43 protein-coding genes and 1 pseudogene (1 of these 44 cut by a window edge) are annotated in these 57671 nt (G+C 68.3%); 20 read left to right on the forward strand and 24 right to left on the reverse strand.

Annotated elements, in window-relative coordinates; all coding sequences use genetic code 11:
* A protein-coding gene (locus HWX14_RS05305; protein ID WP_175881833.1) for a DMT family transporter crosses the window boundary here: on the forward strand, positions 1-132 show its final stretch. Its footprint begins 795 nt before the window's first position; only the last 132 of its 927 coding nucleotides appear in the window; the start codon falls outside the window, past its left edge; its stop codon occupies positions 130-132.
* 506 nt (positions 133-638) lie between these two features.
* A complete protein-coding gene (locus tag HWX14_RS05310) occupies positions 639-1916 on the forward strand; it encodes an EAL domain-containing protein (RefSeq protein ID WP_175881834.1) in 1278 nt (425 codons plus the stop codon).
* Positions 1917-1973: 57 nt separating this feature from the next.
* On the opposite strand, the gene arfB is transcribed toward HWX14_RS05310, so the two are convergent.
* From arfB to recC, 4 genes are read right to left on the reverse strand one after another with little or no spacing between them, the layout of a single operon-like run.
* A complete protein-coding gene (gene arfB / locus HWX14_RS05315; protein ID WP_175881835.1) occupies positions 1974-2378 on the reverse strand; it encodes an alternative ribosome rescue aminoacyl-tRNA hydrolase ArfB in 405 nt (134 codons plus the stop codon).
* Positions 2375-4699 (reverse strand): AAA family ATPase, encoded by a 2325-nt coding sequence (locus tag HWX14_RS05320; RefSeq protein ID WP_175881836.1) that lies wholly within the window; start codon positions 4697-4699, stop codon positions 2375-2377. The genes arfB and HWX14_RS05320 overlap by 4 nt, the downstream gene beginning before the upstream one ends.
* Positions 4696-8403, reverse strand: coding sequence for an exodeoxyribonuclease V subunit beta (gene recB, locus HWX14_RS05325; RefSeq protein WP_175881837.1), 3708 nt, complete (start codon positions 8401-8403; stop codon positions 4696-4698). The genes HWX14_RS05320 and recB overlap by 4 nt, the downstream gene beginning before the upstream one ends.
* On the reverse strand, positions 8400-11738 hold the full coding sequence (recC, locus tag HWX14_RS05330; protein ID WP_175881838.1) for an exodeoxyribonuclease V subunit gamma: 3339 nt from the start codon (positions 11736-11738) through the stop codon (positions 8400-8402). The genes recB and recC overlap by 4 nt, the downstream gene beginning before the upstream one ends.
* A gap of 180 nt (positions 11739-11918) precedes the next feature.
* On the opposite strand from recC, the gene HWX14_RS05335 reads away from it, so the two are divergent.
* The gene (locus tag HWX14_RS05335) at positions 11919-14213 is read left to right on the forward strand and encodes an FUSC family membrane protein (RefSeq protein WP_175881839.1); all 2295 of its coding nucleotides are present in this window, start codon (positions 11919-11921) and stop codon (positions 14211-14213) included.
* A 294-nt stretch (positions 14214-14507) separates the two neighbouring features.
* Positions 14508-15875: an amino acid permease gene (locus HWX14_RS05340; protein WP_175881840.1), complete on the forward strand. Its 1368-nt coding sequence runs from the start codon at positions 14508-14510 to the stop codon at positions 15873-15875.
* Positions 15876-16021: 146 nt separating this feature from the next.
* On the opposite strand, the gene HWX14_RS05345 is transcribed toward HWX14_RS05340, so the two are convergent.
* Positions 16022-16183, reverse strand: a complete 162-nt coding sequence (locus tag HWX14_RS05345) for a hypothetical protein (RefSeq protein WP_006476417.1) — start codon at positions 16181-16183, stop codon at positions 16022-16024.
* A gap of 244 nt (positions 16184-16427) precedes the next feature.
* Here HWX14_RS05345 and HWX14_RS05350 point away from each other — a divergent pair, with 244 nt between their 5' ends.
* The 3 genes from HWX14_RS05350 (at position 16428) to HWX14_RS05360 (ending at position 19936) form a co-directional block, all read left to right on the forward strand.
* Positions 16428-17471 carry a Fe(3+) ABC transporter substrate-binding protein gene (locus tag HWX14_RS05350; protein WP_175881841.1) on the forward strand — a complete coding sequence of 348 codons (1044 nt, stop codon included), beginning with the start codon at positions 16428-16430 and terminating at the stop codon, positions 17469-17471.
* A gap of 73 nt (positions 17472-17544) precedes the next feature.
* Positions 17545-19158, forward strand: a complete 1614-nt coding sequence (locus HWX14_RS05355; protein WP_244130179.1) for an iron ABC transporter permease — start codon at positions 17545-17547, stop codon at positions 19156-19158.
* A gap of 4 nt (positions 19159-19162) precedes the next feature.
* A complete protein-coding gene (locus tag HWX14_RS05360) occupies positions 19163-19936 on the forward strand; it encodes an ABC transporter ATP-binding protein (RefSeq protein WP_175881843.1) in 774 nt (257 codons plus the stop codon).
* A 36-nt stretch (positions 19937-19972) separates the two neighbouring features.
* Here HWX14_RS05360 and HWX14_RS05365 read toward each other — a convergent pair whose 3' ends face one another.
* From HWX14_RS05365 to HWX14_RS05380, 4 genes are all read right to left on the reverse strand, one after another.
* Positions 19973-20443, reverse strand: coding sequence for an Lrp/AsnC family transcriptional regulator (locus HWX14_RS05365; RefSeq protein WP_006484401.1), 471 nt, complete (start codon positions 20441-20443; stop codon positions 19973-19975).
* 255 nt (positions 20444-20698) lie between these two features.
* Positions 20699-21340, reverse strand: a complete 642-nt coding sequence (locus tag HWX14_RS05370) for an NAD(P)H-binding protein (protein ID WP_175881844.1) — start codon at positions 21338-21340, stop codon at positions 20699-20701.
* Between the two features lie 152 nt (positions 21341-21492).
* A complete protein-coding gene (locus tag HWX14_RS05375; RefSeq protein ID WP_175881845.1) occupies positions 21493-21948 on the reverse strand; it encodes an Rrf2 family transcriptional regulator in 456 nt (151 codons plus the stop codon).
* 90 nt (positions 21949-22038) lie between these two features.
* Positions 22039-22467 (reverse strand): hypothetical protein, encoded by a 429-nt coding sequence (locus tag HWX14_RS05380; protein WP_175881846.1) that lies wholly within the window; start codon positions 22465-22467, stop codon positions 22039-22041.
* Between the two features lie 196 nt (positions 22468-22663).
* On the opposite strand from HWX14_RS05380, the gene HWX14_RS05385 reads away from it, so the two are divergent.
* From HWX14_RS05385 to HWX14_RS05420, 8 genes are all read left to right on the forward strand, one after another.
* Positions 22664-22999 carry a hypothetical protein gene (locus tag HWX14_RS05385; RefSeq protein WP_175881847.1) on the forward strand — a complete coding sequence of 112 codons (336 nt, stop codon included), beginning with the start codon at positions 22664-22666 and terminating at the stop codon, positions 22997-22999.
* Between the two features lie 255 nt (positions 23000-23254).
* Complete coding sequence (locus HWX14_RS05390; RefSeq protein WP_175881848.1) at positions 23255-24448, forward strand: ammonium transporter; 1194 nt, start codon at positions 23255-23257, stop codon at positions 24446-24448.
* A 190-nt stretch (positions 24449-24638) separates the two neighbouring features.
* Entirely contained in the window at positions 24639-26603 is a 1965-nt protein-coding gene (locus HWX14_RS05395) for an alkaline phosphatase PhoX (RefSeq protein ID WP_175881849.1), read from the forward strand.
* Positions 26604-27227: 624 nt separating this feature from the next.
* On the forward strand, positions 27228-28052 hold the full coding sequence (locus HWX14_RS05400) for an IclR family transcriptional regulator (protein WP_175881850.1): 825 nt from the start codon (positions 27228-27230) through the stop codon (positions 28050-28052).
* A 250-nt stretch (positions 28053-28302) separates the two neighbouring features.
* Positions 28303-29667, forward strand: a complete 1365-nt coding sequence (locus tag HWX14_RS05405; protein WP_175881851.1) for an MdtA/MuxA family multidrug efflux RND transporter periplasmic adaptor subunit — start codon at positions 28303-28305, stop codon at positions 29665-29667.
* A 15-nt stretch (positions 29668-29682) separates the two neighbouring features.
* Positions 29683-32796, forward strand: coding sequence for an MdtB/MuxB family multidrug efflux RND transporter permease subunit (locus tag HWX14_RS05410; RefSeq protein WP_175881852.1), 3114 nt, complete (start codon positions 29683-29685; stop codon positions 32794-32796).
* A gap of 104 nt (positions 32797-32900) precedes the next feature.
* Positions 32901-36209: an efflux RND transporter permease subunit gene (locus tag HWX14_RS05415; protein ID WP_175881853.1), complete on the forward strand. Its 3309-nt coding sequence runs from the start codon at positions 32901-32903 to the stop codon at positions 36207-36209.
* Positions 36210-36341: 132 nt separating this feature from the next.
* Positions 36342-36725 carry a VOC family protein gene (locus tag HWX14_RS05420; RefSeq protein ID WP_175881854.1) on the forward strand — a complete coding sequence of 128 codons (384 nt, stop codon included), beginning with the start codon at positions 36342-36344 and terminating at the stop codon, positions 36723-36725.
* Between the two features lie 99 nt (positions 36726-36824).
* Here the strand turns inward: HWX14_RS05420 and HWX14_RS05425 are convergent, their stop codons facing one another.
* Positions 36825-38276 carry an NYN domain-containing protein gene (locus tag HWX14_RS05425; protein ID WP_175881855.1) on the reverse strand — a complete coding sequence of 484 codons (1452 nt, stop codon included), beginning with the start codon at positions 38274-38276 and terminating at the stop codon, positions 36825-36827.
* 254 nt (positions 38277-38530) lie between these two features.
* Between HWX14_RS05425 and HWX14_RS05430 the strand changes: the two genes are divergently transcribed.
* Positions 38531-39160 (forward strand): SDR family oxidoreductase, encoded by a 630-nt coding sequence (locus tag HWX14_RS05430; RefSeq protein WP_175881856.1) that lies wholly within the window; start codon positions 38531-38533, stop codon positions 39158-39160.
* 85 nt (positions 39161-39245) lie between these two features.
* On the opposite strand, the gene HWX14_RS05435 is transcribed toward HWX14_RS05430, so the two are convergent.
* A complete protein-coding gene (locus tag HWX14_RS05435) occupies positions 39246-39794 on the reverse strand; it encodes a peroxiredoxin (RefSeq protein ID WP_175881857.1) in 549 nt (182 codons plus the stop codon).
* Between the two features lie 280 nt (positions 39795-40074).
* Here HWX14_RS05435 and cdpA point away from each other — a divergent pair, with 280 nt between their 5' ends.
* Together cdpA and HWX14_RS05445 are read left to right on the forward strand one after the other, a co-directional pair.
* Positions 40075-41817, forward strand: a complete 1743-nt coding sequence (gene cdpA / locus HWX14_RS05440; RefSeq protein WP_208456176.1) for a cyclic di-GMP phosphodiesterase CdpA — start codon at positions 40075-40077, stop codon at positions 41815-41817.
* Positions 41818-41844: 27 nt separating this feature from the next.
* Positions 41845-43356: an HDOD domain-containing protein gene (locus HWX14_RS05445; protein WP_175881859.1), complete on the forward strand. Its 1512-nt coding sequence runs from the start codon at positions 41845-41847 to the stop codon at positions 43354-43356.
* Positions 43357-43503: 147 nt separating this feature from the next.
* On the opposite strand, the gene HWX14_RS05450 is transcribed toward HWX14_RS05445, so the two are convergent.
* From HWX14_RS05450 to hisQ, 12 genes and pseudogenes are all read right to left on the reverse strand, one after another.
* Positions 43504-44298 (reverse strand): ABC transporter substrate-binding protein, encoded by a 795-nt coding sequence (locus HWX14_RS05450; protein WP_175881860.1) that lies wholly within the window; start codon positions 44296-44298, stop codon positions 43504-43506.
* 354 nt (positions 44299-44652) lie between these two features.
* Positions 44653-45681: a succinylglutamate desuccinylase gene (gene astE, locus HWX14_RS05455; RefSeq protein ID WP_175882351.1), complete on the reverse strand. Its 1029-nt coding sequence runs from the start codon at positions 45679-45681 to the stop codon at positions 44653-44655.
* Between the two features lie 7 nt (positions 45682-45688).
* Positions 45689-47029 (reverse strand): N-succinylarginine dihydrolase, encoded by a 1341-nt coding sequence (astB, locus tag HWX14_RS05460; RefSeq protein ID WP_175881861.1) that lies wholly within the window; start codon positions 47027-47029, stop codon positions 45689-45691.
* A 14-nt stretch (positions 47030-47043) separates the two neighbouring features.
* A complete protein-coding gene (astD, locus tag HWX14_RS05465) occupies positions 47044-48507 on the reverse strand; it encodes a succinylglutamate-semialdehyde dehydrogenase (protein WP_175881862.1) in 1464 nt (487 codons plus the stop codon).
* A 7-nt stretch (positions 48508-48514) separates the two neighbouring features.
* Complete coding sequence (gene astA / locus HWX14_RS05470) at positions 48515-49546, reverse strand: arginine N-succinyltransferase (protein WP_175881863.1); 1032 nt, start codon at positions 49544-49546, stop codon at positions 48515-48517.
* Positions 49543-50610 (reverse strand): arginine/ornithine succinyltransferase subunit alpha, encoded by a 1068-nt coding sequence (aruF, locus tag HWX14_RS05475; protein WP_175881864.1) that lies wholly within the window; start codon positions 50608-50610, stop codon positions 49543-49545. The genes astA and aruF overlap by 4 nt, the downstream gene beginning before the upstream one ends.
* A 30-nt stretch (positions 50611-50640) precedes the next feature.
* Positions 50641-51873 (reverse strand): aspartate aminotransferase family protein, encoded by a 1233-nt coding sequence (locus tag HWX14_RS05480; RefSeq protein ID WP_175881865.1) that lies wholly within the window; start codon positions 51871-51873, stop codon positions 50641-50643.
* Positions 51874-52694: 821 nt separating this feature from the next.
* Positions 52695-52766, reverse strand: a pseudogene (locus HWX14_RS36865) (ion transporter); the annotation flags it as partial.
* 78 nt (positions 52767-52844) lie between these two features.
* A complete protein-coding gene (locus HWX14_RS05485; protein ID WP_175881866.1) occupies positions 52845-53885 on the reverse strand; it encodes a GlxA family transcriptional regulator in 1041 nt (346 codons plus the stop codon).
* 21 nt (positions 53886-53906) lie between these two features.
* Positions 53907-54707, reverse strand: a complete 801-nt coding sequence (locus tag HWX14_RS05490; protein ID WP_006476442.1) for an ATP-binding cassette domain-containing protein — start codon at positions 54705-54707, stop codon at positions 53907-53909.
* A gap of 20 nt (positions 54708-54727) precedes the next feature.
* On the reverse strand, positions 54728-55441 hold the full coding sequence (locus HWX14_RS05495; RefSeq protein WP_006476443.1) for an ABC transporter permease: 714 nt from the start codon (positions 55439-55441) through the stop codon (positions 54728-54730).
* Complete coding sequence (hisQ, locus tag HWX14_RS05500) at positions 55438-56127, reverse strand: histidine ABC transporter permease HisQ (protein ID WP_012328180.1); 690 nt, start codon at positions 56125-56127, stop codon at positions 55438-55440. Before hisQ ends, HWX14_RS05495 begins: the two co-directional genes overlap by 4 nt.
* 398 nt (positions 56128-56525) lie before the next feature.
* Between hisQ and HWX14_RS05505 the strand changes: the two genes are divergently transcribed.
* Together HWX14_RS05505 and HWX14_RS05510 are read left to right on the forward strand one after the other, a co-directional pair.
* The gene (locus HWX14_RS05505) at positions 56526-56822 is read left to right on the forward strand and encodes a BrnT family toxin (RefSeq protein ID WP_175881867.1); all 297 of its coding nucleotides are present in this window, start codon (positions 56526-56528) and stop codon (positions 56820-56822) included.
* Complete coding sequence (locus HWX14_RS05510; RefSeq protein ID WP_175881868.1) at positions 56806-57102, forward strand: BrnA antitoxin family protein; 297 nt, start codon at positions 56806-56808, stop codon at positions 57100-57102. Before HWX14_RS05505 ends, HWX14_RS05510 begins: the two co-directional genes overlap by 17 nt.
* A 3-nt stretch (positions 57103-57105) precedes the next feature.
* Here the strand turns inward: HWX14_RS05510 and HWX14_RS05515 are convergent, their stop codons facing one another.
* Positions 57106-57660 carry a hypothetical protein gene (locus HWX14_RS05515; protein WP_175881869.1) on the reverse strand — a complete coding sequence of 185 codons (555 nt, stop codon included), beginning with the start codon at positions 57658-57660 and terminating at the stop codon, positions 57106-57108.
* Positions 57661-57671: the final 11 nt, after the last annotated feature.

Raw genomic sequence — 57671 nt, forward strand, 5'->3', positions numbered from 1 at the left:
CTGTTCCTCGGCGAACACGTGTCGGCCGTGATGATCGAAGGCTGCGCGATCGTGCTCGTCGGCACCGCGCTCGCCACCGGCGTGATCAAGCGGATTCCCGGCGTCCGGCCGCGCGGCGGCGAGGCGACCTGACGATCGGGGCGCCCGACGCGCACGAACCGCGCCGGTTGCCCTTCGCTCGCACTGCCGATGGCGACGCGACGCGGGTTTGCCGACGCGCCGCCGATCGCACCGCGGCGCGCGCGCATTCGTTTCATTCGTCTGACGGCGGCACCCGGCCGCCGGGATTTTCCCGCATCAGCCTCCGCATCGGGCGGCAGCGACGCACGGTCATGCCGCCGCCGTGTCGCGGAATTGTCATCTGCCGCTGTCACGCGCTTCGTTTCGCGACGGTGTGCACCGTACGCATGCACGCGGCGCCCGTCACCGCGCCGCTGCGCACGGGCCGGAATCGCGGTGTACCGTTTGCGTCTGGAGTTACCCTGATACGCGCGCCGCGGCAATCCCGTTACACTCGGAACACTTATCCGCAGAAGGCGTTTCGATGCCCCACGTTCTTTCGCGTCCGCCTGCGCATGCGGCTGCATCGGCGTGGCGGTGCGCCGCCGCCCCGCCGCCCGCGCCCGGGCACCGCTGACATGAAGCCCCGCGACCTGTCGCTCGACGCCCTGCTCGAACGCCTCACGCCGACACCCCAAGGCTGGCTCGCCACCTATCGCACCACGACATTGCGCAGCGTGTTCCAGCCCGTGCTGTCGATCACGCACAAGCGCGTCGTCGGCTACGAGGCGCTGCTGCGCGTCGTCGACGGCAACGGCACGCTGGCGTCGCCCACCGCCCTGTTCGACAAGACGCGCGGCGATGCCGACGCGCTGCTGCTCGACCGGCTCGCGCGCTGCCTGCACACGGCCAACTTCGTCACGCAAGGCATCGGCGACGGATGGCTGTTCCTGAACGTGACGCCGCGCGTGCTCGACACGGGCCTCGTGCAACGCGAGTTCGTCGAGGCGCTGTGCCGGCATTTCGCCCTGCCGCCGAATCGCATCGTGCTGGAAGTGATCGAACAGCCGGCGCGCGACGAAGCCGCGCTGGCGCGCACGATCGACATGATCCAGCATCGCGATTTCCTGATCGCGATCGACGATTTCGGCACCGGCTTCTCGAACTTCGACCGCGTGTGGCGGGCGCGGCCCGACATCGTGAAGCTCGACCGCTCGCTCGTCGAGCGCTCGACCGGCTCGGCCGACGATCGCCGCATCATGCATCACCTCGTGTCGATGCTGCACCAGGCCGGCGCGATGGTGCTGGCCGAAGGCGTCGAAAGCGACGACGCGCTGCAGGCGCTGATGGAAGCCGACATCGATTTCGTGCAGGGCTTCCAGTTCGGCCAGCCCGATGCCTCGATCGCGCACGCGAGCGCGGCCGCGCCCGCGATGCTCGACGCCGCGTGGCGGCGCTTCATCGCTCGCCGGCACACGCCGGTGGCCCCCGAGCAGCCGGGCTTCGACGCGATCGAACGGCTCGTGCTCGGCGGCGCGGCCGCGTTTTCGGCGAGCGGCAACCTGCAGGACGCCGCGCAACGCGTGTTCACGGTGCCGGCCGCGCGTCGCGTGTTCGTCACGGACGAGACCGGCGAACAGTTCCTGCCGTCGATCGGCGCGCCGCTCGACGACAACCAGGCGAGCGTCACCCGTCTCGCACCGCTGTTCCCGGAAACCCACAGCAACTGGTCGCGGCGCCCGTATTTCCAGCGCGCGATCGCCGCCCCCGGGCGCGTCGCGCTGATGGGCCCGCACTTCTCGCTGACGGAAGGCCGCGACTGCTATACGGCCGCCGTCGCGATCCGCGCGCAGAGCCGGCTCGTCGTGTTCTGCGTCGACTTCGTGCTCGACAGCGCCGGAACCGTGATGCGGTAGCCGGCGCGCATGGCGGACGTTCGTTCGCCTGCGACGGGCGCCGCCCGCCTTCGTTCGTCAGTCGATCACCTTCCCGCGCCCCGACTTCACCACGCTGCGGCGCGACTTGTGCTCGAGCCGCCGCTCCTTCGACGCGCGCGTCGGCCGCGTCGCGACCCGGGCACGCGGCGTGTATGCGACGCTGCCGATCAGCGTATCGAGCCGTGCAAGCGCGGCCTCGCGGTTCTTCTCCTGCGTCCGATATTCCTGCGACTTGATCACGACGATGCCGTCGCGCGTGATGCGCTGGTCGGACAGCGCGAGCAGCCGCTCCTTGAGGACCGGCGGCAGCGACGACGCGCGAATGTCGAAGCGCAGATGAATCGCGCTCGACACCTTGTTCACGTTCTGCCCGCCCGCGCCCTGCGCGCGCACGGCCGTCCATTCGACGTCGGCCGGATCGAGCGTATAGCGGATCATCATCGCGAAGCCTCCGTGCGGCGCCGCGCGAGCGCCTCGTCGACGCGGGCCGCGAGCCCCGAATCGCGCTGCGTGCGCGTCGCGACCGCCTGCGCCAGCACGCGCCGCGGCCCGATCACCTGCACGCGCATGCGGGCACGCGTGACGGCCGTGTAGACGAGCTCGCGCGTGAGCACCCGGCCGAACGACGCGGGCAGCACGAGTGCCGCTTCGTCGAATTCCGAGCCCTGTGATTTGTGCACCGTCAGCGCGAACGCCGTTTCGTGCGGCGGCAGCGCAGCCGGCGACACGGCGCGCGCGGTGCCGTCCGCGCGCCGGAACCACACGCGCAGCACGCCGTGCGCGTCGGGCAGCGCAATGCCGATGTCGCCGTTGAACAGGCCCAGCGCATAGTCGTTGCGCGTGACCATGATCGGCCGCCCGGTGAACCAGTGCGCGCCGACCGCGAGCGGTACGCGCGCCGCCTGCCGCACATGCGCGGCCACCAGCGCATTGACGTGTTCGGCGCCGCGCGAGCCGCTGCGGGTCGCGCACAGGATCCGGAACCGGTTGAGCGCGTCGAACAGCGGCAGCGGATCGGGCACCGGCGCGGCCAGCGCGTCGCGCAACGCGTCGAGATAGGCGCCGAAGCGCCGTGCGAGCCGCTCGACCGTCGACGACGCCAGCATGTCGCCCGCATCGTCGTGAAACGACGCGGCGGCCGAATCGTCGGCGGGTAGCGCATCCAGCGCGGCCTGTACGTCGCCGCGGCGGATCGCCAGCGACAGCCGCCCGATCGGCGAATCGAGACCGAAGCGGTAATTGCGTTCGAGCCACACGACGCAGTCGGCGAGCGGCGCCGGAGCGGGCGTGCCGGCGGACGCGGCAACGGCTTCGCCGGTCAATGGCGACGCGGCCGTCGTCGCCGTCGCCGTCGCCGGTGCAAGCGCCGCGTCGTCTGCGTCGAACGGCGGCAGCTCGACGGCGTCGAGCCATGCGAGGTCGTCGGGTTCGATCCAGGCGGGCGCATTGCCGTCTGGCGCGCCGGCATCGATCGGTGCGGACGCGGTGGACGGTGGCGGCACGATGTCGATGTCGGCCGGCGACACTTCGTTATCCTGTGGTTCGTCGTCGAAGAGCGACGCCTGCCGCGCATCGACTTTTGGCCGAGGTGCCGATTTGCGCGAAACGGGAGCAGACGCCGATGGCGACGCCGGAGCACGTGCGGAAGCGGAAACCGGCTGCGCGGCCGGAACCGCTGCCGGCGCGGCTTCGTCCGGCACCGGCAACGCCGCGACGAACGTCGCCTCGTCGATGCCCAGCGCTTGCGCGATGCGCATGCGCGCCGCGACGGTGAACGCCGGTCGCGCGCTCAGCTCCGCGAACACGGCGCCGGCCTCGACCGCGGCCAGTTGGTCCTTGTCACCCAGCAACACGAGCCGCGCGCCCGGCGCGAGCGCGTCGAGCAGATGCGCGGCGAGCGCGACGTCGATCATCGACGCCTCGTCGACGACGATCAGGTCGTACGGCAACGGATTGTCGCGATGATGCCGGAAGCCGGCCGCCCCGCCGCCGCCCAGCAGCCGATGCAGCGTGTACGACGTGTCGGGCAGACGCGCCGCAAGCTCGGGCGGCAGATCGCCGGCGCGCGCCTGCAGCGCCTCCTGCATCCGTTGCGCGGCCTTGCCGGTCGGTGCGGCCAGCGCGATGCGCAGCCCCGGGTGCGCGTCGAGCAGGCAGGCCAACACGCCGACGACGGTCGTTGTCTTGCCCGTGCCCGGCCCGCCGCTGACGATCGTCACGCGGCCCGTCAGTGCGACGATCGCCGCGACGCGCTGCCAGTCGACTTCGCCGCTGGCCGGCCCGAAGTAGCGGGCGAGACTGTCGCGCAACCGGTCGGGCGACAGGCCTTCGTCCGGCGCGGCGACACCGGCCTGCGCGACGAGCGCATCGGCGAGCCGCCGTTCGTAATCGAAATAGCGCGACAGGTACAGGTGATCGAGCCGGTCGACGATCAGCGGCCGCTCGTCGCCGCGCGCGAGCGTGCCGAACGCGACCACCCCGCTCGCGGCAAGCGCCGCGCGCACCTCATCGAGCGGCGCCTCGTAACGCTGCGCGAGCGCGCCGAGCGCGACGCACACGTGGCCGCCGGCGGTCGCGCGGCTCGTCGCGAACGCGGCGCGCGCCGCCCAGCGTGCCGCCGCGGACGGCGCACCGGCACGTCGCGCGAGATCGCCGATGCGGCGCGCGAAGCCTTCCGCGAGCGCGATGCCGAAATCGGCCGGCTCGGGCAGCCGCGCGACGAGGCCGCCGGTGAATTCGAGCATGTCGTCGGACGCGGTCATGCGCGGCCCCCTTCCATCATCCGGTCGAGCGCGTCGACGAGCGCGCGCGCGGGCCGTCGCGCATGCACGCCGGCCGGCTCGCCGCCACTGCGCCAGCCAGGCCGCACGCCGCGCACGAACAGGTACAGGTAACCCGCGATGTGCGTGTCGTAGTCGTAATCGGGCAGCCGGCCGCGCAGGTAGCGATGCAGCGCGACCGTATAGAGCAGCGCCTGCAGGTGATACGCGTGGTCGGCCATCGCGACGTCGAGCGCGCGCGGGCCGTAGGCATCCGGCGTCGTGCCGAGGTGGTTCGACTTCCAGTCGACGATCCAGAAACGGCCGTCGTGTTCGACGATCATGTCGATGAAACCCTTGATGAAACCGGCGAGCGTGCCCGCCTCCAGTGCCACGTCCGGATAGCCGTGCGCGACCAGCAGCCGGCGCAGCGCCAGCAGGTCGAGCGACGGCGCCGGGAACAGGAAACCCATTTCGTCGAGCCGCTTCGCCGGATCGAGATCGGCGAGCCGCATGCCCGGCACGAGCTCGGTGTGCACGACGTCGTCGACGAGCCGCGCCATCATCGCCGGCAGGCGCGTCGCAAGCTCCGGCCCGGCCTCGACCGGCCGGTCGTGCAGCGCGCCGAGCGCGGCCTTGTGCCACGATTCGGGCTCCGTGAACCGGCTGAGCTCGAACAGGCGGTGCAGGCATTCGCCGGCCGCCGCGCCGCGCGGGAACATGAGGATGTCGTCGTCCGGCGGCTCGGCCACGACCGTGTCGGCCAGTATCAGTTCGCCGTCCGGCGTCACGGCAGCAAGCGCATCGTGATCGGGCCGCAGTTCGTCGTCGGGCACGGCCGCGACGCCCGCCTCCTCGCGCGCCATCGACGCGGTCAGCGAGCTGAAGCTCGCCATCCGCCACGCATCGCGCAGCACGCGCGTCGCATGGCGCGCCGCGAGCGTCTGCGACGCGTCGTGCCCGGCCGCGAGACGCTCGCGGCGCGCAGGCACCGGCAGCGGCGCGACGCTCACGGGGCCGCCCGCGAGCGCGTGCCACGCCGCATCGAGCGCGGCTTCGTCGGGCGGCTCGTCGAGCCACGCATCGAACGCATGGCCGGCGCCCGCGACGAGCCAGTTGAGCACGCTGCGCCGCGCTTCGCGCGTCGAGCGCGACGACAGGTAGGGGCCGGCCACGACATAGCAGCGATAGACCGCGCGCGTGAGCGCCACGTAGACGAGCCGCGCGCGTTCCGCGGCCTGCTCGCGCAGCGCCTGCCGCGCCGCGTGCGCGGCCGCTTCGTCGTCGCATCCGTAATGCAGCACCGCATCGCCCGCGTCGTCGTGATACTCGCGCGCATCGGGCAGCGCGGACGAAGGCGGCTCGCGCAGTGCGCCGTCGTTCAGGAACGGACAGAACACAATCGCGTATTCGAGTCCCTTCGACTTGTGCACCGTGACGATCTGCACGAGGTTGCGATCGGATTCGAGCCGCAGTTGCGCTTCCTCGCCGCCGCCGTCGAGCCGTTGCGCGGCGAGCCAGCGCAGCGTCGGCGCGATGCCCGGCTGCGCGGATGCACGCGCCTGCGTCAACTCGGCCAGATGGTTGATGTCGGTCACGCGGCGCTCGCCGTCCGCACCGGCCATCAGCCGCTCGGCGATTCGCAGCTCGCGCGTGAACGTGCGCCACATCACCGCGAAGCCGCGTTCGCGCCACTGCAGCCGATACCGCGAAAAGCGCTCGACCCAACTCATCGCGTCGGCACTGTCGGCCGCCGACGCGCCGGGTGGCGCATCGCCGTCGCCCTGCTCCATGCGCCACAGCGCGCCGGCATCGAGCCCGAACCAGTCGGACGCGAGCGCCGCGCGCAGACGCCGCAGGTCGCCCGGCGCATCGATCGCCGCCAGCACGCGTTCGAGTTGCTCGGCGTCGCCGGTCGAGAACACCGACGCCTGCGCGAGCTCGACGCTGCCGATGCCCCATGTCGCGAGCACGCGCTTCACGAGGCTGCCCTGCCGGTGGGTCTGCACGAGCACCGCGATGTCGCCCGGCGACAACGGCGTGCTCCCCAACCGCACGCGCCCTTCACGCGCGCCGCGCATCAGTCGCGCGATCTCGGCTGCGCAGGCCTGCGCAGCCTGCGCTTGCGCATCGCGCTTGAGCAGCATGCTTTCACCGCCCGGCAGCGCCCACACGCGGAAATCGCCGGCCGGACCCGGATCGGTTTCGTCGACGAATGGCGCACGCACGCGCGTGCCGGCGCGCACCGCGTAATAGTCGAGCCCGTCGAGCACGAACGCGCGCGGATTCGACATGAAGAAGCGGTTGCACGCATCGACGATCGCGGGCGTCGAGCGCTGGTTGACCGCGAGCGTGTAGCACGCGCTCGCCCGTGCGCGCGCGGCGAGATAGGTATGCAGATCGGCCGCGCGGAAACTGTAGATCGCCTGTTTCGGATCGCCGACGAGGAACAGCGGGCCGCCTGGCGCGAAGATCCGGTCGAAGATCGCGAACTGCAGCGGATCGGTATCCTGAAATTCGTCGATCAGCGCGGCTGGATAGCGTGCGCGCAGCGTCTCGGCGAGCCACGGATGCGCGTGCAGCGCGTGATACAGGTTCGCGAGCAGATCGTCGAACGATACGACGCGCCGCGTGCGCTTGCGCTCGGCCAGCTCGCCCGGCGCCATGTCGAGCCATTCGGCGATCAGCGCGAGCCAGCGCGCGCGCTGCGCGGCCTCGGCGGCGGCCACGGCCGCTTCGAGCGCGTCGGCCACGTCGAAGAACGCGTGTGCGGGCGTCGCACCGCCTTTTTTCGTCGCCTTGGTCAGCGCGGTTTGCGTGAGCTTCAGTGCGGCTTTCGGCAGTGCGGCCGTCGCGTCGCCCTGCTCGAAATGCACGCCCCACGCGGCGAGCGCATCGGCGACCGCGTCGGGCTTGTGCGAGCGCTGATTGAGCGCGGGCTGCGCGGCGCGCAGCAGCGCATCGATCGCGTCGCGCTCGGCCGCCCACATCCGCGCGGCCTCCGCGAAGCATTCGGCCGCCGCCGCTTCGGCCGATTCGTCCGGCTCGGTCACGCCATCCCAGCGCAGCGCGGCGAGCGGCTTCTTCAGCCGGCGCGCGAGCTGCGCATCGAGCGCCGCCGGGCCGGCACCCGATTCGACGAGCCAGGTCGCGAAGCCCGGCCAGCGCGCGGCCGCCGGTTCGACGCGCATGCGCCAGAAATCCGCCGCGAGTTCGAAGCGCAGCGATGCATCGTCGGCTTCCATGTCGAACGCGAACGGCATTGCCGCCGCGAACGGCGCTTCCTGCAGCGCACGCTGGCAGAACGCGTGAATCGTATGGATCGCGGCCTGGTCGAACGCGCGCAGCGCGCGGCGGATCCGCTTTGCGGCCGTCTCGGGGTCGAGCGCGCCGTCTTCGCCGAGCGTGGTCTCGAGCAGGCGCGCGATGAACGGATCGCCGCCGTCGTCGCCCGTGTCGAGCGCATGCGCGAGCTGCGCGAGCCGGCTGCGAATCCGCTCGTGCAGCTCGGCCGTCGCCGCTTTCGTGAAGGTCACGACGAGGATTTGGTCCGCGCCGAGATCCTTTTCGAGCAGCAGGCGCACGTACAGCGCGCAGATGTTCCAGGTCTTGCCGGTGCCGGCCGACGCCTCGATCTGGTTGACGCCGTCGAGCGGACACGCGAACACGTCGAGTTCGAGCGCCTGCTGCTGTGATACGGCGCTCATGCGACCTCCTTCAGATGCTCGACGAGCGGCTCGAACACGAGCCGCGCAAGCGTGCCGAACGGCTCGTCGAGCGACGGATGCGCACCGCGCCACGCGATCGCGATCGCCGGATCGTCGGCTTCGCTCACGACCCGCTCGTTGATCCACACGCTCGCGGCCTTCGCCTCGCCGTCGGACACCCTCGCCCACGCGCTGCGCGGGAAAAACCGCAGCGGCATGCGCCGCCCCGCGCGAAACAGCGCGGCCAGCGGCGCGAGCCGTTCGAGCGGCGCGGCCACAGGCGTCAGCTCGAACGCGCCGCCGCTGCCGAACCACAGCGTGCGGCGCGGGCCGCCCGGCTCGATCGCACAGTAGACGAGATGCGCGAGCCACGCGGACAGGTAGTCGCGCGCGCTCGGCCGCGCATAGCGGTAGATGACCTGCCCGGCCGGCGTCAGCCGGTTCAGCGTGCCGTGCAATTCGAGCGGCGCGCTCACCGCGTCGGCCGCCAGCATCGCGTCGTCGGCGCCGAACAGCGCCTGCTCGGTGTCGGGCCACGTCGGCACGACGGTCAGCGAGAACGGCCGCCGCTCGATACCGTCGGCCAGCGCACGGCGCACGTTCGACGCAAGCTGCGTCATCGAACCGAGCGCCTGGTCGCGCCACACCGCGCCCGTCGCGCCGCCGGGCAGTTCGGGGCTCGCATCCGCGATGCGCAGCGCGTGATCGTGCACGCCGCCGTCGCCCGCTTCGATCAAAAGCGGCAGCACGCGCTCGGCCAGCGCGTCGCTGCCGGCGAAGTCCAGCGCGAACGGCTCGGTATCGAGCAGTTCGGCCTGCGCGTCGGCGAGCACGATGCCGAGCCGCCCGCGCAACAGCGCACGCGCCGGATGCCGCCAGAAGCGTTCGAATTCGCTGAACGCGACGGGCTCGACCGGCTCGGCCGGCAGCGGCTGCGCGAAGAACGGCTGCTCGCGCGGCCCGTCGCGCGACGCTTCGGCGGCCAGCAGCGACGCGAGCGTCGCCCGCTCCGCGTCGTACGAAACGAGTTCGCTGCCCGGCTGGAAGTATGCGGCCGCGAACGGCTGAAGCGGATGCTCGACGATGAACGCACGGCGCGCGGCATCGACCGCGTCCGGTGCGGCGCCCGGCCCGGCCGTGACGTCCGCCAGATGATCGAGCAGTTCGTCGACGAGCGCCGCGGGCGGCAACGGCGCATTGTCGCGAATGCTGCGGCCCGTATAGGCGATCAGCAGCCGGTCGCGCGCGGCCAGCAGCAAATCGAGAAACAGATTGCGCTCGTCGTCGCGGCGCTGCCGGTCGCCCAGCTTCGGCAGCACGGCCATCAGGTCGAATTCGTCCGCGCGCGCGAGGCTCGGCAGCACGCCATCGTCCATTCCGAGCAGGCAGACGACGCGATACGGCAGCCCGCGCAAGCTCGTCAGCGACGAGAACGTGACGCCGCCCCACGGCACGCCGCCGCGGGCCGGATCGTCGAGCGCCGCCGCGAGCCCCGCGCGGACGACGGCCGCCGGCAACGCCTCGTCGGGCGCACCCTCCGTCATCGCGGCCAGCATCGCGTCGAGCGCGTCGCGCACGCCGGCCAGCGCGTCGGCATGCGCGGCACCCGAATCGAAGAAGCGCGCGAGCGTGTCGGCAAACAGCTCGCTCCACCCGCGCGGCGTGTGCGACTCCGCAAGCCGCCGCGCGAAGCCGTCGAGATCGTCGGTGAAGCGAGCGAGCCGGCCGAGCAGTTCGGCCTCGCTGCCGGTGGCCGCCTCGATCGGCAGCCACGCGCCGATCGGCGCCGCGCCTTCGGGCATCGCATAGCCGAGAAAGAGCCGCGCGAGCGCATCGGAGAACGTATGGCGCGGCGCGGGCACGGCCGCGTCGTCGCTCGCGAGCGGCGACAGCCCGCGCCGCGCGCCGGCGGCCGCGAGCCAGCTCTGCACCGTTTCGAGCGCGGCCGCGTCGATGTCGTAGCGCGCGGCCACCGCATCCACGCGCAGCCACTCGACCAGCTCCGGCGCGCCGACCTGCCGCTCCGGCAACGCGAGCCAGTCGAGCAGCACGCGTGCGACCGGGTTCGCCTGCGACGGCGGCAGGCCGGTGATCCGGTAAGGCACGCGCGCGCCACCGGCGCCGGCCGTGCCGAACACCGCGTCGATCAGCGGCCCGGCCGCGGCGAGATCGGCCACCGCGACGAGCACGTCGGACGGCTGCAGGCTCGGATCGGCGTCGAACCATGCGAGCAGCCGGTCGTGCAGCACCTCGAGCTGGCGCGCGAGGCTGTGGCACACGTGCACCTCGATCCCGCGCTCGACCGGCGTATCGCCGATTTCGGCCTCCGGCTGCAGTTCGAGAATCGCGTTCTGCACGCGCGCGAGCCAGGTGGGCGCGGGATTCTCGACGAAACGCGACGCATCGCCCGACGCGGCGCTTTCGGTCAGCTCATGCAGCATGTGCAATTGCGCCTGCGTCTGCCTGCCCCATTCGGCGAGCAGCGGATGGCCGACTTCCTGGTAGTCGCGCCGCCCGGCCGCATCGAGCGCCTCGGCGTGCGCGGCGGTCACGATGTCGAACCAGAATTCGCGGCACGGGTTCAGCGCATAGACGCGCACGTCGATCCAGCGCGACAGTTCGCGCAGCAGCGCGACGTGCAGCGGCGGCATCGTCGGCAGCGCGAACACGCTGACCGATTCGGGCCAGTCGGCGCGTGCAACGGCATCGGCATCGAGATGGCGCGCTTCGACGAGGAAGCGGTGCGCGGGCGGCGTGCCGCTGTCGCTCAGCTCGGCCAGCAGCGCACGCCACAGCGCGGCCTGCCAGCGCTCGTCGTCGCGCGCGGCGTCGCTGATCCCGCGCGGCGCGCCGTCGCCCGCGAGCACCGATTCGCCGGCCTGCCACGCGGCTAGCCATTCGGGGCGGTAGGTCAGGTAGTGATCGAGCACGGCCGCGACGCGATGGGCCAGCTCGTAGCGCATTGCGTCGTCGGAGGCCGACAGATACGCGGCGAGCCGCGGCGACGCGAGCCACGGCGCGCCGTCGGCCGGCTGCGCGAACAGCCGGTAGCAGCGCCACACGAGCCGGTCGGGCGCGAACGGCGAACGCGCGGGCACCGTCAGCACGCGGCCGATCTGCGCCCACAGCCACTGCGCGAGATAGGTGAACTCGACGTTCGCGCACACGCCATTGCGCGCGGCGATGTCGAGCTCGAGGCGGCGGCGCAGCGCCGCGCTCGGCACGATGACCTGTTGCGGCGCCCACGGGCCGTTGCGGGCCGGGAACGCGGCCAGATCCTCGAGCAGCGCGTCGGCCAGCGTTTCGTGACGGTTCGAATAGAAGAGATGGAGCATGAAGCGGGCGTCGGAACCTCGCACCGGCGGGGCCGGGCGAACAGGATCACCAAGGATAGCAAATGGGCCGCCGCCGCAAACCTCGGCCGGACAGCCAGGTTTTGCGGAACGCGAAATACGATAGACTCGTCGCCAGTCAATACGCCGCCCCGGCGTCTTCGTCTGTCATTCAGCCCATCGATGCGCTATTCGGTCGAAATCAGAAAGTTTTTCTACAGCCAGTACTTTTTCGGCGGCCTGCGGATCGCGGTCGGCGTGTCGCTGCCGGCCGTGTTGTGCCTGATCGTGTTTCACAACCGGGAGCTCGGCTTCACGATCTCGACGGGCGCGCTCGGCGCGTGCGTGGTCGACATGCCGGGCCCGCTGAAGTACAAGCACAACGAAATGCTCGCGTGCAGCGTGATCGGCTTTCTCGCCGCGCTCGCGACCGGCCTCGCGACACCGAACATCTTCGCGCTGTGGCTCACGATCGTGCCGCTCACGTTCGTGCTGTCGCTGATCGTCGTCTACGGCAACCGCTGGCCGCAGATCAGCTTCGCGACGCTGTTCATGATGGTGATGACGCTCGAGGAGCAATTCACGCCGCTGCAGGCGTTCGTCAACGCCGGCTGGATTCTCGCGGGCGGCCTCTGGTACACGTACTGGGCCACGCTCGTGTCGCAATGGCAGGCGCGCCGGATCGAGCAGCAGGCGCTGGCCGAAAGCCTGTTCGCCTGTGCCGACTACCTGCTCGCGCGCGCGCAGTTCTACGATCTCGACGCCGATCTCGACGAGTGCTACCGCAATCTCGTCGCCCGGCAGATCACCGCGGTCGAAACGCAGGAAACCGCGCGCGACATCGTGCTGCGCAACCTGCCGAAGCTGCGGCGCGGCAAGCTCGATCCCGGCCGCACCACGATGTACAACCTGTTCATCAACAGCGTCGACCTGCACGAGCTGTTCGTTGGTGCGCACACCGATTACCCGCTCGTGCGCAATACGTTCGGCGGCTCGGACCTGATCATTTTCTATCGCGACCTGATCCGCAAGGCCGCCGCCGATCTCGAGGAGGTCGGCCTCTCGGTGCTCGAAAACCGCGCGCCGCATTCGCACATCAGCGTGAAGGCCGAGCTGCGCGCGATCGAGTACGAGATCGAGCTGATGCGCAAGAAGAACTTCGCGGCCACCAACGCGGAAGCCTATGCGGCCGTGCTCGCGACGTTCCGGCGCATCTGGAGCGCGACGCGCCTGATCGACCGGATGCGTCGCAACCTGTCGGGCCACACCGATCCGCAGCAAACCGAACTGAAGATCGACAAGGCGCTCACGCGCTTCCTGCAGCGCCGCCGCATGTCGCCGCTGCTGATCTTCTCGAACCTGAACATGCGCTCGCCGAGCTTTCGCCATGCGCTGCGCGTGACGATCGCCGTGGCGGTCGGCTTCTGGATCGGCCGGCTGCTGCCGCTCACCAACGCGTACTGGATCGTGATGACCACCATCATCATCCTGAAGCCCGGCTACTCGCTGACCAAGCAGCGCAACGCGGCGCGTATCGTCGGTACGCTGATCGGCTGCGCGGCGAGCGTCGCGCTGATCTACACGGTCAAGGATACGCACCTGCTGATCGCGATCATGTTCGGGTCGATGGTGATGAGCTACAGCCTGCTGCTGTTCAACTATGCGGCGAGCGTCGTGTTCACGTCGTCGTACGTGCTGCTGATGTTCCACCTGCTCGCGCCGGGCAGCATGCGGATCATCGGCGAGCGCGCGATCGACACGGTGGTCGGCTGCATGATCGCGATCGCCGCGAGCCGGCTGTTCCCGTACTGGGAATACCGGCTGATGGGCAAGCTCGTCACCGACATGCTGACGTCCACCCGCAAGTATTTCGAGGCCGTGTGGCGCGCCGGGCGCGGCATGTCGCCGCCGGTGCCGGTGCCGACCGCCGACGGCGCCGCCGTCGTCGCGGGCGTCGCCGCCGTGATCGAATCCCCGACGGCCAGCCTCGACGACGACTACCGCTACCGGCTCGCGCGCAAGGACGTGCACATCGCGTTCGCGAACCTCGGGCAGGCGTTCCAGCGGATGATGATCGAGCCGAAGGCGCACCAGCGTTTCGTGCCCGAACTGAACGACCTGCTCGTGCAGACGCACGTGCTCGGCGCGCAGATCACGGCTGCCGCGCCGCTGATCCGCAGCGCATGCGCGGCCGACGGCGGCCTCGTCCACGACGATGCGCTGCAGCGCGGCCTCGCCGCCGTGCTCGACAATCTCGAGAAGGCCGAGGCCGGCGAGCCGCCGCCTGCCGACCAGCTCGAAACGTCGAAGCAGATCACGCGCGATCTCGATGCGATGGTCGTGTCCGCGGAAAAATCCGAGGCGGTCGGCGCCGAGCTCACGCACGACCTGAAGGTGCTCGCGCATCAGTGCAAGCAGATGCTCGCGTCGTCGCTGCTGATCCGCAAGGATGCGAGCGTGATCCGCCTGCCGGCCTGACCTCCGGATGTCCGCGCCGGCAGGCCGGCCCGCGCACGACGCGGCTCGGCCTGCCGGCGCGCTTCGATTCAACGATCCCCCGAAGCATGCTCTACCCGCTCCATGCGGCGCGCGCATTCAGCGCGCGACCGCCCCACGCCCCGTTCCGCTCGCCGCGCCAGTCAGGGAATACCCGATTCCGGTCACCGGGTCCGGCTTGTTATCATTCGTTCACATTCAAGTTGTATAGACAACTTGACGCAGTCGAACCGGCCCCGCTCGCCAGGTTCGTCGCATAACGATATCGGAGACTCGATGAAAAACTTGCAGCGCCACCTGAGCGCGCGGCACATCCGCTTTCTCGCGCTGGGCTCGGCGATCGGCACCGGCCTGTTCTACGGTTCGGCGTCCGCGATCCAGCTTGCCGGCCCGGCCGTGATCCTCGCGTATCTCCTCGGCGGCGCGGCCGTCTACATGGTGATGCGCGCGCTCGGCGAGATGGCCGTGCGCGAACCCGTCGCGGGCTCGTTCGGCCACTACGCGACCGAGAACCTCGGCCCGTTCGCGGGCTTCGTCACCGGCTGGACCTACACGCTCGAAATGGTGATCGTCGCGATCGCCGACATCACCGCGTTCGGCATCTACATGGGCTTCTGGTTTCCGGACGTGCCGCAATGGATCTGGGTACTCGGCGTCGTCGCGATCATCTGCGGGTTGAACCTGTGCCACGTGAAGGTGTTCGGCGAGCTCGAATTCTGGCTGTCGATCATCAAGGTCGGCGCGATCGTCGCGATGATCGGCGGCGGCGTCGCGATCCTGCTGACCGGCATGCGCTTCGGCCATTCGGCCGACGTGCCGACGTTCGCGAACCTGTGGAACCATGGCGGCTTCCTCCCGAACGGAGTCGGCGGGCTGATCGCATCGCTGTCGGTCGTGATCTTCGCGTACGGCGGGATCGAGGTGATCGGGATGAGCGCCGGCGAGGCGAAGGACCCGGAGCGCGTGATTCCGCGCGCGATCAACGCGGTGCCCGCACGCATCCTGCTGTTCTACGTGCTGACGATGGTCGTGCTGATGTCGATCAGCCCGTGGACGGGCGTCGGCAGCGACGGCAGCCCGTTCGTGCAGATCTTCTCGGCGCTCGGCGTGAAATCGGCCGCGACGATCCTGAACCTCGTCGTGATCAGCGCGGCGATCTCGGCGATCAACAGCGACATCTTCGGCGCGGGCCGGATGATGTTCGGGATGGCGCGGCAGGGCCAGGCGCCGCGCGTGCTGACGACGACGTCGCGCCACGGCGTGCCGTGGGTCACGGTGCTCGTGATGGCCGGCGCGCTGCTGGTCGGCGTGCTGCTCAACTACCTGATGCCGAAGGACGTGTTCCTGGTGGTCGCCGCGATCGCGACGTTCGCGACCGTGTGGGTGTGGCTGATGATCCTGCTGTCGCAGGTGGCGATGCGTCGTCGCCTGTCGCGCGCCGAAGTCGCCGCGCTGAAGTTCAAGGTGCCGCTGTGGCCCGTCGCGCCGGCGCTGACGATCGCATTCATGGGCTTCGTGATCGTGATGCTCGGCTGGTTCGAGGATACGCGCGTCGCGCTGTATGTCGGCGCGGCGTGGCTCGCGCTGCTCGCGGCCGTGTTCTACGCACGGATCCGCCCGAAATTCGCCGCTGCGTCACGTTGACGCACGGCTGACCGGCCCGGAAGGCGCGCCGGTTCCAACGCGCCTTCCGCTGCCCGGTTCCGCGCGGCGCCCGTCGCGCCGGAAGCCGCGGATCGACTCCATCTGCATGCCCAGTGCGCGACCCGACCGGGCCGCGCACCGCCGCGTCAGTGCGACGCCGCGCTCGCGGCCTCGGCCGGATGGGCCTCGTCGTACGCGTGCTTCTGCGAAATCGCGTTGTACAGGATCGTCCCGATCACGAGCAGCACGGCCACGACGATCAGGATGCTCACGTTGCGGACAGGGTTCTTCTTGCGCTGATCGTTCATGGTCGGTGCGGCTCCGTCGAATTCGTCGAAGCGGGCATTCTACGCGCTTGGCGCCCGCGCTGCGCCGCCCGGTTCGCCGATCTCCGCCCCCGGCTTCTCCCCCGCTTTCCGCAAGCTTTCGTTTGTTAATCGTTCCCATTTCGATTTAGAATCCAGAGTCTTTCATTTTGTAATGTTCCAGGTCGCTCGGGCGGCAGGCGCGCCCCGGAACGCTCCCTCGTCCACCTGCCGCACCGGAGTCTCCATGTCGAATCCGCGCACCCGTCTGCTGCCGCTCGCCGGCGCCCTCGCCGTTGCCGCCGCCACTTTCGCACCGCTTGTCCAGGCGGCCGAGGAAGTGAGCCTGTACACCACCCGCGAGCCGAAGCTGATCCAGCCGCTCATCGACGCGTTCACGAAGCAGAGCGGCGTCAAGGTGAACACGGTGTTCGTGAAGGACGGCCTGCTCGAGCGTGTGAAGGCGGAAGGCGCGCAGTCGCCGGCCGACGTGCTGATGACGGTCGACGTCGGCAACCTGCTCGACCTCGTCGACGGCGGCGTCACGCAACCGGTGCGCTCGAAGGCGCTCGACGACGCGATTCCCGCGAACCTGCGCGGCGCGAACGGCGACTGGTACGCGCTGTCGCTGCGCGACCGCGTGCTGTACGTCGAAAAGGACCTGAAGGTCGATGCGTTCCGCTACGAGGATCTCGCCGATCCGAAATGGAAGGGCAAGGTCTGCATCCGGTCGGGCCAGCATCCGTACAACACCGCGCTCGTCGCCGCGATGATCGCGCACGACGGCGAGGCCGCGACCGAGACATGGCTGCGCGGCGTGAAGGCGAATCTCGCCCGCAAGGCGACGGGCGGCGACCGCGACGTCGCGCGCGACATCCTCGGCGGGATCTGCGACGTCGGCCTCGCGAACGCGTACTACGTCGGCCACATGAAGAATGCGGAAGCCGGCAGCGATGCGCGCAAATGGGGCGACGCGATCAAGGTCGTGCGCCCGACGTTCGCGAACGCAAAGAGCGGCGGCACGCACGTGAACATCAGCGGCGCGACGGTGGCGAAGCACGCGCCGCACAAGGCCAACGCGGTGAAGCTGCTCGAATACCTGGTGTCGCCGGAAGCGCAGGCGCTGTATGCGCAGGCGAACTACGAATACCCGGTGCGCGCGAACGTGAAGCTCGACCCGGTGATCGCGAGCTTCGGCGCGCTGAAGGTCGACCCGCTGCCGCTGGCGGATATCGCGAAGCATCGCAAGCAGGCGAGCCAGCTCGTCGACAAGGTCGGCTTTGACAACTGACGCATCGCCTGCTGCCCGCGCTTCTGACGAGCCGCGCGGCCCGCGTCCGCGGCTACGGCCACGCGCGGGCAGCCTGTGGCTGCTCGCGGCGCTGACGATCGCCGCGGCGGTCGCGGCGCCGCTCGCGGTGCTCGTGGCGGCCGCGTTCGACGCCGATCTCGCGCACTGGCGGCATCTCGCCGAATTCGTGCTGCCGCAGGCGCTCGTCAATACGCTGCTGCTGCTCGCCGGGGTCGGCACGATCGTGTCGATCGTCGGCACCGGCTGCGCATGGCTCGTCACCGCCTATGACTTTCCCGGCCGCCGGATCCTGACCTGGGCGCTGCTGCTGCCGCTCGCGGTGCCCACCTACATCGTCGCGTTCGCGTATCTCGACCTGCTGCATCCGATTGGCCCCGTGCAGGGCGCGATCCGCTGGCTGCTCGGCTTCGACAGCCCGCGCCAGTTCCGCCTGCCCGACCTGCGCTCGCTGCCGGGCGCGATCTTCGTGCTCGGCTTCGTGCTGTATCCGTATGTCTATCTGAGCACGCGCGCGATGTTCGTCACGCAATCCGCGAGCCTGCTCGAAGCCGCGCGCACGCTCGGCGCCGGCCGCCTCGCGACATTCTGGCGCGTCGTCGTGCCGCTTGCCCGGCCGGCGATCGCGGTCGGCGTGAGCCTCGCGCTGCTCGAAACGCTGAACGATATCGGCGCGTCGGAATTCCTCGGCATGCAGACGCTGACCGTGTCCGTCTATACGACGTGGATCACGCGCTCCGATCTCGCCGGCGCCGCGCAGATCGCGCTGGCGATGCTCGCGATCGTCGTCGGCATGATCGCGCTCGAACGCTACGGGCGCCGCCGCCAGCGCTACGCGCACGGCCGGCGCATGCGGCCGATCGCGCCGCGCCGCCTGAGCGGCTCGGCCGCGCTCGGCGCCGCGGTGCTCGGCTGGCTGCCCGTCCTGCTCGGCTTCGGCGCGCCGGCCGCGTACCTCGCGGTCGAAACGGCCAAGCGGCTGCACCTCGTCGGCGGCGTGTCCGCGCAACTGATGACGGGGCTCGCGAACACGCTGACGATCGCGACCGCCGCCACCGCCGCGACGCTCGCGTGCGGGCTGGTCGTCGCATGGGCCGCGCGCGCGCGGCGCGACAGCGCCCGTGCGGGCCCGGCCCGGCTGTGCGCGCGGATCGCGAGCCTCGGTTACGCGGTGCCGGGCACCGTGCTCGCGATCGGCCTGCTGATTCCGTTCGCGGCGGCCGACCGGCTGTTCGGCGCGGCGCTCGGCCGCGACGGTCTGCTGCTGATGGGTTCGGCCACCGCGCTCGTGATCGCCTATACCGTGCGTTTCCTCGCGATCCCGGCCGGCGGCATCGAGGCCGGCCTCGCGCGCATCCCGCCGTCGCTCGAGCAGGCCGCGCGCTCGCTCGGCGAGACGGCCGGCGGCACGTTGCGTCGCGTCCACCTGCCGCTGTTGCGGCCCGCACTCACGACGAGCGCGCTGCTGGTATTCGTCGACGCGATGAAGGAGTTGCCGGCCACGCTGCTGCTGCGCCCGCTGAACTTCGACACGCTCGCGACCTGGCTGTATGCGGAAGCCGCGCGCGGCACCTATGAAGAAGGCGCGGTCGCCGCGCTCGCGATCGTGCTGGCCGGACTTGTGCCCGTGATCCTGCTCGCCCGCACCCGTCACAAGATCGGAGCCTGACACCGTGAACCTGCTCGAACTCGACGACCTCTGCGTCGCCTACGACACGCCGCACGGCCGCCGCACCGTGGTCGACGGCCTGAGCCTCGCGCTGCCGCGCGGCGACATCGGCTGCCTGCTCGGCGCGTCCGGCTGCGGCAAGACCACCGTGCTGCGCGCGATCGCCGGCTTCGAACCCGTGCGCATGGGGCGCATCGTGCTGGACGGCACGCCGGTCGCGGCGCCGTCGTTCGACGTGCCGCCCGAGCGACGGCGGATCGGCATGATGTTCCAGGATTACGCGCTGTTCCCGCACCTGAGCGCGGCCGACAACGTCGCGTTCGGCCTGCGGCGCACGCAGAAGGCCGAACGGCGCCGGCGCGTCGCGGCGATGCTCGACCTCGTCGGCCTCGCCGATGCCGGCGACGCCTATCCGCACGAACTGTCGGGCGGCCAGCAGCAGCGCGTCGCGCTTGCGCGCGCCCTCGCGCCGTCGCCGGAATTGCTGCTGCTCGACGAGCCGTTCTCGAATCTCGACGTCGATACGCGCGAGCGGCTCGCGTTCGAGCTCCGCGACATCCTGAAGCACACGGGCCACACCGCGATCCTCGTCACGCACAATCAGGCGGAAGCGTTCGCGATCGCCGACCGGATCGGCGTGATGAAGGACGGCCAGCTCGCGCAATGGGATACGCCGTATGCGCTGCATCATCATCCGGCCAGCCCGTTCGTCGCGGATTTCGTGCGCCGCGACGCGCTGGCCGACGAACGCGCGCGCGCCCTGGCGCGCGGCCGCTGAAGCCGCGCCGCCGGCGCGGCCGCCACGGTGGGCCCGTCAGGCGGGCTCGGCCAGATCGCGCACCGGCAGCGCGGTCGAATACTTGATCTGCTCCATCGCGAACGACGAACTGACGTCGAACAGCGGCACCGTGCGAATCAGTTGCTTGTAGACGCGGTCGTAGTCGTCGATGCCGGCCACGACGACGCGCAGCAGGTAATCGGTCTCGCCGCTCATCCGGTAGACCTCGACCACTTCCGGCATGTCGCGCACCGCCTGCGTGAAACGCTGCGCCCATTCCTCGGTGTGCTGGTTCGTGCGGATCGCGACGAACACGGTCGTGCCGACGCCGAGCTTGCGCGGATCGCACAGCGCGACCTGCGCGCGAATCGCGCCGGTTTCCTTCAGCCGCTGCACGCGCTTCCAGCACGGCGTCTGCGACAGGTTCACGCGCTGTGCCAGCTCCGCGATCGGCAGCGTGGCATCCGCCTGCAGCAGCTCCAGCAGCTTGCGATCGATGGCGTCCATTTCTCCATTCCCTCGTCGATAGAAATTTATTCTATTCATCCTGCCCGACGGGGAACAATATGAAAACTGTCTCGGCGCGTCGACCGGTGTAAATACCGATCCGTCATGCACTCGCCGCGCCAAAGGAAACAGGCGACGCCACCCGCGCGGGTGGAATCGCCTGAAATTGCTGCTCGGCGCGGCGCGGCTTGCGCGTCGCGCCCCGGCCGGCGCTCACACGCCGCCGGCCGTCATGCCGCTCTACCGCTCAATAGCTCAATACGCGACCGTCGCGATCTCGCGCACGAAGCTGTCCTGCTCGAGCGCGTCGACGAACGCGACCGCGTAGTCTTCCGCCGAGATCTTGCTGTTGCCTTGCGCGTCCACGATCAGCTTGCCGACGCCCGTGCGGAACGTGCCCGTGCGCTCGCCCGGCGCGATCAGCGCGGCCGGGGAGAAGAAGGTCCAGTCGAGATCGGTGACCGTCTTCAGGTAGTCGAACGCGTCGCGGTGCGCGAGCGCCTGCGGCTTGTACGCGTCCGGGAAACCTTCGGTGTCGACGAGCTGCTTGCCCGGCGCGACTTCGAGCGAACCGGCGCCGCCCACCACGACGAGCCGCTTCAAACCGGCCTGACGCGTGCCGGCGACCAGCGCCTTCGCGGCGGCGACGACCTGCGCCGCATCTTCCTGCTTCGGGCCGTACGCGCTTGCGACGACGTCATGGCCCGGCAGCGCGGCCGCGATGCTGGCCGCGTCGAACAGGTCGGCCGCCTTCGCGGTGATGCCGTCGCCGGATGCGCCCGGATGGCGCGACAGCGCCGTGACGCGGTGGCCGCGCCGCACGGCTTCCGCCGCGATGCGCGAGCCGATCGTGCCGGTGGCGCCGAACAGCGCGATATTCAACGAACGTTGCGTCATATCGATTCTCCAGAAATAAAAATATGTAACACAGTTAATTACATATAAGACCGAAAAAAACGGGGCGAAGCCCCCCGTTGCACCGGTCGCCGCGCGTACGCGCCGTCCGGCTTCCTGCCCTGCCCTGCCCGCCGTCGGACACCCGTCGGCGGTTACCCGCCGGCGCGCGCCGCCCGTTGCGCGCGCTGTTCCAGATCCAGCATGTCGGCCGTCACGTCGACGAGCGTGCGCGTGGCGAGCGAAGCCTCCATCGCGCGCTGCGCGTCGCCGATATAGCCGGTCAGCACGCCCTGAATGTGCCGCCCGACGAGACACGCCGGATTCGGCGTCTCGCGGTGCAGCGCGAACAGTTGCGCCTCGTCGACCGCGCGATACACGTCGAGCAGCGTGATCTCGCCGGGCTCGCGCGCCAGCAGCGCGCCGCCGCCCGCGCCGAGCTGCGACGTGGTCAGGCCTGCTGCCGCCAGCATCGACAGCAACCGGCGAATCAGCGCCGGATTCGTATTCACGCTGCCCGCGATGATGTCGGACGACAACGGCACGCCTTCCTGCATCGACAGCAAGGCGAGCACGTGAACGGCAAACGCAAACCGGCTGCTGGTATTCATTCCTGACTCACTCGGCGACGCCGGCCCGACCTGCAGCCGGCGACATGTGTAACAATCATAATTACATTTTGAGGATCGTGCAAGCCCGCGTCATTCGCTGCTCGCGGGCTTCGCCCCCGTGGCGCTCTGCTGGCTCCACTGCTGGAGTTTCTTGCCGGCTTCGGCGATCTTCGCGCCCGCTTCGGAAGCCGCATGCGCGACGACCGCGGACGCCGCCGCGTCGATCTGCGCCTGCGCGGCCGACGCGAGGCCGCTCGCGGACAACGGCGGCACGGCCGACGCCGCGGACGCGATGCCGGCCTTCGCCGCGTTGATCTGTTGATTGACGGTGCTCGCCACCTGGTCGAGCGCCTTGGCCGCATTGTTCGCGGCATCGGCGGCCGCGCTCGCGGCCGTATCGGGTTGCGCGGCCGGCGTGCCGGACTTCTCGCAGCCCGCGAGCAACAGCAGCGCACCGGCGGCCACGGCCGCCAGCACGGACCCGGGCACGCGACGCGCCCGCGATGTCTTCATGTTCATCAGCAATCTCCGGCCGCGCGGGGCACGACCTCGTGGTTGGACCGGTGTCGATGATACCGCCTGTGGAACAGGCCCACTGACGACTCACCATTAAAAATGCCTTTCAATTTCGGATTCGTCTGATTCAATCGCAGGCGCCACGCCTCTAAAGTGGGCACGCTTCGATCCGCCTCCTGCGTGCCCCCTTTTCCTCGTCATGGCTTTCCTCATCGATTGGCTCATCGCCCTGGCCGCGCTGCTCGCCGCCACCCTGTTCCTGTGCCTGCGCGCGCCGTCGGCGCGCCGCCTCGCCGAATCCGGACGCCCGCGCCGCATCGCCTGTGCGCGCCTGCTCGCGCAGGCCGTGATCGGTTTCTGGACGGCCGCGCTGATCGTCGCGCAAGGCATCCTCGGCGCCGACGGCGACGGCCAGTCGCTCGCGGGCTTCGCGGCGCTCGCGTTCGCCGCGCTCGGCCTGATGACCGTCGCCGTCTACTGGTCGGCGTGCGCGCTGCGGCTGCGCCGGCCGCCCGCGCTGTTCGCGCGCCACTGACGCGCCAGATCGGTGCGCGGCAACGCGCCGCCGCGCACCGCTTCATTCGTCGTACGCACCAGTTCGGCACACACCGCACCACACGCGTGCGCCCGACGGGCCCGTCGGTCAGTGTCGATCACGCCCCGATCCCGTGCATGATTCACCGGAATGCCGCATCGCACGGTATCCGCGGCACCAATTCCACGCAGCCGTTCACCAGGTTGGCTCGATACTTGCATTCCTCGCCCGTTTTTTGCGCAAGGAAGCCACGGCATGGATGGTCTGAAATCCGGCGTCGACACACTGTTCCTGTTGATCGGTGCCGTCATGGTGCTCGCGATGCACGCGGGCTTCGCATTTCTCGAACTCGGCACGGTCCGCAAGAAGAACCAGGTCAACGCGCTCGTGAAGATCCTGGTCGACTTCTCGGTGTCGACGCTCGCGTACTTCCTCATCGGCTACACGATCGCGTACGGCGTCGAATTCTTCGACGACATCGGCACGCTGTCGCAGCACAACGGCTACGCGCTCGTGCGCTTCTTCTTCCTGCTGACGTTCGCGGCGGCGATTCCCGCGATCGTGTCCGGCGGCATCGCCGAGCGCGCGAAGTTCAACCCGCAGCTCGTCGCGACGCTGATCATCGTCGGCTTCATCTATCCGTTCTTCGAAGGAATCGCCTGGAACGAGCGCTTCGGCGTGCAAGCCTGGCTCGCGCACGCGTTCGGCGCGCCGTTCCACGATTTCGCGGGCTCGGTCGTCGTGCATGCGTTCGGCGGCTGGGTCGCGCTGCCGGCCGTGCTGCTGCTCGGTGCGCGCCACGGCCGCTATGCGAAGGACGGCCGGATCGCCGCGCACCCGCCGTCGAACATCCCGTTCCTCGCGCTCGGCGCGTGGGTGCTCGCGGTCGGCTGGTTCGGCTTCAACGTGATGAGCGCGCAGACGCTCGACAAGATCAGCGGCCTCGTCGCGGTGAATTCGCTGATGGCGATGGTCGGCGGCACGCTGGCGGCATGGATGGCCGGCCGCAACGACCCGGGCTTCACGTACAACGGGCCGCTCGCGGGCCTCGTCGCGGTCTGCGCGGGCTCCGACGTGATGCACCCGATCGGCGCGCTGGTCACGGGCGCCGCGGCCGGTGCGCTGTTCGTCGCGATGTTCACCTGCGTGCAGAACCGGTGGCGCATCGACGACGTGCTCGGCGTCTGGCCGCTGCACGGAATGTGCGGCGCGCTCGGCGGCCTCGCGGCCGGCGTGTTCGGGCTGCCCGCGCTCGGCGGTCTCGGCGGCGTGTCGTTCCTGTCGCAGCTCGTCGGCACGCTCGGCGGCATCGCGATCGCGACCGCGGGCGGCACGCTCGTCTACGGCGCGCTGAAGGCGACCGTCGGCCTGCGCCTCGATCGCGAAGCCGAATTCGACGGCGCCGACCTGTCGATCCACCGCATCTCGGCCACGCCCGAGCGCGACTGAACGCAAACGCTTGCGACCGGCGTGCGTCAGCTCACCTGACGGACGCCCGATTCGTCATTACGTTTTCAATTCAAAAAACTTTCATCTAGCGTCCTTACACTTCCGTCCAGTTTTCAATACGCCTTCGCGAAGCTTGCCGTTCGCCTGCCTCGCGAAGGCCATTCTTCCAACAACCGAAACTGGACTCCACATGCCCGCGTTGCCCAATGCTTCCCGTCGTCAGGCCCTGAAGATCCTCGCCGGCGCGCCGATGCTTCCCCTTTCCGGCCTCGCGCTGCCGGCCCTGCTGACGGGTTGCGGCGGCGACGACGGTCCCGCGTCGACGCCCACCCCGGTCGCCGCTGCCTATACGTCCGCGGCATTCTCGGCGATGGCGGCGCCGACGCTCGACAACGCGGCCGCGATGGCCACGACGACGGTCGGCTCGACGCTGTCGGTGTCGTTCTCGGACGGCTCGTCGCGCAACTTCAAGCTCGCGTACAAGCCGTTCTTCGTGACGGGCGACATGGTGCCGGACGGCAACGGCGGCACGACGCTCGCGGGCGGCTACTACGACATCAACAACCAGCCGATCATCGATCGCTCGGTCGCCGGCAAGGAACGCCAGTTCTATTCCGACTGCCCGGACGGCAGCTCGCTGCTGACGCTGAAGAACGCGAACGTGCCCGGCGTGAAGGGCAACGCGGTGTTCGCGGTCGTGCAGTTCGAATACACGACGCGCGATCAGGCGAGCGCGTCGCAGTACGGCCAGCTGCCGTCGCCGATCGCGGTGATCACGCTCGACCAGGACCCGGCCACCGGCGCGCTGAAGGTCGTGAAGTACCACAACGTCGACACGTCGAAGGCGCACGGGCTGTGGATCACCTGCGGCGCGAGCCTGTCGCCGTGGGGCACGCACCTGTCGAGCGAGGAATACGAGCCGGACGCGACGAAGGCCGCGACCGACGCGCAGTTCAAGGCGTTCAGCAAGAACACGTTCGGCGACGAGACGAAGGCGAACCCCTACCACTACGGCCACCTGCCCGAGATCACCGTGAACCCGGACGGCACCGGCACCGTGAAGAAGCACTACTGCCTCGGCCGCATCTCGCACGAGCTGATCCAGGTGATGCCGGACCAGCGCACCGTGATGATGGGCGACGACGCGACCAACGGCGGCCTGTTCATGTTCGTCGCGGACAAGGCGGCCGACCTGTCGGCCGGCACGCTGTACGTCGCGAAGTGGACGCAGACGTCGTCCGCCGGCGCGGGCACCGCGACGCTCACGTGGATCAAGATCGGCCACGCGACCAGCAGCGAGATCGAAGCGCTCGCGAACACGCTGAAGGCGTCGGACATCATGGACCTGGTGACCGTCGACCCGAACGACGCGAGCTACACGAAGATCCACTTCGGCGGCAAGTTCAACTGGATGCGCGTGAAGCCGGGGATGGAAAAGGCGGCCGCGTTCCTCGAGACGCACCGCTACGCGGCGCTGCTCGGCGGCAGCATGGCGTTCACGAAGCTCGAAGGCACGACCGTGAACGCGAAGGACAAGATCGTCTACACGGCGATGTCGCGGATCGAAACGTCGATGGTCAAGGGCAACGCGGTGTCGCGCGACGTCGCGGTCGACAAGAAGATCGCCGCGGGCGCCGTCTACGCGCTGAACCTGAAGGCCGGCCAGCGCGACACGACGGGCGCCGCGATCGACAGCGAATGGGTGCCGGTCGACATGGGCGCGCCGGCCGCGCTGATCGGCGAGGATCTCGCCGCGGCCGACGCGCTCGGCAACCTCGCGAACCCGGACAAGATCGCGAACCCGGACAACCTGAAGTTCTCCGAAAAGCTGCGCACGCTGTTCATCGGCGAAGACTCGGGCATGCACGTGAACAACTTCCTGTGGGCCTACAACGTCGACACGAAGTCGCTCTCGCGCGTGCTGTCGTGCCCGGCCGGCGCCGAATCGACGGGCCTGCACGCGGTCGACGAGATCAACGGCTGGACCTACATCATGAGCAACTTCCAGCACGTGGGCGACTGGGAATCGCCGCTGCACGACAAGGTCAAGCCGACGCTCGACCCGCTGGTGCGCGCGAACTACAAGGACCGCTTCAGCGCCAGCGTCGGTTACCTGACCGCCGAGCAGACCAGCATCAAGCTCGCGAAAGGCTGACCGCCGCGCACGAGGGGGCGTTGCCCGCCAGCCGGGCGCGCCCGACCGGGCCCCGTACCGGACCCCTTTCTTCATCACCGTTCATTCGTCGGCGCTCCACGCCGTTTGACGCGCGATGCCCCCTGCGGGCGTCGCGCTTTTTTTTGCGCGCGGCAATCGCGCGAGCGGCGCAAACCACGCGCATGCAGACACGAAACGGGGTTTGGACCGGCGTTTCCGGCGATCGGGGGATAATACGGGCCTGACGCGTCCGGGCGGACGGTCGGAAAGACAGGCAAAAAAAAGCGCCACGGAGACCGTGGCGCTAAAAAAGTTCTAGCCATTCCGAGGGCCGTGCTAGAACCTGAGAGACTGCGCGAAACATCGTTGCCGGTTAAACTCTTGAAACGATGTTTCGAAAACGTGAGACATTCTTTCCGTTTCCGCCCGACAAGTCAAGCGGTATTTGCACCGGTTCATGCACTTTCCGGCAACACTCATTTGAGCGTTTTCCTAATAAACCAAGGGTGAACCCGTAAAATCTCATCCAATGACCGGTTCGCCTGCGGAACGTGCATCCTTTGGCAATAGTCCTACAATACCAACAAAATTGAAATCGAGTTTCGGAATTAGAGAGAATCCCTCGTGTCGACAACTGTAACCTCTCCCGCGTCGCGGGACCGTGAATCGTCGCCCGACGAGATCACCGCCCTCGCCCGCGGTCTCGCCGTGCTACGCCGCATCGCGGCGGCCGACGCCCCCGTCAGCAACCGCGAACTGACCGAATTGACCGGCATCCCGAAGCCGACCGTCTCGCGCATCACCGCGACGCTCGTCAGCGCCGGCTTCCTGTTCCAGTTGCCCGACAGCGAGCGCTTCGTGCTCACCGCGTCGGTGCTCGAACTGAGCCACGGCTTCCTGCGCAACTTCGACATCCGCGCGCGTTCGCGGCCGTTCATGATCGAGCTGGCCGAACGCACGTCGCTGTCCGTGCACCTCGCGGTGCGCGACCGGCTCGACATGGTCGCGATCGACGTGATCCGCCCGCGCTCGGCCGTGCTGGTCACGCGCCTCGAGATCGGCTCGCGGATGGACATCGCGCGTACGGCCGTGGGCCGCGCGTATCTCGCCGCGCTCGAGGACGACGAGCGCCGCCAGCTGCTCGAGTCGCTGCGCACCACGGCCGGCGACGACTGGCCGCACGTGTCCGCCCGCCTGACGCCCGCGCTCGACGAAGCGATGCGCGACGGCCACGCGATCGCGATCGGCGAATGGCGCGAAGGGCTGAATGCGGTCGCGGCCGGTTTCGTCGGCCCGTCCGGTCAACGCTATTCGGTGAATTGCGGCGGCGCGGCGCACCAGTGTCCGCCGGAATGGCTGCAGGAACACGTGGTGCCCGCGCTGCAGGAATGCATCGCGAAAATCACGCGCGAAATCGGCGGCGCGCCGGCCCGGCGCATCGGCCTGTAATCGTTTCGTCACCGAGCCGTCGCGTTCTGTAACGACCGTAACCCGTTGAAAGATAGACCGCTGGACTGTAACGGGGACGGCACGTAGGATCATGCCCATCGTCGCGCCGCACTCGCGGTGCACACTGCTCTTTTCCCGCGCGGATCGGCGGGGCCCCGGACCGAGCCGGGCCGCCCCGTCCCGTCACCCGCAAGCCCACGCCGAGCAGCCCGGTTTCCGGCCCGCCGCGCCGTCTTCCTGACAGAACACGATGGATAACGAACAAAAGCCCACGCCCCCTTCGAAAGACCCCGCACCCGCCGTCGCCCGGCGACCGCGCCGCACGCTGCTGATCGGCACCGCCGCGGTCGTCGTCATCGGCGGCCTGTTGTGGTGGCACCCGTGGAACCGCACGCCGGCGGCAGGCAGCACGGCGAAAAGCGCGGGCGCCAGCGCCGCCGCGGGCGGCCATCGCGGCCGAGGCGGCCCCGCTGCAATGGCGAACGTTCCGCAGCCCGTGCAGGTCGCCACCGCGACGCAGGGCGAGATGCCGATCGTGCTGTCCGCGCTCGGCACCGTCACGCCGCTCGCGAACGTGACGGTGAAGACGCAGTTGTCCGGCTACCTGCAGTCGGTGTCGTTCCAGGAAGGCCAGATCGTCAAGAAGGGCGACGTGCTCGCGCAGATCGACCCGCGCCCGTACCAGGTCGCGCTCGATAACGCCGAAGGCACGCACGCGCGCGACGCGGCGCTGCTCGCGACCGCCCGCCTCGACCTGAAGCGCTATCAGACGCTGCTGTCGCAGGACTCGATCGCGTCGCAAACCGTCGATACGCAGGCGTCGCTCGTCAAGCAGTACGAAGGCGCGGTGAAGACCGACCAGGCCGCGATCGATTCCGCGAAACTCAATCTCACGTATGCGCGCATCACGGCGCCGGTCTCGGGCCGCGTCGGCCTGCGCCAGGTCGACCCCGGCAACTACGTGACGCCGGGCGATACCAACGGCATCGTCGTGATCACGCAGTTGCAGCCGATGAGCGTGATCTTCACGACGTCGGAAGACAACCTGCCGCAGATCCTCAAGCAGGTGAACGCGGGCCAGAAGCTGTCGGTGACCGCCTACAACCGCAACAACACGGTGCCGCTCGAGACCGGCTCGCTCGCGACGCTCGACAATCAGATCGACACGAGCACCGGCACGGTCAAGCTGCGCGCGAACTTCGATAACAAGGCAGGCATGCTGTTCCCGAATCAGTTCGTGAACACGCGGCTGCTCGTCGACGTGATGCGCAACGCGACGATCGTGCCGACCTCCGCCGTGCTGACGGGCTCGATCGGCCAGTTCGTCTATGTCGTGAAACCCGACAACACGGTGACGGTGCGCAAGGTCACGATCGGCCCGGTCGACGGCGAACGCACGAGCATCGTCAGCGGCGTGGCGCTGGGCGAACGCGTGGTGACCGACGGCTCGGACCGCCTGCGCGAAGGCGCGAAGATCTCGATTCCGGCCGACAAGCCGAAAGGCGCGTCGGGCGTGCACGGCGCCGGGGCGGCGTCGGGCGCCTCGGGTGCCGGCGGCCATCGCGGCGGACACAAGCACGGCGCGTCGCAGGCCGCGGCCCCCGCGGCCCAGTAACGCGCGGGCCGCTCGATGAATCCATCCCGCCTCTTCATTCTCCGGCCGGTCGGCACCGCTCTCCTGATGGCGGCGATCATGCTGGCCGGCCTCGTCGCGCTGCGCTTCCTGCCGCTCGCCGCGCTGCCCGAGGTCGACTACCCGACGATCCAGGTCCAGACCTTCTACCCGGGCGCGAGCCCGGAAGTGATGACGTCGTCGGTCACCGCGCCGCTCGAACGCCAGTTCGGGCAGATGCCGTCGCTGAACCAGATGTCGTCGCAAAGCTCGGCCGGCGCGTCGGTGATCACGCTGCAGTTCTCGCTCGACCTGCCGCTCGACATCGCCGAACAGGAAGTGCAGGCCGCGATCAACGCGGCCGGCAACCTGCTGCCGTCCGACCTGCCGGCCCCGCCGATCTACGCGAAGGTGAACCCGGCCGACGCGCCGGTGCTGACGCTCGCCGTCAAGTCGAAGACGCTGCCGCTCACGCAGGTGCAGGATCTCGCCGACACGCGCCTCGCGATGAAGATCTCGCAGATCGCCGGCGTCGGCCTCGTCAGCCTGTCGGGCGGCAACCGGCCGGCCGTGCGGATCCAGGCGAACCCGACCGCGCTCGCGCAGTACGGGATGAACCTCGACGACCTGCGCACGACGATCTCGAACCTGAACGTCAACACGCCGAAGGGTAACTTCGACGGCCCGACGCGCGCGTACACGATCAACGCGAACGACCAGCTGACGAGCGCCGACCAGTACAACAGCGCGGTCGTCGCGTACAAGAACGGCCGCCCGGTGATGCTGACCGACGTCGCGACGGTCGTCGCCGGCTCGGAGAACACCAAGCTCGGCGCGTGGGTGAATGCGGACCCTGCGATCATCCTGAACGTGCAGCGCCAGCCGGGCGCGAACGTGATCGCGACCGTCGACGCGATCAAGGCGCAGTTGCCGAAGCTGCAGGAAACGCTGCCGGCCGCGCTCGACGTCGAGATCGTCACCGATCGCACGACGATGATCCGCGCGGCCGTGCGCGACGTGCAGTTCGAGCTGCTGCTCGCGGTCGCGCTCGTCGTGCTGGTGATGTACCTGTTCCTCGCGAACGTCTACGCGACGATCATCCCGAGCCTGTCGGTGCCGCTGTCGCTGATCGGCACGCTCGCGGTGATGTACATGGCCGGCTTCTCGCTGAACAACCTGTCGCTGATGGCGCTCACCATCGCGACCGGCTTCGTCGTCGACGATGCGATCGTGATGATCGAGAACATCGCGCGCTACGTCGAGGAAGGCGAGACGGGCCTCGAGGCCGCGCTGAAGGGCTCGCGGCAGATCGGCTTCACGATCATCTCGCTGACGGTGTCGCTGATCGCGGTGCTGATCCCGCTGCTGTTCATGGGTGACGTGGTCGGGCGCCTCTTCCACGAATTCGCGATCACGCTCGCGGTGACGATCGTGATCTCGGCGATCGTGTCGCTCACGCTCGTGCCGATGCTGTGCGCGAAGCTGCTGCGCCATTCGCCGCCGCCCGAGAGCCATCGCTTCGAGGCGCGCGTGCACCGCGCGATCGACTGGGTGATCGCGCGCTACGCGGTCGCGCTCGAATGGGTGCTGAACCGCCAGCGCTCGACGCTCGTCGTCGCGCTGCTGACGCTCGGGCTGACCGCCCTGCTCTATGTGTACGTGCCGAAGGGCTTCTTCCCCGCGCAGGACACCGGCGTGATCCAGGCGATCACGCAGGCGCCGCAGTCGATCTCGTACGGCGCGATGGCCGAACGCCAGCAGGCGCTCGCGGCCGAGATCCTGAAGGACCCGAACGTCGACAGCCTCACGTCGTTCATCGGCGTCGACGGCAGCAACATCACGCTGAACAGCGGGCGGATGCTGATCAACCTGAAGGCACGCGACGAACGCACCGAAACCGCCGCGCAGATCATCCGCGACCTGCAGCGGCGCGTCGCGAACATCACCGGCATTTCGCTGTTCATGCAGCCGGTGCAGGACCTGACGATCGACTCGACGGTCAGCCCGACGCAGTACCAGTTCATGCTGACGAGCCCGAACTCGGAAGAATTCACGACCTGGGTGCCGAAACTCGTCGCGCGGCTGCAGCAGGAGCCGTCGCTCGCCGACGTCGCGACCGACCTGCAGAGCAACGGCCAGTCGGTATACATCGAGATCGACCGCGCGAGCGCCGCGCGCTTCGGCATCACGCCGGCGACCGTCGACAACGCGCTGTACGACGCGTTCGGCCAGCGCATCGTGTCGACGATCTTCACGCAGTCGAACCAGTACCGCGTGATTCTCGAATCGGAGCCGAAGGAGCAGCACTACGCGCAATCGCTGAACGACATCTACCTGCCGTCGGCCGGCGGCGGCCAGGTGCCGCTGACGTCGATCGCGTCGTTCCACGAGCGGCCGTCGCCGCTGCTGGTCGCGCACCTGTCGCAGTTCCCGTCGACGACGATCTCGTTCAACCTCGCGCCGGGCGCGTCGCTCGGCGAGGCCGTCAAGGCGATCGGGGCCGCCGAGAAGGACATCGGCCTGCCCGGCTCGTTCCAGACGCGTTTCCAGGGCGCGGCGCTCGCGTTCCAGGCGTCGCTGTCGAACCAGTTGTTCCTGATCCTCGCGGCGGTCGTCACGATGTACATCGTGCTCGGCGTGCTGTACGAGAGCTACATTCACCCGATCACGATCCTGTCGACGCTGCCGTCGGCCGGCGTCGGCGCGCTGCTCGCGCTGATGATCACCGGGCACGATCTCGACATCATCGGGATCATCGGCATCGTGCTGCTGATCGGCATCGTGAAGAAGAACGCGATCATGATGATCGACTTCGCGCTCGAGGCCGAACGCGTCGAAGGCAAGCCGCCGCGCGAGGCGATCTACCAGGCGTGCCTGCTGCGCTTCCGGCCGATCCTGATGACGACGCTCGCCGCGCTGCTCGGCGCGGTGCCGCTGATCGTCGGCTCCGGCGCGGGCTCCGAGTTGCGCCAGCCGCTCGGGATCGCGATCGCCGGCGGCCTGATCGTGTCGCAGGTGCTGACGCTGTTCACGACGCCCGTGATCTACCTCGGCTTCGACTCGCTCGCGCGCCGCGTGCGCGGCTGGTTCGAACGCCACGGCCCCCAAGCCGGCACGCGCACGGATGCGTAAATGAAACGACCCCCACGCTCACTTCGTTCGCGTGGGGGGGCGCAGCCCCCCCATCTCCCGAAAACGCATCCGTCGGAACACGCGGCGGCCCAGCGAGTGCCGACATGAACCTGTCGCGCCCCTTCATCACCCGCCCCGTCGCGACGACGCTGCTCGCGCTCGGCGTCGCGCTCGCGGGCCTGTTCGCGTTCATCAAGCTGCCGGTGTCGCCGCTGCCGCAGGTCGACTTCCCGACGATCTCGGTGCAGGCGTCGCTGCCGGGCGCGAGCCCGGAAACGGTCGCGACCAGCGTGACGAGCCCGCTGGAGCGGCATCTCGGGTCGATCGCGGACGTCTCCGAAATGACGTCGACGAGCACGGTCGGCAATGCGCGGATCATCCTGCAGTTCGGCCTGAACCGCGACATCGACGGCGCCGCGCGCGACGTGCAGGCCGCGATCAACGCGGCGCGCGCCGACCTGCCCGCCGCGCTGAAGAGCAACCCGACCTACCGCAAGGTCAACCCGGCCGATTCGCCGATCATGGTCGTCGCGCTGACCTCGGAAACGGCGTCGCCGGCCAAGGTGTACGACGCCGCGTCGACGGTGCTGCAGCAGTCGCTGTCGCAGATCGACGGGATCGGCCAGGTCAGCGTGAGCGGCTCGGCGAACCCGGCCGTGCGCGTCGAGCTCGAACCGCAGTCGCTGTTCCACTACGGGATCGGCCTCGAGGACGTGCGCGCGGCGCTGGCTTCCGCGAACGCGAACGCGCCGAAGGGCGCGATCGAGTTCGGCCCGCAGCGCTTCCAGCTCTACACGAACGACCAGGCGTCCCAGGCGTCGCAATACCGCGACCTCGTCGTCGCGTACCGCAACGGCTCGGCCGTGCGGCTGTCCGACCTGTCCGACGTCGTCGATTCGGTGGAAGACCTGCGCAACCTCGGTTTGTCGAACGGCAAGCGCGCGGTGCTCGTGATCCTCTACCGCTCGCCCGGCGCGAACATCATCGAGACGCTCGACCGCGTGCGCGCGGCGCTGCCGCAGCTCACCGCGTCGCTGCCCGCCGACATCACGGTCACGCCGGTGCTCGACCGCTCGACCACCATCCGCGCGTCGCTGAAGGACACCGAGCACACGCTGCTGATCGCGATCAGCCTCGTCGTGATGGTCGTGTTCCTGTTCCTGCGCAACTGGCGCGCGACGCTGATCCCGAGCGTCGCGGTGCCGATCTCGATCGTCGGCACGTTCGGCGCGATGTACCTGCTCGGCTTCTCGATCGACAACCTGTCGCTGATGGCGCTGATCGTCGCGACCGGCTTCGTCGTCGACGATGCGATCGTCGTGCTCGAGAACATCTCGCGGCACATCGAGAACGGCAAGCCGCGGATGCAGGCGGCGTTCGACGGCGCGCGCGAAGTCGGCTTCACGGTGCTGTCGATGAGCATCTCGCTCGTCGCGGTGTTCCTGCCGATCCTGCTGATGGGCGGGATCGTCGGGCGCCTGTTCCGCGAGTTCGCGCTGACGCTGTCGCTCGCGATCGCCGTGTCGCTCGCGGTGTCGCTCACGCTCACGCCGATGATGTGCGCGCGCCTGCTGCCGGAACAACACGATCCGCAAAGCGAGGGCCGCTTCGGGCGCTTCCTCGAACGCGGCTTCGCGCGCATGCAGCGCGGCTACGAGCGCTCGCTGTCGTGGGCGCTGCGCCGGCCGCTGCTGATCCTGCTGACTCTGTTCGCGACGATCGGGCTGAACGTCTACCTGTACGTCGTCGTGCCGAAGGGCTTCTTTCCGCAGCAGGACACCGGGCTGATGATCGGCGGCATCCAGGCCGACCAGTCGACGTCGTTCCAGGCGATGAAGCTGAAGTTCTCCGAGATGATGCGGATCGTGCAGGGCAACCCGAACGTGAAGAGCGTCGCGGGCTTCACCGGCGGCACGCAGACCAACTCCGGCTTCATGTTCGTCACGCTGAAGGACCGCGCCGAGCGCACGTTGTCGGCCGACCAGGTGATCCAGCAGCTGCGCCCGCGGCTGGCGGACGTGGCGGGCGCGCGCACGTTCCTGCAGGCGGCGCAGGACATCCGCGTCGGCGGCCGGCAGAGCAACGCGCAGTACCAGTTCACGCTGCTAGGCGATTCGAGCGCCGACCTGTACAAGTGGGGGCCGATCTTGACCGAGGCGCTGCAGAAGCGCCCCGAGCTGACCGACGTGAACTCCGACCAGCAGCAAGGCGGCCTCGAGGCGATGGTGACGATCGACCGCGCGACGGCCGCGCGGTTCGGCATCAAGCCCGCGCAGATCGACAACACGCTGTACGACGCGTTCGGCCAGCGCCAGGTCTCGACGATCTACAACCCGCTGAACCAGTACCACGTCGTGATGGAAGTCGCGCCGAAGTACTGGCAGAGCCCGGAGATGCTGAACCAGGTGTGGATCAGCACGTCGGGCGGCAGCGCGAACGGCTCGCAGACCACCAACGCGGCCGCGGGCACCTTCGTCGCGACGTCGGCCGGCACGTCGAGCGCCGGCACGGCCGCGCAGAGCGCCGCGGCGATCGCGTCCGATTCCGCGCGCAACCAGGCGCTCAACTCGATCGCGGCGAGCGGCAAGTCGAGCGCGTCGTCGGGCGCGTCGGTGTCGACGTCGAAGTCGACGATGATCCCGCTGTCGGCGATCGCGACGTTCGGGCCGAGCACGACGCCGCTGTCGGTCAACCACCAGGGGCTGTTCGTCGCGACGACGATCTCGTTCAACCTGCCGCCGGGCGTGTCGCTGTCGCAGGCGACCCAGATCATCTATCAGACGATGGCGCAGATCGGCGTCCCGCCGACGATCGTCGGCAGCTTCCAGGGCACCGCGCAGGCGTTCCAGCAGTCGATGAACGATCAGCCGATCCTGATCCTCGCCGCGCTGCTGGCCGTCTACATCGTGCTCGGGATCCTGTACGAGAGCTACATCCACCCGATCACGATCCTGTCGACGCTGCCGTCGGCCGGCGTCGGCGCGCTGCTCGCGCTGCTGCTGTTCAAGACCGAGTTCAGCATCATCGCGCTGATCGGCGTGATCCTGCTGATCGGCATCGTGAAGAAGAACGCGATCATGATGGTCGACTTCGCGATCGACCAGACGCGCAACAACGGGAAGTCGTCGTTCGACGCGATCCACGAGGCGTGCCTGCTGCGCTTCCGCCCGATCATGATGACGACGATGGCCGCGCTGCTCGGCGCGCTGCCGCTCGCGTTCGGCAGCGGCGACGGCGCCGAGCTGCGCGCGCCGCTCGGGATCGCGATCGCCGGCGGCCTGATCATGTCGCAGGTGCTGACGCTCTATACGACGCCGGTCGTCTACCTGTACATGGACCGGTTCCGCATATGGGCCGAGAAGCGCCGCAACCGTCGCGGCAATACCGGCGGGCCGGCGGTCGCCGGCGAGTGACGAAAGCGGCTGCCCTTCGGGCGGCCGTCTTTTGCGGTTGATTGGCGGGGTAGGTTGTCGGGCTTGTTTGCCGGCCGCAATCGGCTATCGTGTGCTCATGTCCACCGCCGCCCCGCTGCACGGGAACCCGCCATGAACGTCCAGCTCAACCACACGATCGTCTGGTGCCGCGACAAGCATGCGTCGAGCCGCTTCCTCACCGAACTGCTGGAATTGCCGCCGCCGACGCCGTTCGGCGCGATGCTGGTCGTCGCGCTCGACAACGGCGTGTCGCTCGATTTTTACGAACAGGCGGGAGAAATCAGGTCGCAGCATTACGCGTTCCTGACCGACGAAGCCGGTTTCGATCGCGTGCTCGCGCGCATTCGCGAACGCGGGCTGCCGCACTGGGCCGATCCGGCGAAGCGGCAGGCCGGCGACATCTACCGCCACAACGGCGGACGCGGCGTGTACTTCGACGATCCGGACGGTCACTTCCTCGAAGTGATGACGCAGCCGTACGTGCTGAACGGCTAGCGCGGCAGGCCGGCGTGGCGCCGGCCCGGTGTGCGCGGCGCGGGTGTCGCCCGGTTACGGACGAGACCCGGCCGACTGCCCGACTGCCGCGGGCTGCCGTTACTCGGCGCCAGCCGTCGTCTTGCGCGGACGACGCGCACGCGGCGCCGCCTTGCGGGCCGGTTTCTTCGGCTTGGCGGCGGCCGGTGCTTCGGTAGCGCCTTCGACCGGTGCTACATCGTGCGACGAGTGCCCAGACTCTTCCCGAGCGTCAGAAGCGCTGGGCGCCGCCGCGTGCCGCTCGCCGTGCCCGGCGTCGTGGTGCGGTTCGTCCGCATGCCGGCCGGGCGCGTGCGCTTCGCCACCGTGCGTCGCGTCGCCCTGCGCGGCGGCGTCCGGCTTGGCCGCTGCGTGGCGACCGGCGCCCTTCGCGGCCGCGGCCTTCTTCGCGCCGGTCTTCTTGGCCGTGCTCTTGCGCGCGCGCTTGCGGCCATCCTTCGCGTCGCCGTGCGTGTCGGCCACCTCGGGCGTGTCGAGCGTCTCGGCCGGCGCCGCGTCGGCGAACTCGGCAAGCTCCGCGTCTTCCGCGTCGACCTGCATGCGTTCGTGAACGACCGCTTCCGCGCGCTGCCCGCGACGGCGCGCCTCGCGGCCGGCCGGCACCGGCTCCGCCGCGCGCGTGCCGTGGTGGCCGCCGTGGTGCGCCGCGCCGCCTTCACCACCCGTCGCAACGTGCTCGGCCGCGGCCGACTGGCGGGCCCGCGACACGAACGCGCCCGACTTGTCGTCGCGCCCCACTTCGAGCAGGCCACGCGCCTGCGCCTCGTCGAGCAGGTTGCCGAACGCGCGGAACCCGTAGTACGACTCGTTGAAATCCGGCTTGCGGCGCTTGATCGCGCTCTTGAGCACCGACGCCCAGATCTTGCCGACGTCGTCGCGCTCCGACGCGAGCGCGTCGAACGTCTCGACCGCCAGCGCGATCGCCTCGGCCTTGCGCGCATCCATGTCGTGCTTGCGCGACGGCTCGTCGGGCCGCTTCGCGCCGCCGTTGCCCGCACGCTGCTGCTGTTCGCGCTTCGCGAGCGCACGCTGCTGCTCGCGCACCAGATCGTCGTAGAAGATGAATTCGTCGCAGTTCGCGACCAGCAGGTCCGACGTCGATTTCTTCACGCCGACGCCGATCACCTTCTTCGCGTTCTCGCGCAGCTTCGACACGAGCGGCGAAAAATCCGAATCGCCGCTGATGATCACGAACGTATCGACGTGCGACTTCGTGTAGCAGAGGTCGAGCGCGTCGACGACGAGCCGGATGTCGGCCGAGTTCTTGCCCGACTGGCGCACGTGCGGAATCTCGATCAGCTCGAAGCTCGCCTCGTGCATCGACGCCTTGAAGCCCTTGTAGCGATCCCAGTCGCAATAGGCCTTCTTCACGACGATGCTGCCTTTGAGCAGCAGGCGCTCCAGCACGGGCTTGATGTCGAATTTCTCGTACTTCGCATCGCGCACGCCGAGCGCGACGTTCTCGAAGTCGCAGAACACGGCCATGCTGACGTTGTCCAGGGGTAATGCCATGTGTACTCCAACCGGTGGGCCGACGCGTGATGCACACGTAGCGGCGAAAAATGCATCGCGCACATGATAGCCGGTCGGCGCGTCATTCCCGCATCCATGTGAATGAATGAACGCCGGTACGCTCGTGCGGGTACGCCCGCTGCCGGTACGCCCCTTATTACGCACCCGCCGTCGGGCCAATTCGACATTACACTTGAGTTATCGGTCGTCCGTCCCTATCTGGACGGATGACGCATCGAGCAAGGAGCGGTTTCATGACGACGAAGGTACTGCTGATTGGCGCGACCGGCCGGACGGGCCAGGCCTGCGCGGATCTGCTGCTCAAGCAGCCGGAGTTCGAGGTCACGGCGCTCGTGCGCCGGCACGGCTATGCGCTGGCGGGCGCACGGGTCGTCGAGGCCGATCTGACGAACGATTTCTCGCACGCGTTCCAGGGCATCACGCACGTGATCTACACGGCCGGCTCGGCCGAATCGGACGGCGCGACCGAAGAGGAGCAGGTCGACCGCGACGCGGTCGCCCGCGCGGCCGACTACGCGCTCGCCTACAACGCGCAGAAGCTCGTGGTGGTCAGCTCGCTGTCCGCCTACCGGCCCGAGCACGGGCCGGACGCGCTGCACCACTATTCGCAGATGAAGCGCGAAGGCGACGATCGCGTGATCGCGTCGGGCGTCGACTACGTGATCCTGCGCCCGGGCCCGCTGACGGACGATCCGGGCGTCGGCAAGATCGCGCTGACCGACAGGTGGCTCGATCCCGCGCCGCCCGTATCGCGCCAGGACGTTGCATGGGCCGCGATCGAGGCGATCAAGCTCGGCATCTCGCGCAAGGTGGTCGGCTTCGTCGGCGGCAGCGTGCCGATCGAGCAGGCGCTGCGCGCGTAACGGCCCGTCGCGCGCCGCCGGGCGGGCGGCGCCTGCCCGTGCCCGCGGCCCGCACGACGGGCCGTTTTCACGCGTGGGCCGCCGCTTACTGCTTCGGATGCGCGTCGGCCCACGCCTTCACGGCGGCGAGCGTGTTCTCGACGTGCTTGTCGGGCGACAGGCTCGTGTATTCGTAGAGAACCTTCCCTTCCGGCGAAATCACGTAGGACACGCGGTTCGCCCGGTCGAGCGCCGGCAGCTTCGCGTCGTATTCGCGGATGATCTTCGCGTCCGGGTCGGCCGCCACCGGGAACTTGCTGCGGCACTCGCTCACCGAGAACTTCGTCAGCGTGTCGATGTTGTCGGCCGACACGCCGATCACCGTCGCGCCGTAAGCCTTGTAACGGTCGACCGCGTCCGCGAACGCATGCGCCTCGATCGTGCAGCCCTTCGTGAACGCCGCCGGATAGAAATACAGCACGACCGGCCCCTGCTTCAGCGCGTCCGCGAGCGAGTACGTGTAAGTCTTGCCGCCCAGCGACGCCTGCGTGGTGAAATCGGGCGCCGCGGCGCCCGGCTTCAGTTCCGCCTGCGCCACCAGCGCATGGCCGGCCACCAGCGCCGCGATGGCGCCCAGCAACAGTTTTCGCTTCATCTGCGTCCTCATTTCTTATAAAGTCAGCCTCGATGTAGGCCATTGCGGACGTTCGCCTGCCGAACGCCCGCGCCGATGATCCGGGCCCGCGGCAGCGCCGCCCGCGGCCGGTCCGTTAAAGATTCCGCACAGTCTGCCGTTATTCCTTCCGGACAACCGGTTCCAGCCCTTCACGTCAGCGAGAAACATGGAAGCCAACAGGAAACAGACGTCACGCAAGGGCTCCTGGCGCAGCGCCTTGCATACGCTGCGCCGCTTCGCTCGGTCGGGCGGCGCGCTGATGCCCGCGCGCGCCGTCGCGCCGCGCCGCGACGATTCCGTGCGCAACTGGCTGGAACAGACGGTCGGCACGGTGGATTTCCTCGCCCATGTCGACCGCGAGCTGCGCTTTCTGTACGTGTCCGACGCGAGCCTGCGCTTCATCGGCTACCACCGCGACTACCTGCATACGCTCACCTTGCGCGACCTGATCGCCGAACAGGATACCCCGGCGCTCGAAGGCCTGCTTGCACGCGCCGCCCGTTCCGGCCAGGTCGAAAAGGCGACGATGTGCATCGTCAAGTCGCTCACCTACCCGCTGGACGTCGAGGTCCGCGCGTTCAAGAGCCGCCACCACGGCGTCGACGGCTTCGCGATCGCGGCGTTCGACGTGTCGTCGTGGCGCGCGCTCGAGGCCCGCCTGACGTACGAAATGCACCACGACCCGATGACGGGGCTCGACAACCTGTCCGCGCTCGTGCCGGCGCTGATGCGCGCGCAGCAGACCGCCGACGAGCACGGCACCTGCGCGGCGCTGCTGCTGCTCGACCTCGACGACTACCAGCGGATCAACCGCGCGCTCGGCTACGACGCCGGCGACATGCTGCTGCGCGAGACCGCGCAGCGGCTGAAGGCGCTCGTCGCGCCGGACGAGCAGCTCGCGCGCGTCGCGAGCGACAAGTTCGCGGTCGTGCTGGGTGCGGCGGACCGCACGCAGGCGAGCCATGCCGCCGATGCGCTCGCGCGCCGGCTGCAGGCCGCGGTGCGCGAACCCTACGTGTTCCAGGGGCAGACCGTGCACCTGTCCGCGAGCATCGGCATCGCGCTCTACCCCGACGAACGTGCCGCGCCGCATCGGGCGCAGCATCACAGCCCGCTGCTGCGCCGCGCCGACCACGCGCTCGCGCAGGCGAAGACGTCGGGCGGCAACGCGCTCGCGTTCCACGCGCCCGTCGACGATCCGGCCGACGCCGAACGGCTCAAGCTCGAAGCCGACCTGTACGACGGCGTGCGCAACGGCGAGTTTTCGCTGCATTTCCAGCCGATCACACGCAGCCAGTCGGGCGCGGTGGTCGGCGTCGAGGCGCTGATCCGCTGGCGCCATCCGGTGCACGGCCTCGTGCCGCCGGCCACCTTCATCCCGCTCGCCGAATCGATCGGCCTGATCAACTACCTCGGCAACTGGGTGCTCAAGGCCGCGTGCATGCAGCTCGTCGCGTGGGACGGCCAGGGGCTCGCGCTGCAATACGTCGCGGTCAACGTGTCGCCGCAGCAGTTCCGCGACCCGCGCTTCACGCAGAGCGTGCGCGACGCGATCGCGCTGACCGGCATCGACCCGCGCCGCATCGTGCTCGAAATCACCGAAAGCCTGCTGATGCACGATCCCGCGCACGCGAAAGTGCTGCTCGAGGAGCTGACCGGCCTCGGCATCCGCTTCGCGATCGACGATTTCGGCACCGGCTATTCGAGCCTCGCCTATCTGCAGCGCTTCCCGCTCGCGAAGCTGAAGATCGACCGCAGTTTCGTCGAGAATCTGCTGACGTCGCGCAACGACCGCGCGATCGTGTCGGCGGTGGTCGGCCTCGCGCAAACCCTGGATCTCGAGCTCGTCGCCGAAGGCGTCGAGACCGAGGCGCAGCGCGAGCTGCTGACGGAGATGGGCTGCAATCACATCCAGGGCTGGCTCGTCTGCCAGGCGCTGCCGTCCGAGGAGCTCGCGCGGCGCTTCGAGGCGCAGCAGCTGCACCTGCACGCCGCCGCCTGACGCGCGCGGCGAACCGAACAGATTCGTATGTCAACCACCGAATACCTGCCCCGCACCGCGCTGCTCGACAAGCTGTGGGCCCGGATGAACGAACGGGGCGATTTCCCGCTGCTGTCGGAATCGCTGCGCGCGACGATGGCCGCGATGAAGAACGACGACCTCGACTTCACCGCGCTCGTGCGCGTCGTGCTGTCGGACTTCGCGCTCACGCAGAAAGTGCTGCGGCTCGCGAACTCCGCGATGTACATGGCGTTCGGCGGCAACATCACGACCGTGACCCGCGCACTGATGGTGCTCGGCATGGACGCCGTCGGCCATCTCGTGGTCGGGCTCAAGCTCGTCGATCACTTCCATCAGAGCACGCCGCGGCGCATCGACGCGAAGCTGGAGCTGAATCGTGCGCTGCTGTCCGGCTGCGTCGCGCGCAAGCTCACCGAGCACGCCGAACTGCGCGGGGGCGAGGAAGCCGTCGTCTGCACGCTGATGCGCCAGGTCGGCAAGCTGCTGGTGGTCTGCTATCTCGACAGCGAATGGGACCGCATCCGCCGCCGCGCGGCCGAGCTGAACGGCGACGAAGTGGCCGCCTGTGTCGACGTACTTGGCGTCGGCTTCGACGAGATCGGCCTCGAAGCGGCCGCGCGCTGGCGGCTGCCCGACGTGATCCGCGCGGGCATGGCCGACGACGATCGCGCCAGCCGCGCCGACGCGTTCGACGACGAAGACGGCGACGCCCGCCACGCGGGCCCGGCCGGCGACGACGGCTCGGCCCACCGCATCCGCTGGCTGCGCGCGGTGAGCCGCTGTTCGACCGACGTCGCCGGCGCGCTCGTCATGCCCGCCAGCCCGCAGCGCGACGCGCGCATCGGGGCGCTCGCGCAGCACTACAGCGCCGAGCTCGGCATGGAATCCGACGCGCTCGTCGAGATCGCCGAGCGGCTCGCGCGCGAGGAAGCGAGCGACACCGTGATGCGCGAGATCGTCGAGCTGCGCGCGAACGCCGACGCGATCGCGCGCGCGCAGGCCGAGCCCGAGGCATGCCTCGAAGCCGGCCTCGCGGACCTGCGCGCGCTGCCGTCCGAACACGTGCTGACGCCGGTGCTCGCGCTCGCGTCGGAAAGCCTGCTGGCCGGCCTCGCGTTCACGCGCACCGTGATGTTCGTGCGTCACGACGACGGCACGTTCGCCGCGCGCCTGGGTTTCGGCCCAGGCGTCGATACGGCGCTCGGCCGGCTGCGCTTCGACGAACGCTTCGAGCCGGACGTGTTTCATCTCGCGATCTCGAACTCGGTCGGCATCTTCATCGAGCAGGCGCAGGAGCCGAAGATGATGAAGCGCCTGCCCGCGTGGTATCTCGACGCGTTCGACGACACGCGCGCGTTCGTGCTGCTGCCCGTGCGCGTCGGCGCGACGAGCGTCGCGCTGCTGTACGGCGACTGGGCCGGCGCGCAACCCGCGCGCAAGATCTCGCAGCAGGAGATGGCGGTACTCAACGAACTCGCGCGTGAACTGGGGCGGTTCTTCGCCGCGCAGCCCGGCTGACGGCCGGCGCGCATCCGGCGTTTTCGTCCCTCCAAAAGCAAACCGGCCGCATCATGCAAAACACCCCAAAGGTTGGATCTCGTCCAACTTTTGGGGTGCAGTTCAATCAGCGGCCGTTTTTTTACAGCGTGCGCCCGAACGAAGCGCTTACTTGAGCGTCACGGGCACGCTGAAGTACTTCTTCGCGAGGGTGTCGATCGTGCCGTCGGCCTTCAGGTCCTTCAGCGCCTGATCGAGCGCGGTCTTCAGCGCCGCGTCGTTCTTGCGCAGGCCGAAGCCGACGCCCGAGCCGAGGATCTCGGTATCGCTGACCGTGCCGCCCGCGAACGCGAAGCCCTGGCCTTGCGGCTTCGTCAGGAAGCCCTTCGAGCCGGCTTCCGAATCCTGGAACGTCGCGTCGAGACGGCCCGACTTCAGGTCGGCATAGGCCAGGTCCTGCGTCTGGTACGGCACGACTTCAACGCCGGCCGGCGCCCACTTCTTCTTCGCGTACGCTTCCTGGATCGTGCCCTGCAGCACGCCGACGCGCTTGCCCTTCAGCGATTGCGGGGTCGGCAGCAGGCCGCTGCCCTGCTTCGCGATCAGCTGGTTCGGAATCGTGTAGATCGGATCGGTGAACGCGATCGCGTGCTTGCGCTGGTCGGTGATCGTCATGTCCGAGTTGATCGCGTCGAACTTGCGCGCCTGCAGTGCCGGGATCAGGCCGTCGAAGTCGTTCTCGACCCATACGCACTTCGTCTTCAGCTTCGCGCACACCGCGTTGCCGATGTCGATGTCGAAGCCGGTCAGCTTGCCGTCGGGCGTCTTGTATTCGAACGGTGCGTACGAGGCCTCGACGCCGAACCGGATCTCCTTCAGATCCGCGGCAAACGCGCTGCCTGCCGCCACCGCCGATGCCGCTACCACCGCGTGCGCGGCCACTTTACGCCAATCCAACTTCATCAGGTGTTCTCCTCGATACTCGAATGTTCCGGAACTACGGGCGCATGCATCATTGCAGGGTCGGATGACACCGACAATCTAGATGCCGCGCCTTGATGCGGCGCAACAGCCGCAAGGCCGCGATTGTACCAATCCGCGCGAGCCGATATGGCAAAGCGGCCATGGACGCGCGATGCTGCGCTGCGGGCCCGGCGGCCGCCACGCGACCCGTCGAACTTGCAAGACGGTGTCGCAAATACGCAAGCGCGCCGCACGCGCCGTCTGCGCGGCGGGCGGGCGTCATCGTACAAATGAATGGACTGCGGGACGATGCGCGGGCCGAGCGTCGCCGCGGCCCTTGCACTGACGCATCGATCAGACGAGTGCGGCCAGCGTGTCGCGCGTCGTGTCGATCACGAGCAGGCCCGCGCGCAAACCCGGCTTCACGGTCGGGTTCGGAAACACGATCCGTTCCTCGTCGTGCTTCACCGTGTAGCGGTAGTCGCCGTCCTGCGCGAGCACGGTGCCGCGCGCGAACGCGGTGAAGTTCGCGACGTCGGCCGCGACGAACAGCTCGAGCGCGTCGCTCTGCTTCGTGATCTGGTCGATCACGGTGAACACGCGCGGCAATGATGCGTCGACGTCACGCCGCTCACCCGACACGAGCTTGCGCACCGCGCGGTCGGCGGGCGCGAAGCGCGACAGGTCGTTCTGGCCGAACGGCCGCACCTTGCCGAGTTCCAGCGTGCACGCGAGCGCGCCGCACTGCTCGGCCGTGAAATGCGAATACGTGTTGCCCTTCGCGGTATGCAGCAGCACGGCCGCGATGCGTGCATCGCCGAGCCATTCGACCATCGCGCGCGTGGGCGGCGTGCCCGTGTGCGGCAGCAGCGCGAATTGCTCGAACACCGACGCGCGGATCGCCGTGTGCATGTCGATGTGCCAGCGCGTGCTGCCCGCCGGCGCGGCCGTGAAGAATTCGGCCGCGGCCGTTTCGAGCTGAACCGCGCGCGGCGCTTCGCGGCTCGCGGGCACCTGCGCGTGACGGCCGCTGAACAGGCGATTCAGGTCGTCGTCGAGATAGCGTTCGCCCGCGCGCATCGCCGGCACGTTGCCGAGCACGACGAGCAGCCGGCACGCGAGCGGCAGCGCGCCCGCCGCGAGATCGCGCACGAGCATCGACAGCAGCTCGATCGGCGCCGTCTCGTCGCCGTGCACGCCGGCCGACACGAGCACGCTCGCGCGCGCCGCGGGGTCAGCGGCTGCCGGTTCGAACGCGAGCAGCCCGTCGCCGAGCCATTGCCAGCGCACCGCGCCGCCCGCGCACGCGCCGTCCTTGTCGGCCGGCGCGCCACCGGCCAGCGTGAACGCGAGGAAGTCGTCGAGCAGCGCGGCGGCCGGCATCCGTGCCTCAGCGCTGGAAGTCATACAGCGAACCGACGCGCAGGATCTGCGTGAGTTCGTCGAGCGCCGTGCGCGATTCGTCGAGCAGCTTCGGATCGGCGAGATCTTCCGGTGCGAGGCGATCGCGATAGTGCTTGTCGATCCACGCGTCGAGCGACGCGAACAGCGTGTCGTTGATCCACACGTTCGACGTGACCGCCGCGCGCTCCGCTTCGTTCAGCACGACGCGCAGGCGCAGGCACGCGGGGCCGCCGCCGTTCTTCATGCTTTCGCGCAGGTCGAACACGAGCACGTCGTGAATCGGGCCGTTGCCGGCCGCGAGCTGGTCGAGATAGGCGGCGACCCGCGCGTTCTCGCGGCATTCCTGCGGCACGACGAGCACCTGCGAGCCGTCCGCGCGCGACAGCAGCTGGCTGTTGAACAGGTACGACGTGACCGCATCGTTCACGCTCACCGCTGCGTCCGGCACCTCGATCACGTTCAGGCGCGCACCGCGTGCGTCGAGCGCGGCAGTCAGCGTGTCGTAGATCGCCTGCTTGTTGACGAACGCGCGTTCGTGCGTGAACAGCGTGTCGCGGTTGCCGACCGAGATCACGTCGTTGTGGAACACGCCCGCGTCGATCACGTCCGGATCCTGCTGCGCGTAGAGCGTCGCTTCCTCGGCGAGCCCGTGACGATGCGCGACCGCGCGGCTCGCCTCGAAGGTCTGGCGGGCCGGGAAACGCTTCGGCTCCGGGCCGCGGCGGTATTCGGCGCGGCCGTACACGAAGAATTCGATGCCCGGCTTGCCGTATTCCGCGCAGAAGCGCGTATGGTTCGCCGCGCCTTCGTCGCCGAGCGCCGGCGTGCCCGTCAGCGCTTCATGCACCGCGAAGTGCGTGGGGTCCGCGAACAGCGTCGACAGCGTGCGGCGCGTCGCTTCGTGCTCGATCGCGCGATGCAGCTTGCTGCACAGGTTCGCCGGCGTGAAGTGCACGCGGCCGTCGCTCGTGTCGGCCGACGGGCTGACGGTGGCCGCGTTCGCGGTCCACATCGCCGACGCCGAGCTCGCCGCGGCGAGCAACTCGGGCGCCTGCTTCGCGGCCTTCGCGATCACGTCCGCGTCCTTGCCGGAGAAACCCAGCTCGCGCAGCAGGCGCAGCGACGGCCGCTCCTGCGGCGGCAGCACGCCTTGCGCGAAGCCGAGATCCGCGAGCTGCTTCATCTTGCGCAGCCCCTGCTTCGCGGCCGCCTTCGGGTTCGCGGCCGACTTCTCGTTGTTCAGCGACGCCACGTTGCCGAACGACAGCCCGGCGTAGTTGTGGGTCGGGCCGACGAGTCCGTCGAAATTGGCTTCTTGTGCGTTCATCGTCGCTCCCTCGATCAGAAATGCAGGCCCGGCGACAGGCTCGCGGGCAAGGTCAGTTGCGTGCTTTCCACCGACGCCATCGGGTACGCGCAATAGTCGGCCGCGTAGTACGCGCTCGGCCGATGGTTGCCCGAGCGGCCCGTGCCGCCGAACGGCGCGGCGGACGATGCGCCGTTGGTCGGCCGGTTCCAGTTGACGATCCCGGCGCGGATCGTGCGGCGGAAGTGCGTCCATGCGTTCTCGTCATCGGCGAGCAGCCCGGCGGACAGGCCGAACGCCGTGTCGTTCGCGCGCTCGATCGCTTCGTCGAACGTCGCGTAGCGGACGATCTGCGCGAGCGGGCCGAAATGCTCTTCGTCGGGCAGGTTCGCGACGCCCGTCACGTCGACGATCGCCGCGTTCACGAAGCCGAGGCGCGGATCGCGCTGCGTCATCGCGATGATCGGCTTCGCGCCCTGCTCGACCAGGCGCGACTGCGCATCGACCAGCTTCGCCGCCGCGCGCGCCGAGATCACCGCGCCCATGAACGGCTGCGGGTCGGCGTCGAACACGTCGGCCGTGATCTTCGACGTGACGTCGACGAAGCGCGCGAGGAAGCGGTCGCCGAACGCGCCCTGCGGCACGAAGATGCGGCGTGCGCACGTGCAGCGCTGGCCGGCCGACAGGAACGCCGACTGGATCGTGTGATGCACGGCCGCGTCGATGTCCTCGACTTCGCCGATCACGAGCGGGTTGTTGCCGCCCATCTCGAGCGCGAGCACGATTTCCGGACGGCCGCCGAACTGCCTGTGCAGCAGCGTGCCGGTATCCGAGCTGCCGGTGAAGAACAGCCCGTCGATCTGGCGGTGATTCGCGAGCGCGATGCCCGTGTCCTTCTCGCCCTGCACGAGGTTCAGCACGCCGGCCGGCAGCCCGGCTTCGCGCCACACCTCGACCGTTGCGCGCGCAACGCCCGGCGCAAGCTCCGACGGCTTGAACACCACCGTGTTGCCGGCGATCAGCGCCGGCACGATATGGCCGTTCGGCAAGTGGCCGGGGAAGTTGTACGGGCCGAACACGGCGACGACACCATGCGGGCGGTGGCGCAGCACCGCGACGCCGTCGGCCATGTCCTGGCGCTTCTCGCCGGTGCGTTCCTGGTACGCCTGGATCGAGATGCCGACCTTCGCGGCCATCGCGGCGACTTCGGTGCGCGCTTCCCACAGCGGCTTGCCCGTCTCGCGGCCGATCGCGGTCGCGATCGCTTCCTTGCGCTCGGTGAGCAGCGACGCGAAGCGCTTGGCGATCTCGCAGCGCGCTTCGAAGTCGAGCGCCGACCAGCCGGCGAATGCGCGGCGCGCGCTCGCAACCGCGCGGTCGACGTCCGCCGCCGACGCGCTGCCGCCCTGCCACGCGATTTCGTCGGTGCCCGGGTTGCGCGAAGCGAAGACGGGGCCCGAGCCTGCGACCCAGGCGCCGTCGATGAAGAGTTCCGTCATGATTCGTTTATCCCTGTTTGACTTTGAGCGGCAGCACGCGGACCGGATCGCCGGCCTTCACGTCGAGCGCGGCGGCATCGTCGGCCGACAGCACGAACGAACCGTTCGCGACCACGCCCGGCGCGACGCCGACGCGGAAATCGCCGAGCGACGTGTTCGACACGAGCGACCTGGGTGCGTTATCCGTTGCATCCGGCACGCCGATCGCAACCGGCACGACGACGCTCTCGCGCACCGTGCGCAAGTCGTTCACGTGGCATTCGAGCACCGGGCCCGCGTCGAAGATGTCGACGTGATTCTGGTAACGCAGCCCTTCCGCCTCGAGCATCTTGCGCGCCGGCAGCGTGTCGCGGTGCGTGAGGCCGACTGCGTCCTGCGCGTCCTGCGGCAGCAGGTCGACGTACACCGGATAGCGCGGCATCAGTTCCGCGAGGAACGACTTGCGGCCGTGCGAGCTGAGGTAATCGGCCGCGTTGAAATCGATCTGGTAGAAGTGCGAACCGACCGCGCGCCAGAACGGCGACGTGCCGTCCTCGTCGAAGTGGCCGCGCAGTTCCGCGCAGATGCGTTCCGGGAAGCGGTCGCGGAATTGCGCGATGAACATGAAGCGCGAGCGCGACAGCAGGCCGCCGACGCCGCCCGTGCGATAGCGCGGGCTCAGGAACAGCGAGCACACTTCCGCGTAGCCCGTCAGGTCGTGCGAGATGTTCAGCGCGGACATCCGCGTCCACACGCCGAGCTCCTGGCTCGCGTGCACGACCGTGCTCACGCGATAGTTGTAGAACGGCTGCTCGAGGCCGACCTGCGTCTCGATTCCGCACACGCCCGCGATGTCGCCCGTCTTCGACTCTTCCATCACGAAGAAGTAGCCGGCTTCGCCCGGCGCCGCGTTGCCTTCGAGCGTGCGGCGCGAGCGTTCGATGCGCGCGGCGAGCGCGTCGCGGTCGGGCTTGAACGTGGTCAGGCCCGGCCCGGTTTCCTGCGCGAGCGACACGAGCGCGTCGACGTCGCCCGTTTGTACGACCCGAACGACGATCATGCTGCGTCTCCCTTCAAATCTTCATCGTCGCGGCGATGCAGCGGCACGCAGCGCACGACATCGCCTTCCTTCACATCGAGCGCCGCGCGCACGTCGCCGGCGAGCGGCGCCTCGGTGCTCCGCGCATCGGCCGTATCGCCCGGCAGGTCGACCAGCACGCAGCGGAACGATTCGCCACTGCCCGTCGACACCATGTACGCGACGTCGCCCTGCTGATGCGCGGCCTCGCGTACGACGCGCTCCGCGCCGTGCTTCACGCACGCGGTACGGTCGACCTGCGCGGTCAGCACCGGGCCCGCGTCGAAGATGTCGACGAAGCGGTCAGGCTCGAAGCCTTCCTCGAGATGGATGTCGTACGCGAGCAATGCCGTTTCGTTCGGCTCGCCGAGCACGCGCTGAGCGGCTTCCGGCAACAGCGGCACGTACAGCGGATAGGCCGGCATCACTTCCGCGATGAACGTGCGGCTGCGGCCGCCCGACGCGATGTCGACGTCGGTGAAGTCGCGGCCGAAGAACTTGCGGCCCACCGCTTCCCAGAACGGCGACGCGCCGTTGCCGTCGCTCACGCCGAGCAGCAGCGTGAACACTTCCGGCGTGAAGCGGCGGCGGTTCGCGGCGATGTACATCATCCGGGCGCGCGAGATCAGGTGTGCGGCCGCGTCGCCGCGCAGCGACGGATCGACGTAGAAGCCCGCGAGCCGGCTCTTGCCGGTCAGCTCGTGCGACATCGTGAGCGCGTGGATCTTGCGGTTCACGTGCAGCTCGCGCGACGCGTGGATCAGCGCGTCGTTGCGGAACGCGTAGAACGGTTCCGAGTAGCCGGCCGCGGCCACGATGCTCGCCGTGCCGAGCAGCTTGCCGGTCGACGAATCCTCGAGCACGAAGAGGTAGAACTCCTCGCCGGCGAAGTCGACGTCCGCGCGAAACGAATCCTCGGAGAGCGCCACACGCGCTTCGAGCGCCGCGCGGTCGTGCGGCAGCGAGTGCAGGACCGGCTGCGCGGTGCGCGCCATGTGCGCGAGCGCATCGAGATCCGTGAGTTTGCCGGGTCGAACAAATAGCATCGTCGTTCCTGTCTGCGATGGGCGCGCCGATCAGCGCGCGGTGGCTTCCTGGGCCGCGAGCACCTGCTCGACTGCTTTCTCGAAGCGCTTCACGCCTTCGTCGAGCAGGTCGAACGGGATCACCAGCGACGGGACGAAGCGCAGCACGTTCGGGCCGGCGATCAGCATGATCAGCCCGTTCTCGGCGGCGGCCGTGACGAAGTCCTTCGCGCGGCCGTCGAATGCGGCGGTGAGTTCGGCGCCGACCAGCAGACCCTTGCCGCGGATGTCCTTGAAGATGCCGAAGCGCGCGTTGATGCGTTCGAGCGCGCCCTTCAGGCGCACGCTGCGTTCGCGCACGCCTTCGAGCAGCGCCGGGTCGCCGATCAGTTCGACGACCTTGTCCGCGATCGCCGATGCGAGCGGGTTGCCGCCGTACGTCGTGCCGTGCACGCCGACCTTGAAGTGGGCGGCCAGTTCGTTCGTCGTCAGCATCGCGCCGATCGGGAAGCCGTTGCCGAGCGCCTTTGCGGTGGTGAGGATGTCCGGCGTGACGCCCGTGTCCATGTAGGCGTAGAACTGGCCGGTGCGGCCCACGCCCGTTTGCACTTCATCGAAAATCAGCAGTGCGTCGTTGGCGTCGCACGCTTCGCGCAGCGCCTTCAGGAAGGCCGGATCGGCCGGGATCACGCCACCTTCGCCTTGCACCGGCTCGACGATCACGGCGCAGGTTTTCGGGCCGATCGCGGCCTTCGCGGCTTCGATGTCGTTGTACGGCAGGTGCTTGATGCCTTCCGGCACGGGGCCGAAGCCTTCCGAGTACTTCGGCTGGCCGCCGACGCTGACCGTGAAGAACGTGCGGCCGTGGAACGACTGGACGAACGACACGATTTCGAATTTGTCCGCGCCGTGGCGGTCGAACGCGACGCGGCGCGCGAGCTTCAGTGCGGCTTCGTTCGCTTCCGCGCCCGAGTTCGCGAAGAAGGCGCGATCGGCGAAGGTCAGCGATTCGAGGCGCTTCGCGAGGCGCAGCACCGGCTCGTTCGTGTAGCCGTTGCCGATGTGCCAGAGCTTGCGGCCTTGTTCGTCGAGGACTTTCAGCAGTTCGGGGTGGCCGTGGCCGAGCGACGTTACCGCGATGCCGCAGGCGAAATCGATGTACTCGCGGCCGGCCGTGTCCCACACGCGGGAGCCCTCTGCGCGATCCGGCACGAACGGGGCGGGAGAGAATACCGGCACCATCACTTCGTCGAATGTCTGGCGGGTCACGGTCGAGGTCGTCATGGTCGTTCCTTTCGGTTTCGTAAGAGGGTTCAACAGGATCAAGTTTAGGGAAGGGTGACGCAAGCGTCTTGCGGAATTGCGACGGGTTCTGTCGGAAGGTTTGGGTTTTGACGGTGGTTTTTGGGGGTCTGGCTTGGGGGTTTGCCTGCCTGCCGTGTCGTGAAGCACCTGTAATCGTGTCGGTATATTAGCGTCGCCCCTCCGCGGGGCAGCGGTCACTTTTCTTTGTCTTGCCAAAGAAAAGTAACCAAAAGAAAGGCGCGCAGATATCGCATGACTTCCCGGTGCCATCGCCAACAGAGTGGATCGCACAAAAGTGTCCGCGCCAGTCACGAGCCCGGAGTGGTTCGAGCAATGGTTCTGACACCACTGCCTACACAACAGAGCGGTATACCGCCCCCTAGCTCCGTCCTCGCTTCGCTCGGCCGACAGGTCCATCCCAACCAATACCGATACCACCCCTCAACGTACTTTCGATAAACGGGGAATTCGCTTCTCTGTCCGCGAGAAAAATGGGGGACGCAAACACATCGTCTCGCGAAGACACCAATGATCAAACGATCTGCTCACACAAATGTGGAGAGCAGAAAGAGTGCCTGGCAGTCGACGGCTGATGCAGGAAGCACGAATGCAACCGCCCGCCCTGAAGTACCTTGCAGCCGAGCGTAGCGAGGATGGAGCTAGCGGACGGTATACCACTCCGTGGGGTAGCGAGAGATGTCAGAACCATTGCTCGAACCACTCCGGGTTCCTGACTGGCGCGGACACTTAGATGGTGGCCACTCTGCTGGCTATGGCACCGGTAAGTCATGCGTTATCTGAGCGCCTTTCTTTTGGTTACTTTTCTTTGGCAAGACAAAGAAAAGTGACCGCTGCCCCGCGGAGGGGCGACGCTAATATACCGACACGATCACAGGTGCTTCACGCCAACCGCGGGCGGACCACCAAACAAAGCAAGTCAAAACCCAACCTCAATCCTTCCCGCGCTCGACGAGCGCTCCCCCGCGAGGTTCGCTGCTGCCGCCGGTCTGCTTCTCGAGCCACGCTCTTCGATCCTCCCGAGGCGTAACACCAAACCGCTCGCGATAAGCGTTAGAGAAATGCGCAGCAGAAGAGAACCCACAAGCGAGAGAAACCTGAACGACAGACTTACTGGTCCGCTGCAACTGCGTCCGAGCCTTGAGCAACCGAAGATTGAGGTAATACTTGGAGGGCATCGCCCCGAGATACTGTCGAAAGAGCCGTTCCAATTGCCTCCGAGAAACGCCGACGAGCCCGGCGATCTCATCGGTGGTCAAAGGATCCTCGACATTGGCTTCCATCAAAAGCAGCGCGTCATTAAGCCGAGGATGCCGCTCCCCCGGAGCAGTCACAAAGGGAATCCTCTGCCGCTCCTCGCCGCTGCGCAGCGCGCCGACCCCGAGCGCATCGGCAATCCGCTCCGCAAGATCCGCCCCATGTTCCCGGCCGATCATGGCCAACATGAAATCGACGGTCGCCTGCCCACCGGCACAGGTCGCCCGATCGCGATCGATCTCGAAGATCTGCTGCGTGACGATCGACCGCTCGAACTGTTCGGCGAACTGCTGATACGTCTCCCAGTTCACGCTCACGCGATACCCGGAAAGCTGCCCCGCCATCGCCAGCCACCACACGCCGTGATGAATCCCGGTCACAACGGGCGTACGCTGCCCGACCCGCGCGAGACTCGCGAGAAACAACCGATAGTCGGCAAACTGCTGAAACCGCTCCGATACGACGATCACCCAGTCGCACGCGATCGCATCGTTGAACGCCGCATCGGCATGCCAGTGCGCACCGCCCGCGAGCGGCACCGGCCGCCCATCCCACGAACACACCTGCCAGCGGTACAACAGCCGCCCGTCGATCTCGTTCGCGAGATTCAGCGCATCGACGATCGGACCCACGCCCGACATCGACACGGGCGGCAATGCAACGATCGCCACCTGCGTCGTGCGGGTGGCGCCTGCGGGACGAGACACCGGTACCACGTTGAAGCCTGCCCTGTCGCGTTACTTGAGGCTGCCCGACAGGAACTGCTTGAGCCGCTCGCTCTGCGGACGCACCAGCACTTCCTTCGGATCGCCCTCTTCCTCGGTCCGCCCCTGATGCAGGAACATCACGTGGTTCGACACGTTGCGCGCGAAACCCATCTCGTGCGTGACGACGATCATCGTGCGCCCTTCCTCCGCCAGCTTCTGCATCACCTTCAGCACTTCGCCCACCAGTTCCGGGTCGAGCGCGGACGTCGGCTCGTCGAACAGCATCACGTCCGGATGCATCGCCAGCGCCCGCGCAATCGCGACACGCTGCTGCTGGCCCCCCGACAAATGGGACGGATACTGCTTCTCGACGCGCGGCGGCAAACCGACCTTCTCCAGGTACTCGCGCGCACGATCCTCGGCTTCCTTCTTCGAAATGCCGAGCACGTGCACGGGCGCTTCCATCACGTTCTCGAGCACGTTCATGTGCGCCCACAGGTTGAAGTGCTGGAACACCATCGCGAGCTTCGTGCGGATGCGCTGCAACTGCTTGTGATCGGCGACTTCGAGCGCACCGGCGCGGTCGGTCTTCGTGCGCACGGCCTCGCCGTCGACGACGATCTGCCCCGCATTCGGCCGCTCGAGGAAATTGATGCAGCGCAGGAACGTGCTCTTGCCCGAGCCGCTCGCGCCGATGATGCTGATGACGTCGCCGGCCTTCGCGTTCAGCGACACGCCCTTGAGCACCTCGTTGTCGCCGTAGCGCTTGTGGATGTCGACCGCGGCAAGCTTGACGGAAGCGGACGCGCTCGTTTGAGTGATCTCGGCCAACTGGCTCTCCTCGAAGTAATTCAATGACGGGCGGCCGCGAGATACGCGAGCCAGTGGCGCTCCGCGCGGCGAAACGCCGCGACGAGTGCGAACGATACCGCAAGATAGATCAGCGCGGCGATCCCGAACGACTGGAACGCCATGTAGGTCGCGGAATTGGCGTCGCGCGCGACCTTCAGGATGTCCGGCACGGTCGCGGTGAACGCAACGGTCGTCGCGTGTAGCATCAGGATCACCTCGTTGCTGTACAGCGGCAGCGCGCGGCGCAGCGCCGACGGCAGGATCACGCGGCGATACATCGTGAACGGCGACATCCCGTACGCACGCGCCGCCTCGACCTCGCCGTGCGGGATCGCGCGGATCGCCCCGGCGAAGATCTCGGTGGTGTACGCGCAGGTGTTCAGCGCGAACGCGAGGATCGCGCAGTTGAAACCGCTGCGGAAGAACGCGTCGAGCAACGAGTGCGAACGCACGAACTCGAGGCTGTACATGCCCGTGTACATCAGCAGCAACTGCACGTAGAGCGGCGTGCCGCGGAACACGTACGTGTAGAACCGCACCGGCATCGACACCCACTTGTTCCGCGACACGCGCGCGACCGCGAGCGGCACCGCGCACACGAAGCCGAGCGAAATCGATGCGACGAGCAGCCACAGCGTCACCGCGAGGCCGGACAGGCGCTGGCCGTCCCAGAAAAGGAACGCCTTGCCGAATTCCTGGAGGATCTCGATCATAGTTCTGCGTGCCGCACGCCCATGGAATAACGCTTCTCGAGCTGGATCAGCACGAGGTTGGAGACGGTCGTGATCGCGAGATAGATCAGCGCCGCGACGAGGATGAAGAAGAACATGTTGAACGTGCTCTTGCCGGCGTCCTGCGCGGCCTTCACGACGTCCGCGAGACCGATGATCGACACCAGCGCGGTCGCCTTCACGAGCACCTGCCAGTTGTTGCCGATGCCCGGCAGCGCAAAGCGCATCATCTGCGGAAACATGATCCGCGCGAACACGCGCGCGCCGCTCATCCCGTAAGCCGAACCGGCTTCGAGCTGGCCGCGCGGCACCGACAGGAACGCGCCGCGGAACGTCTCGGTGAAGTACGCGCCGTAGATGAAGCCAAGCGTCAGCACGCCGGCCACGAACGGATCGATGTCGATCTGGTTCCAGCCGACGAGGTCGGTGAACTGGTTCAGCCAGATCTGGATGCTGTAGAACAGCAGCAGCATCAGCACGAGATCGGGCACCGAGCGGATCAGCGTCGTATAACCGGTCGCGATCGCTCGCAGCACCCGGTTGTGCGACAGCTTCGCCACCGCGCCGATCAGCCCCAGCGCCACCGCCGTGGCGAGCGACAGCACCGACAGCTCGATGGTCTGCACGGTGCCGGCCCAGAGGACGGGACCAAAGCCGTAAAGGAACACGCGCGTCTCCAGAGTTGAATGAATGCCGACGCGACTGCCTGTCCCGCGCCGGGGTGACGCGGATAGTCGCAAGCGAAATTGATTGCCTCAAATCACAGTGCGCGCGGTTGCTGCGTCGCAACAATTCGTCCCACCATTTCCGCGCACGGCCTACGCCGCTGTTTCAAAAGGAAAAAACCCGCTTCCTGACAGTCGGATGACACGTCGGGAAGCGGGTTTTTTGCAATTTTCCGGTCGCTTTTTCGATATAGCGCCGGACTGGCCGTCAGGCCGAATGGGCAGGTCCGGGCCTACGTCACACAATCGCTCGCTCATGCCCGCGACGCGATGCGCGCCGATTCGATGCGACCCGCGGCAGCTTCCGACTTTTTGCATCCACAAAAACTGCTTGCCACCTCATGTTTTCGCATCCACAATTAGTCGAAATTCCGTTCGTTTTCGACGATGCCAAGGATCTGTCGAACCGGCTGAAACACGGCATCTCGCTGCGAATGGCCGAATTCGCCGAGTGGGAAGCGGCGCGCGCGTGGCCGGAAGTCCGTCGCGACTATGGCGAGACACGCTGGGTCTGTCTGGTGCCGATCGGCGCGCGCCTTCACACGGCGATCGTCGTCCCGCGCGGCCGCGCGCTGCGTATCGTCAGCCTGCGAAAAGCCAACAACCGAGAGATGAGTCGATATGAAGAAGGCGGTTAAATTCATACGCAACACGCCCGAGGAAGAAGCGGCGATCGCGCGCGGCATCGCCGCCGATCCGGACGCCCATGAACTCAGCGACGAAGAAATCGATGCGATGGCGCCATTCGTCGAGGTCGTCGCGAAGAAATTCGGGCGCCCGAAGCTCGAGCACCCGAAGGAACAGGTCAGCATCCGCTACGACGCCGACATCCTCGCCGCGTTTCGGGCCGACGGCCCCGGCTGGCAGACGCGCATGAACGACGCGCTGCGCGACTGGCTGAAGAAGCGCCGCGCGTGAAGGTCACCGCCCTTTCAGGATGTCGGAGCGCGAAGTCGTGTAGACGAGCCCGTCCGGGCCGAAATGGACGTTGAAGAACGCGTCGGTGTTGACGCCGTCCTCGAGCCAGCGCCAGCTCCAGACCGTCTCGGGCTTCAGCGGATATTGCGCGATGTCGCCGGGCTTGCCGAGCAGGCGCCGCACCTCGTCCTCGTCCATCCCCGGGCGCACTTTCGCGAAATTCTCGGCGGTCAGCACCTGCGTCGCGCCCGTGTAGCGCCCGTTCGCATCGAGATCGACGAACCAGGTCTGGTTGCCCATCGGGCCGCGCGGATATTCGAGACGCTTCGAGCCATCGGTGAACGTGCGCTCGGTGTCGGGCTTGCCCATCGTGCCGCGCACGTCGGCCTCGGTCGATTCGCCGACCTTCAGCCCCTTCAGCAGCAGCGGCGCGGGCTTGATCGCGTTGAAGAAGTCCCTGATACGTTGCACGTCGAGATGGCCCTGGTCGTCGCAACCGGTCAGCGCCAGCGCGGCGGCCAGCATCGTCACGGGAAGCAGCCGGAAACGGAAAATCATCGGAAGAATGG

Source organism: Burkholderia sp. BCC0044 (assembly GCF_902832955.1).
GTDB lineage: Bacteria > Pseudomonadota > Gammaproteobacteria > Burkholderiales > Burkholderiaceae > Burkholderia.

Excerpts from the sequence above, each read along its gene's own strand:
- HWX14_RS05415 (WP_175881853.1), top strand. The coding sequence starts at position 32,901 with ATGAACCTGTCGCGCCCCTTCATCACCCGCCCCGTCGCGACGACGCTG.
- HWX14_RS05445 (WP_175881859.1), top strand. The coding sequence starts at position 41,845 with ATGTCAACCACCGAATACCTGCCCCGCACCGCGCTGCTCGACAAGCTG.
- HWX14_RS05390 (WP_175881848.1), top strand. The coding sequence starts at position 23,255 with ATGGATGGTCTGAAATCCGGCGTCGACACACTGTTCCTGTTGATCGGT.
- HWX14_RS05495 (WP_006476443.1), bottom strand. The coding sequence starts at position 55,441 with ATGATCGAGATCCTCCAGGAATTCGGCAAGGCGTTCCTTTTCTGGGAC.
- HWX14_RS05370 (WP_175881844.1), bottom strand. The coding sequence starts at position 21,340 with ATGACGCAACGTTCGTTGAATATCGCGCTGTTCGGCGCCACCGGCACG.
- HWX14_RS05405 (WP_175881851.1), top strand. The coding sequence starts at position 28,303 with ATGGATAACGAACAAAAGCCCACGCCCCCTTCGAAAGACCCCGCACCC.
- HWX14_RS05380 (WP_175881846.1), bottom strand. The coding sequence starts at position 22,467 with ATGAACATGAAGACATCGCGGGCGCGTCGCGTGCCCGGGTCCGTGCTG.
- HWX14_RS05340 (WP_175881840.1), top strand. The coding sequence starts at position 14,508 with ATGAAAAACTTGCAGCGCCACCTGAGCGCGCGGCACATCCGCTTTCTC.
- HWX14_RS05505 (WP_175881867.1), top strand. The coding sequence starts at position 56,526 with ATGTTTTCGCATCCACAATTAGTCGAAATTCCGTTCGTTTTCGACGAT.
- astA (WP_175881863.1), bottom strand. The coding sequence starts at position 49,546 with ATGATCGTCGTTCGGGTCGTACAAACGGGCGACGTCGACGCGCTCGTG.
- HWX14_RS05310 (WP_175881834.1), top strand. The coding sequence starts at position 639 with ATGAAGCCCCGCGACCTGTCGCTCGACGCCCTGCTCGAACGCCTCACG.
- recC (WP_175881838.1), bottom strand. The coding sequence starts at position 11,738 with ATGCTCCATCTCTTCTATTCGAACCGTCACGAAACGCTGGCCGACGCG.
- HWX14_RS05430 (WP_175881856.1), top strand. The coding sequence starts at position 38,531 with ATGACGACGAAGGTACTGCTGATTGGCGCGACCGGCCGGACGGGCCAG.
- arfB (WP_175881835.1), bottom strand. The coding sequence starts at position 2,378 with ATGATGATCCGCTATACGCTCGATCCGGCCGACGTCGAATGGACGGCC.
- HWX14_RS05435 (WP_175881857.1), bottom strand. The coding sequence starts at position 39,794 with ATGAAGCGAAAACTGTTGCTGGGCGCCATCGCGGCGCTGGTGGCCGGC.
- HWX14_RS05395 (WP_175881849.1), top strand. The coding sequence starts at position 24,639 with ATGCCCGCGTTGCCCAATGCTTCCCGTCGTCAGGCCCTGAAGATCCTC.
- HWX14_RS05350 (WP_175881841.1), top strand. The coding sequence starts at position 16,428 with ATGTCGAATCCGCGCACCCGTCTGCTGCCGCTCGCCGGCGCCCTCGCC.
- recB (WP_175881837.1), bottom strand. The coding sequence starts at position 8,403 with ATGAGCGCCGTATCACAGCAGCAGGCGCTCGAACTCGACGTGTTCGCG.
- HWX14_RS05480 (WP_175881865.1), bottom strand. The coding sequence starts at position 51,873 with ATGACGACCTCGACCGTGACCCGCCAGACATTCGACGAAGTGATGGTG.
- cdpA (WP_208456176.1), top strand. The coding sequence starts at position 40,075 with ATGCCCGCGCGCGCCGTCGCGCCGCGCCGCGACGATTCCGTGCGCAAC.
- HWX14_RS05385 (WP_175881847.1), top strand. The coding sequence starts at position 22,664 with ATGGCTTTCCTCATCGATTGGCTCATCGCCCTGGCCGCGCTGCTCGCC.
- HWX14_RS05320 (WP_175881836.1), bottom strand. The coding sequence starts at position 4,699 with ATGACCGCGTCCGACGACATGCTCGAATTCACCGGCGGCCTCGTCGCG.
- astE (WP_175882351.1), bottom strand. The coding sequence starts at position 45,681 with ATGCCGGCCGCCGCGCTGCTCGACGACTTCCTCGCGTTCACGCTGGCC.
- HWX14_RS05375 (WP_175881845.1), bottom strand. The coding sequence starts at position 21,948 with ATGAATACCAGCAGCCGGTTTGCGTTTGCCGTTCACGTGCTCGCCTTG.
- HWX14_RS05515 (WP_175881869.1), bottom strand. The coding sequence starts at position 57,660 with ATGATTTTCCGTTTCCGGCTGCTTCCCGTGACGATGCTGGCCGCCGCG.
- HWX14_RS05420 (WP_175881854.1), top strand. The coding sequence starts at position 36,342 with ATGAACGTCCAGCTCAACCACACGATCGTCTGGTGCCGCGACAAGCAT.
- aruF (WP_175881864.1), bottom strand. The coding sequence starts at position 50,610 with ATGCTATTTGTTCGACCCGGCAAACTCACGGATCTCGATGCGCTCGCG.
- astD (WP_175881862.1), bottom strand. The coding sequence starts at position 48,507 with ATGACGGAACTCTTCATCGACGGCGCCTGGGTCGCAGGCTCGGGCCCC.
- HWX14_RS05425 (WP_175881855.1), bottom strand. The coding sequence starts at position 38,276 with ATGGCATTACCCCTGGACAACGTCAGCATGGCCGTGTTCTGCGACTTC.
- HWX14_RS05345 (WP_006476417.1), bottom strand. The coding sequence starts at position 16,183 with ATGAACGATCAGCGCAAGAAGAACCCTGTCCGCAACGTGAGCATCCTG.
- HWX14_RS05450 (WP_175881860.1), bottom strand. The coding sequence starts at position 44,298 with ATGAAGTTGGATTGGCGTAAAGTGGCCGCGCACGCGGTGGTAGCGGCA.
- HWX14_RS05335 (WP_175881839.1), top strand. The coding sequence starts at position 11,919 with ATGCGCTATTCGGTCGAAATCAGAAAGTTTTTCTACAGCCAGTACTTT.
- HWX14_RS05510 (WP_175881868.1), top strand. The coding sequence starts at position 56,806 with ATGAAGAAGGCGGTTAAATTCATACGCAACACGCCCGAGGAAGAAGCG.
- HWX14_RS05410 (WP_175881852.1), top strand. The coding sequence starts at position 29,683 with ATGAATCCATCCCGCCTCTTCATTCTCCGGCCGGTCGGCACCGCTCTC.
- HWX14_RS05365 (WP_006484401.1), bottom strand. The coding sequence starts at position 20,443 with ATGGACGCCATCGATCGCAAGCTGCTGGAGCTGCTGCAGGCGGATGCC.
- astB (WP_175881861.1), bottom strand. The coding sequence starts at position 47,029 with ATGAACGCACAAGAAGCCAATTTCGACGGACTCGTCGGCCCGACCCAC.